Here is a 49,088-nt window from a genome sequence, read left to right on the forward strand (position 1 = left end):
TTGCGATCGCTTCAGCTAAACCGCTTTAGGCCCGAATGGAGCACCCCCGATGTTGAGACGATCGTTCGTTGCCGTCCTGGCCGCCACCGCCCTCGCCGCGGCCGCCTGCGGTGGTTCGAGCAAGCCCGCCACCTCCGGCGACGCCCTGTCGCCCACCGATCCCAACAGCGTGTCCGGCGACATCACCGTGCTGACCAACCGCACCGACCTGGTCACCGACGGCACGATGCAGAAGTACGCCGACCAGTTCAAGCAGCTGTACCCCAAGGTCAACGTCAAGTTCGAGGGCGTCACCGACTACGAGGGCGAAGTCAAGATCCGGATGAACACCGAGAACTACGGTGACGTCCTGCTGATCCCCAACACGGTCTCGACAGACGACTATCCGAAGTACTTCGCCTCGCTGGGCAGCGCCGCCGACGTCAGCGCCAAGTACAGCTTCACCGACAAGGCCAAGGTCAACGACAAGGTCTACGGCGTCGCCGGCTTCGCCTACGTCAACGGCTTCGTCTACAACAAGGACGTCTGGTCCCAGGCCGGCGTCACCGCGTGGCCGGCCACCCCCGAGGAGTTCATCGCCGACCTGCAGGCGATCAAGAGCAAGACCCAGTCCACGCCGTACTACACCAACTACCACGACGGCTGGCCGCTGAGCTCCTGGTCCTCGGTCGTCGGCTCGGTCAGCTGCGACCCGAAGGCCAACGACAAGCTCGCCACCACCGACCCCTGGGCCGCCGGCGCGGACCTCGCCACCGGCGACTCGCTGCTGTACGACATCGTGAAGAACAAGCTGTCCGAGACCGACCCGACGACCACCAACTGGGAGGACTCGAAGGGCGCGCTCGGCACCGGCAAGATCGCCACGATGTGGCTCGGGTCGTGGTCCATCGTCCAGATGCAGGACGCGGCGAAGAAGGCCGGCAAGGACCCGTCGGTGATCGGGTACATGCCGTTCCCGAAGCAGGTCGACGGCAAGTTCTGCTCCGTCGTGGCCCCCGACTACCAGTACGCGATCAACTCGCACTCCAAGAACAAGGCGGCCGCCCGCGCCTGGTTCGACTGGTTCATCGACAAGTCCGACTCCGCCGCGGTCAACCAGGCCGTCTCCGCGGTCAAGGGCGCCCCGATGCCGCCGGCGCTGCAGCCCTTCACCCAGGCCGGCGTGAAGTTCATCGAGCTGTCGCAGGCCGAGGCGCCGAAGCTGACGAAGATCGACAACGCCTCCGAGGTCGGCATCAGCAAGCCCGACTACCGCCAGAAGATCGTCGACACCGCGCGCGGCGCGGCGCCCGGCGACCTCAAGGGCATCTTCACCGACCTGTCCAAGCGCTGGACCGGGGCCGCGAAGACCGTCAGCTGACCTTTTCCGTAGCGGGCCGGCCCGATCCGGTGCCGGCCCGCTGTTTGGAGGATCAATGATCGACTCGATGGCCGACGCCCCGCCCCGGCGGCCCGCCGCGGCGCCGCCCGCGCCGGTCCGAGCCCGCGTCCTGCGTGCGCTGACCCCGTGGGCGTACCTGCTGCCCGCGATCGCGCTGCTCGTCGCCTTCACCTACGTCCCGGTCGGCAGCGTGGTCGGCTACAGCTTCACCGACTGGGACGGGCTGGACCCCGACCCGGCCTTCGTCGGCGTCGACAACTACGCGCAGCTGTTCACCCGGCCCGAGCTGTTCGGGGTGTTCTTCGTCAGCCTCTACTACCTCGCCGCCGCCGCGGTGCAGATCTGCCTGGCGCTGTACTTCGCCTTCATCCTCAGCTTCAAGATCCGGCTGCGGAACCTGTTCAAGGGCATCCTGTTCTTCCCGTACCTCATCAACGGCGTCGCCGTGTCGTTCGTGTTCCTCTACTTCTTCCGCCCGCACGGCACCCTCGACTCGGTGCTGGCGATGTTCGGCGCCCACCCGGAGAAGCTCTGGCTCGGCGACCCCGACCTCGTCAACTGGTCGCTGTCGGGCGTGTCGGTCTGGCGGTTCACCGGCCTCACGTTCGTGCTGTTCCTCGGCGCGATCCAGGCCATTCCCGGCGAGCTCTACGAGGCCGCCGAGCTCGACGGGGCCGGCCGCTGGCACATCTTCCGCCACATCGTCGCGCCCGGCATCCGGCCGATCATCAGCCTGAGCGTCATCCTCGCTGTCTCCGGCTCGCTGTCGGTGTTCGAGATCCCGTTCGTCATGACCGGCGGCGCCGGCGAGAGCAAGACGTTCGTCATCCAGACGGTGAAGCTCGCCTTCCAGTTCAACAAGTTCGGGCTCGCCTCGGCCGCCGCCGTCGTGCTGCTGCTGATCGTGCTGCTCGTGACCTGGCTCCAGCGCCGGTTGGTGCCGGACGAAAGGACGGACCTGACATGAGAGCCCGCGACGCCGTGGCGACCACGCTGAAGTACCTCTCCCTCGTCGGCGCGTCGATCGTCGTGCTGCTGCCGCTGGTGACCGTGTTCGTCACCTCGCTCAAGACGCCCGAGGAGATCGCGGGCGGCGACACCCTCGCGCTGCCGCACGACTGGCTCAACTTCCACAACTACGTCGTCGCGTTCGACAAGGGCAAGATGGTCACCGCGTTCGCGAACACGGCGATCATCCTGCTCGTCACGATCGTCGGGACCGTGTTCGTCGGCACGCTCGCCGCCTACGCCATCGACCGGATGCAGTTCCGCTTCAAGAAGCTCGTCGTCGCCGCGTTCCTCGTGGCCACCCTGGTGCCCGGCGTCACCACGCAGGTCACGACGTTCCGGGTGGTCAACGGGCTCGGGCTGTTCGACTCGCGGTGGGCGCCGATCCTGCTGTACATGGGCACGGACATCGTCGCCATCTACATCTTCGTGCAGTTCATGCGCGGCATCCCGATCTCGCTCGACGAGGCCGCCCGCATCGACGGCGCCTCGACGTTCAAGATCTACCGGACGGTGATCCTCCCGCTGCTCAAGCCCGCCATCGCGACGGTCGTGATCATCAAGGGCATCTTCGTGTACAACGACTTCTACATCCCGTTCCTGTACATGCCCTCCGAGGAGCTCGGGACGATCTCCACCTCGCTGTTCCGGTTCAAGGGCCCGTTCGGTGCGCACTGGGAGACCATCTCGGCCGGAGCCGTCCTGGTCATCCTGCCGACGCTTATCCTGTTCCTGCTCCTGCAGCGGTTCATCTACAACGGTTTCACCTCCGGCGCCACCAAGTGATCGACCAGGGAACCTCTTGAAACGGCCCACCATCAGCGACATCGCGGAGGCGGCCGGCGTCTCCATCGGCGCGGTCTCCTTCGCGCTCAACGACCGCCCCGGCGTCTCGGCACAGACCCGCGAGCGCATCCGCGCGATCGCCGACGAGATGGGCTGGCAGCCCAGCGCCGCCGCCCGCAACCTCTCGGCCGCCCGCGCCGAGGCGATCGGCCTGGTGATCGCCCGCGACGCGGCCACGCTGGGCGTCGAGCCGTTCTACATGAAGTTCATCGCGGGCCTGGAGACCGAGCTGTCGGCGACCGGCACCGCCCTGGTCCTGCAGGTCGTCGGCGACCACGACCGCGCCGTCGAGGCGCTGCGCTCGCTGTGGGCGGCCCGGCGCATCGACGCCACCATCCTCACCGACCTGTGGGCCGGCGACCCGCGGGTGGCGGCGCTGGAGCGCATGGGCCTGCCCGGCATCCTCGTCGGGCACCCCAGCGCCCGCCCCGCCGGCTCCACCGTGCCGGCGATCTGGAGCGACGACGCGGCCGCCCTCAACGAGGCTGTCAACTACCTGGCCGGCATCGGCCACCGGCGCATCGCCCGGGTCGGCGGCCTGGTCACGCTCGAGCACACCCGCATCCGCACCGCCGCGTTCAAGGCCGCCGCGCAGCGCCACGGCCTGGCCTCGGCCGAGGTCGTCGACACGGACTACACGTGGGAGGCCGGCGCCTGGGCGACCGAGCGCCTGCTGACCGCGGCCGACCCGCCGACCGCGATCACGTTCGACAACGACATCATGGCCACCGCCGGCCTGCACGTGGCCCGCAAGCTCGGCCTGGACGTGCCGGGCGAGCTGTCGATCGTGGCCGGCGACGACTCGCAGCTGTGCGAGATGACGTACCCGTCCCTGAGCGCCCTGGCCCGCGACGTCCTCGCCTACGGCGCCAACACCGCCCGCCTGCTGCTGTCCTTCCTCGACGGCGCCGAGCCGTCCGACTTCCAGGACGCCACCCCGCGCCTGCTGCTGCGCGACAGCATCGCACCCCCGACGCGCTGACGCACGGTACGGCAGCGGCCGCCCGCCCCCGCAGGGACGGACGGCCGCGATGTACCGAAAATGTCAGCTGCAGCCGCTGGTCGAGCCGCAGCCCTCGCAGACGTAGCAGCTGCCCGCCGGGCGCATCTTCGTGCCGCAGGTGAAGCACAGCGGCGCGTCGGCGGCCTTGCCCTGGACCAGCTCCAGCAGCTCCGTGGACGAGCCCGCGCGGCGCGGAGACTCGATCTCGACCTCGACCGGCTTCGCGGCGGCCTTGTCCGCGGCCGGCTTCTCCACCGGGGCGGAGTTGCGCATCTCGGTGAGGTCGACGTCGGACTCGCCGGCCTCGGCGCGCAGCTGGGCCGCGCGCTCCGACGAGGTCAGGATGCCCAGCTCCGAGCGGGTGTCGAAGTCCAGGAAGTCCAGCGCCAGGCGGCGGAAGATGTAGTCCATGACGGAGCTTGCCAGCCGGATGTCCGGGTCGTCGGTCATGCCGGCCGGCTCGAAGCGCATGTTCACGAACTTCGACACGTAGGTCTCCAGCGGCACGCCGTACTGCAGGCCGATGGAGATCGCCACCGAGAACGCGTCCATGACGCCGGCCAGGGTCGAGCCCTGCTTCGACATCTTGAGGAAGACCTCGCCGAGGCCGTCGTCCGGGTAGGACGAGGCGGTGAGGTAGCCCTCGGCGCCGGCGACGGAGAAGGACACGGTCGAGCTCGGCCGCTTCTTCGGCAGCCGCTTGCGCACCGGGCGGTACTCGATCACCTTCTCGGTCTTCACGACCTCCTGGACGACCGGCGCGGGCTCCGCGTCCTTCTTCTTCGACACGGCCGACAGCGGCTGGCCGACCTTGCAGTTGTCGCGGTAGATCGCGAGCGCCTTCAGGCCGAGCTTCCAGCCCTGGTAGTAGATCTCCTCGACGTCCTCGACGGTCGCCGTCTCCGGCATGTTGACCGTCTTGGAGATGGCGCCGGAGATGAACGGCTGGATCGCCGCCATCATCCGCACGTGGCCCATCGGGGCGATGGTCCGCTCGCCCATCGCGCAGTCGAACACGCTGTAGTGCTCGGGGCGCAGGCCCGGGGCGTCCACGACGTGGCCGTGCGACGAGATGTGCTCGACGATCGCCTCGACCTGCTCCTCCTGGTACCCCAGGGTGCGCAGCGCCCGCGGCACGGTCTGGTTGACGATCTGCATCGAGCCGCCGCCGACGAGCTTCTTGAACTTGACCAGGGCCAGGTCGGGCTCGACGCCGGTGGTGTCGCAGTCCATCATCAGGCCGATGGTGCCGGTCGGGGCGAGCACGGACGCCTGCGAGTTGCGCCAGCCGTTCTTGGCGCCGATCTCGTTGCCCAGCGTCCACTGCGCCGTCGCCGCCTCCTGGATCGCGGTGTCGACGGCGCCGACGAGCGCGATGGCCTCGTTGGCCGCGGCGTGCTTGTGCATGACCCGCTGGTGCGCAGAGGCGTTGCGGGCGTAGCCGTCGTAGGCGCCGACCACGCCGGCGAGCTCGGCCGAGCGCCGGTACGCCGTGCCGGTCATCAGGCTGCTGATGGCCGCGGCGACGGCCCGGCCGCCCTCGGAGTCGTAGGCCAGGCCGCTGGCCATGAGCAGCGCGCCGAGGTTGGCGTAGCCGATGCCCAGCTGGCGGTACGCGCGGCTGGTCTCGCCGATCTTCTCGGTCGGGAAGTCGGCGAAGGAGATCGAGATGTCCATCGCGGTGATCACGAACTCGACGGACCTGACGAACTTCTCCACCGCGAACGAGCCGTCGGCGTTGAGGTACTTGAGCAGGTTCAACGAGGCGAGGTTGCAGCTGGAGTTGTCCAGGTGCATGTACTCGCTGCACGGGTTCGAGGCGGTGATCCGCCCGGTCTCCGGGCAGGTGTGCCAGTCGTTGATCGTGTCGTCGTACTGGATGCCGGGGTCGGCACACTCCCACGCCGCCTGGGCGAGCTTGTTGAACAGCTCCTTGCCCTTGACGGTGGAGATGACGCTGCCGTCCAGGCGCGAGCGCAGGCCGAACTCGGTGTCGTCCTCGACCGCCCGCATGAACTCGGCGGAGACGCGGACCGAGTTGTTGGCGTTCTGGTACTGGACGCTGACGATGTCCTTGCCGCCGAGGTCCATGTCGAAGCCGGCGTCGCGCAGGGCGCGGATCTTGTCCTCTTCGCGGGCCTTGGTCTCGATGAACTCCTCCACGTCGGGGTGGTCGACGTCGAGGATCACCATCTTGGCCGCGCGCCGGGTCGCTCCGCCGCTCTTGATCGTGCCGGCCGACGCGTCGGCGCCGCGCATGAACGACACCGGGCCGCTGGCGGTGCCGCCGCTGGTCAGCAGCTCCTTGGAGGAGCGGATCCGCGACAGGTTGACGCCGGAGCCGGAGCCGCCCTTGAAGATCAGCCCCTCCTCCTTGTACCAGTCGAGGATCGAGTCCATCGAGTCGTCCACCGACAGGATGAAGCAGGCGCTGACCTGCTGCGGCGAGGCGGTGCCGACGTTGAACCAGACCGGGGAGTTGAAGCTGAACACCTGGTGCAGCAGCATCCAGGTCAGCTCGTGCCCGAAGATCTCGGAGTCCTGCTCGGTGGCGAAGTAGCCGTGCTCCCGGCCGGCCTTGGTGTAGGTCGACACGACGCGGTCGATCAGCTGGCGCAGCGACTGCTCGCGCTGCGGCGTGCCGACCGCGCCGCGGAAGTACTTGGTGGTGACGATGTTGGCGGCGTTGACGCTCCACGTCGTCGGGAACTCGACCCCCCGCTGCTCGAAGTTGATCGAGCCGTCCCGCCAGTTCGTCATAATGACGTCGCGGCGCTCCCACGCCACCTCGTCATACGGGTGTACACCCTCGGTCGTCCAGACGCGCTCGACCCGCAGCCCCTCCCGCTGGTCCTTGCGCGCCGACGCCTTCGTCTTCGTCTCCCCCGCCATCCGCGGCCCCCTCATCAGCGTTTATATGTTCTCGTTCGTCTTTGTTCCGCCGTCGGTACCGCATGAGCGTGCCGATGCGGCGGTCGTACCCTGCTGCATGCCCGGGTGAGGATCGCGGGTGATTCTTCCCGCGGTGTGCTTCTCAGCCCGTGTTTGCTCAGCCCCTGGCTTTATTGGTGCTCGGCCCTGGCTTCTGTTGTTTCTCAGCCTTTGGCGCTACGCCCGGCTTTCGTGCTTCAGCCCGTGGCTCGTCGCCCGGCTTTGGTGCTTCGGCTCGTGGCTCGTCGCCCGGCTTTCGTGCTTCAGCTCGTGGGTCGGGTGGCGCGGCCGGCCCCGGTGGGGCTGAGCGCCCCGTCGGCCGGGCCGGGCGGCCCCTCGCCCGAACTGCCGTGCCCGTCCTTGGGCTCCTCCCGTTTCGCCTGCTGTGCCTGCGCCCCCGCGCGCAGCGCGGCGATCTCCCGCTCGAAGTCGCCGAGCGAGTCGAACGACCGGTAGACGCTCGCGAAGCGCAGGTACGCCACCTCGTCGAGGTCCCGCAGCGGCGCCAGGATGGCCAGCCCCACCTCGTGGCTGGGCAACTCGGCGGCGCCCCGGGCGCGGACCGTCTCCTCGACCTTCTGCGCGAGCAGCGCAATGGCGTCCTCGTCCACCGGCCGCCCTTGGCACGCCTTGCGCACCCCGGCAATGATCTTCGACCGGCTGAAGGGCTCGGTCACCCCGCTGCGCTTGACCACGGCGAGCACCGCCTCCTCGACGGTTGTGAACCGCCGCCCACACTCCGGGCAGGACCGGCGCCGCCGGATGATCTGCCCATCCTCGGCCTCGCGGGAGTCAACGACCCGCGAGTCGGCGTGCCGGCAGTACGGGCACCGCATGTCGATGGACCTCTCTCCATGGTACGCCGGAAATGTCCGATAAAAGGGCACAGCAAGCTCGGCGGCCTCCGCCCCGGGCGGACCCCGCCGCGTAACTACGGTCGGTAATAGGTGAGTGTCGAATCCACTACCTGTGGACGACTTACACCCCTGTAACTACTACATCTAGGGGTAGACGCTATGCCGACGCCTACGCCGATGCAAGTCAAACGCGGATCCCGACACGTTTGTGTCGCGCGTCTCAACAGGCTGGACGACACCGCGCAAAGATTCGGGCAGCTCAACGCGTGCGCGGCAGGATCAACCGCTGCCCGGCGTCGATACTGTAGCCGTCCAGGTGGTTGAGACGGCGGATGTCCTCCACGGTCGCGTCGCGCCCCTGCCGCCCGGAGTGCCGGGTCGCGATCCCCCAGAGCGTGTCGCCCGGCTGCACGATGACCGTCGGCGCCGGCCCCGGCGGGTCGGCCGCCTGCCCCGGCGCCGCCGCGAGCGAGGCGAGCCCCCCGGCAACGCCCAGCAGAAAGGTGAACAGGACCACGCGACCACGCCGCGTAAGGCGGATCGGCTGCTGCTGTCGCATGTCGGCCCCCTCTTGCCGTACACCCGTTCGATAGAACAGTCGTACGATGGTGTACCAGAGCGAGAAGACCCCTGTCGAGCAGACTCGCCGAAAAAACGGCGCGCCACGTAGTACAGATGTTTGAAACTGTCGTACCTCGGCGATACGGTGATCCACACACGATCAAGGCGTTTGATCGGGATTACCGGACCTATGCGACAACCGGCTCCCCCGCACCCGCGGGAGAGCCCGGGTGACGGGACCGGTGGGCAGGACCGGTCGCCCTCTGGGCACCGGCCGGCACACGGGCCTCGTCAGCAGGAGCGGCGCCCGCCCGCGCCTGCCAACATGAGGGAGGACGACGTGTCAGCCGACGACCGCACCGATGCAACCGCGGGCGAGCCGGACGAGATCATGGACGGCCCCGGCGCCGAAGTCACCGCCATCGCCGGCCGCGCCGGCGCGAAGCGCGCCACCCGCCGCCGCGGCGGCGAGCCGGAGATGCGCGCCGTCACCGCCGTGGTCAGCGCCTTCCCCGACCTCTTCGCCGCAGACCTCACCGTCCGCCAGCGCCGCATCCTCGAGTTCATCCGCGCCGCGGTCGAGCGCAACGGCTACCCCCCGAGCGTCCGCGAGATCGGCGAGGCCGTCGGCTTGGTCTCCCCGTCGAGCGTGGCCTACCAGCTCAAGGAACTCGAGCGCAAGGGCTACCTGCGCCGCGACCCCAACCGCCCGCGCGCCGTCGACGTCCGCCCCCCGAGCGAACTCGTCACGGTCGACGAGGAGGCGGCCCGAGCCGCTCGCCCCGCCCCGGCGTACGTCCCGGTCCTCGGCCGCATCGCCGCCGGCGGCCCCATCCTCGCCGAGCAGGCCGTCGAGGACGTCTTCCCGCTCCCGCGCGAGCTGGTCGGCGAGGGCACCTTGTTCATGCTCCAGGTCAAGGGCGACTCAATGCTCGACGCCGCCATCTGCGACGGCGACTGGGTCGTGGTCCGCCAACAGCCCACCGCGAACAACGGCGACATCGTCGCCGCCATGCTCGACGGCGAGGCAACGGTAAAGACCTACCGCAACCGCGACGGCCACGTCTGGCTCATGCCCCAGAACGCCGCCTTCGACCCCATCGCCGGCGACCACGCCACCATCCTCGGCCGCGTCGTGACGGTGGTCCGCCGCATCTGACCTCGGCCCTCGCTGCCCCGCTCCACCGCAAGCCCCGCGCCGCCCGGCCGGCCCTCCAAGGCCGGCCCGGCCCGCCCCTCGACCCCCGCCCGCACCTCGACCCCAGCCCCCGTTCTCCGCCCGCACCACGCTCCCGGCCCCGCCCAGGCCCACACCTCGGCCACTCACCCCAGGCCCGCACCACGCCCGGCCCGCACCTCGGCCACTCACCCCGGGCGTGCACCCACGCCTCCGGCCCCCGGGCCGCGCCCAGGCCACCACCTCGGCCACTCGCCCACGGCCCGCACCACGCCCCGGCCCCACGCAGGCCGGCACAGCGCCCCCGCGCATGCCCGCACCCTCCGCCACTCGCCCACGCCTACACCCCGGCCACTCACCCCAGGCCCGCACCTCGGCGACTCGCCCACGCCTGCACCGCGGTCACTCGCTCGCGCGCCACAGCCGCTGGCCACGGCGGCGAGCCACAGGCGCTCGGCCACAGCGGCGAGCCGCAGCCGCTGGCCACAGCGCCGACCCACAGCCGCTCCGGCCACAGCCGCTGGCCGCGGGCGGCTGGCGCGGGTGGGCGACCAGGGCAGGGCAGGAGCGCGGCGCGAGGCGGGGCAGGGCGGGTGGTCAGTCAGCGGTGTGGGGCGTAGCCGCGGTCGTAACCGTCGTAGCCGTCGTAGTCGCTCGGGCCGTAGCCGCCGCGCTGGCCGTAACCGCCGCGGTCGGGAGAGCCGCCTCCCCCGCCGCCGTAGACGTTGCCGCCACCGCCCGCGCCGCCGGCTCCGCCGCCGCCGCTGCCGCCGCCACCGTAGACGTTGCCGCCGCCTGGGCCGCTGGGGCCGCCGCCGTACACGTTGCCGGCGCCGCCGCCTGGGGCGCCGCCGGGGCCGCCGCTGCCGTAGGTGCCGGGGCTGCCGGGGCCGGAGCCGTAGACGTTGGGCTGGCGGTCGGGGGGCGACGGCTGGCGGCCGGCGCCGTAGACGTTGCCCGGTGGGGGGCCGAAGGGGTCGTCGTCGTAGTGCTGGGAGCCGCCCACCGTGGCCGGGATGTTGAAGTCGTCGGCGGGGGGCTCGGCGCGGCCGGAGCCCATGTTCGGCGGGCCCGCGGCGCGGCGGGCGGCGCGGGAGCGGCGGATGCCGATCACGCCGGCGATCACCAGGATCAGGCCGAGCACGCCGATGGCGGCGACCGTGTAGGTGATGTCCTGCAGCGTGAGGGACTGCAGGAAGGACTTGTCCGTCGTCTTCGGGGCGGCCTTGCCGCCGCCGCCGGCCGTCGCGGCGCTGATGTCCGTCGGGGTGTACTTCAGCAGCGGGGCCTTCTTCGTGCCGTCCACGTCCGAGATGGTGATGTAGTACTTGCCGTCCGGGGTGTAGGTGATCGACTCGCCCTGGGGCTCCTGGGGCAGCGGCGTGATGCGCGGCTTGCCCGTCGTGATGGCCTTGACCACGTCGCCGCCGGAGACGTCGAACTCGTAGGCGTCGGAGTAGGTGCGGACCACGACCTTCGAGCCGTCGGGGGACGAGGCCGCGCCGGTGACGAGCTTCCAGCCGAGCAGGCCCAGCGGGTTGGCGGTCTTCGTCTCCTGGGCGGTGAAGGTGCCGACCTTCCTGAGCTTCACCAGATTTTTGTCGACGTTGGGCACGAGCGGGCCCTCGGGCACCCACACCTCGCTCGGCGACGTCTTCGTGATGATGACCGGCAGGCCGTCGCCGTTGATGAGCAAGGCCTCGGCGTCGTGCTTCTTGCCGTCGGGGAAGACGACGCGGTTGATGGTGGGCTGCTTCGCGCCCGCGGCCATCGTCCAGATGGCGACCGAGGAGCGGGCCTCGGCGGAGCCGCCGCTGTTCACGTCGTTGTCGCCGATGTCGGCGATATACAGCGTGCCGTTCTTGTCGATCGCGGCGTCCTCGGGGTCGCGCGCCTGCGTCGGGTAGGCGATCGTGTTGGTCAGCTTGCAGGAGTTGTCCAGCACGAAGATCCTCGGCTTGCCGCTGCCCGCCTGGCTGTCCTGGATGGCGTAGTAGCCGCTCTGCGTGGCCACCAAGCCGGAGATGTCGGTGACGTCCTTGGACGTCGGGGTGCAGACCGTCGTGCCGGCCGTCGCGGCCTGGGCCTGGATCGAGGGTGACGGTGCGTGAGCCGCGGCCGGTGCTGCTGAGAGACCGGCCGAGAGACACATCACCGCAGCCGAACTGAGCACCACCCGTCGTCGCATCGCACAAGTTTGGCAGAGCCGGACCGGAATTGGGGACGCCCGGTCCGGCTGTCACTCCAAGTAATCGTTAGGGGCAACTCAGCGTAGTCACGCCATGAAGGGCGCGAGCTCGGCGGCGAGGCCCTCCGTGACCCGTGCGCGCAGGCGCGTGCCCTCGGCCAGGTGTGAGGTCTCCAGCACCTCGCCGATCGAGTGCACCCGGGCGACGAGGTCGCCGCGCTCGTACGGCACCACGGCCGTCAGCTCGATCGCCGGCCACGGCAGCTTGCGCTCGACGGCGGCGCGCACGTCCTCGAGGCCGGCGCCCGTGCGGGCGGAGGCGAAGACGGCCTCCGGCCACAGCCGCTTGAGGCGCAGCTGCGTCTCCTCGTCGGCCGCGTCCAGCTTGTTGATGACGAGCAGCTCCGGCACCGCGTCGGCGCCGACCTCGGCCAGCACCTCGCGCACGGCGCGCACCTGCGACTCGGGGTCGGGGTGCGAACCGTCGACGACATGCAGTACCAAATCTGCTTCGGCAACTTCCTCGAGCGTGGAGCGGAACGCCTCGACCAGCTGGTGCGGCAGGTGGCGGACGAACCCGACCGTGTCGCTGAGCGTGTAGACGCGCCCGTCGGCGGCCCGCGCGCGGCGGGTCGTGGTGTCCAGGGTGGCGAACAGCGCGTCCTCGACGAGCACGCCCGCGCCGGTCAGCCGGTTGAGCAGGCTGGACTTGCCGGCGTTGGTGTAGCCGGCGATGGCCACCGCCGGCACCCGGTTGCGCCGCCGCGTGGCCCGCTTGGTGTCGCGGATCGTGGCCATCGCCGCGATCTCGCGCTTGAGCTTCGAGATGCGGGTGCGGATGCGCCGCCGGTCGATCTCGAGCTTGGTCTCACCGGGGCCGCGCAGGCCCACGCCGCCGTTGCCGCTGGCCGAACCACCGGCCTGGCGGCTGAGTGCCTCACCCCAGCCTCGCAGGCGCGGCAGGAAGTACTGCAGCTGCGCCAGCTCGACCTGGGCCTTGCCCTCCTTGCTCTTGGCGTGCTGGGCGAAGATGTCCAGGATCAGCGCCGTGCGGTCGATGACCTTGACGTTGACCTGCGACTCCAGGGTGCGAAGCTGCGACGGGGAGAGCTCGCCGTCGCAGATGACGGTGTCGGCGCCGCTGCTCTGGACCACCGAGCGCAGCTCGTCGACCTTGCCCCGGCCGATGAAGGTGGACGGGTCCGGCCGGCCGCGGCGCTGGATGAGGCCGTCGAGCACCTGGCTGCCGGCCGTCTCGGCGAGTGCCGCCAGCTCGGTCAGCGAGTTCTCGGCGTCGGTGACGGTGCCCTCGGTCCACACCCCGACCAGCACGACGCGCTCGAGGCGCAGCTGGCGATACTCGACCTCGGTGATGTCGGTGAGCTCGGTCGACAGGCCGGCGACGCGACGCAGGGCGTGGCGCTCCTGGAGCGCGAGATCTCCGTCGTCGAAGACCTCGTCCGCGTCGAACTCGTCGGCGGAATAGGTCGTCTGTGCGCGCAAGATGATCTCCTCCGTGAGCGTTAACCCGTCAATCCTGACACCTCGCGGGCGCGACGGCACTTGATATCCACACCCGGGGCAGGGACGGAGCGACGCGGAGGGTGAGAATGGGCCGGTGACACCTGCCACACACAGACTGCCCAGCGCCGGGTTCTCCATCACCATCCGTGTCTCCGTCCATGCCGACGCCTCCGCCATCGGCCGCCTGACCACCTCGGTCGGCGACTCGGGCGGGATCGTCACCGCCGTCGACGTCGTCGACTCCGACAGCACCACCGTCGTGGTCGACCTGACCTGCGACACCGCCGACTCCTCACACGCCGAGCAGGTCGTCGCCGGCCTCGAGAAGCTCGACGGAGTCGACGTCCGCAAGGTCTCCGACCGCACGTTCCTGCTGCACCTCGGCGGCAAGATCGAGGTCGCGCCGAAGGTCGCGCTACGCAACCGCGACGAGCTCTCCCGCGCCTACACCCCCGGCGTGGCCCGGGTGTGCCTGGCCATCGCCGAGAACCCCGACGACGCCCGCCGCCTCACGATCAAGCGCAACACCGTCGCCGTGGTCACCGACGGCTCGGCGGTGCTCGGCCTGGGCAACATCGGGCCGTATGCCGCCATGCCCGTCATGGAGGGCAAGGCCGCCCTGTTCAAGCGCTTCGGCGGGGTGGACGCCTGGCCGGTCGTGCTCGACACGCAGGACACCGACCAGATCATCTCGATCGTGAAGGCGATCGCTCCGGCCTACGGCGGGATCAACCTCGAGGACATCGCCGCGCCCCGCTGCTTCGAGATCGAGGAGCGGCTGCGCGACCAGCTGGACATCCCGGTGTTCCACGACGACCAGCACGGCACCGCGATCTGCGTGCTCGCCGCGCTCACCAACGCCCTGCGCGTCGTGGGCAAGTCGATCGAGCAGGTCCGGGTCGTGGTCAGCGGCGCCGGCGCGGCGGGCACCGCGATCATGAAGCTCCTGCTGCGCCAGGGCGTCGGCGACGTGATCGCCACGGACCGCCCCGGCGCGCTGCACCGCGGCATGACCGGGATCTCGGCCAACTGGCAGTGGCTGGTCGAGCACACCAACAAGGACAACTACTCGGGCGACCTGCGCGGCGCGCTGCGCGGCGCCGACGTGTTCATCGGGGTGAGCGCACCCAACCTGCTCACCGGCGACGACATCGCCACGATGGCGCCCGGCTCGATCGTGTTCGCGCTGGCCAACCCCGACCCGGAGGTCGACCCGCGGGAGGCCCGCGAGCACGCCGCGATCGTCGCCACCGGCCGCTCCGACCAGCCCAACCAGATCAACAACGTGCTCGCGTTCCCGGGCGTGTTCCGCGGCATGCTCGACGCACAGGCGCGCGAGTTCACTGAGGCGATGGCCCTGGCCGCCGCTCGGGCGATCGCCGACACGGTCGGCGAGGACAAGCTCAACCCGACGGTGATCGTGCCGAGCGTGTTCGACTCACGGGTCGCGCCGGCCGTCGCGGCGGCGGTCCGGGCCGCGGCCAAGGGCCCGGTGCTGGACTCGACCCCGGACGGGGAGACCGGTCAGGTGTAGGTGGGTGCCAGCTGGCGGATGGCCTGCGCGTCGACGTCGCCGTGGGCGACGATGACCGCGGGCCCCCGCAGCAGGAACTCCGAGGCCGTCGAGGTGGCGGTGAGCCGGCCGCCGGGCAGGTCGATGACGACCACCCCGCCCTCCAGGCCTGCGTGGTGCAGCGCCACCGCCGCCACCGCGCACGCGCCGGAGCCGCACGACTGGGTCTCGCCGGAGCCGCGCTCGTACACCCGCATCCGCCGGTACAGGTCCGCGCCCGCCGGCGCCGGTCCGACCGCGGCGAACTCGACGTTCACCCCGGCCGGGAAGATCAGCGGGTCGACGTCGGGCGCGCGGGTCAGGTCGAGCCCCTCGAGGGTCGGCTCGTCGACGGCGCAGACCAGGTGCGGGTTGCCCACGTCGACCGCGGTGCCGGTGAAGCGCGTCCCGTCGGTCGTCGCCTCGCTCTCGACGTACACCCGCGGGATCGGCATCCCGGCCGAGATCTCCTCGCCCATGGTGACGGGCACCACTCCGGCGCGGGTGACCAGGTCGAAGGAGCCCTCCGGGTCGATGAGGCCGGCCTCGGCGAGGTAGCGCGCGTAGACCCGCACCCCGTTGCCGCACATCTCCGCCTGCGACCCGTCGGCGTTCCAGTAGTCCATGAACCACTCGGCGCCGGCCGCTGAGGCCTCCGCGTCGGGGTGTGCGGCGCTGCGCACCACGCGCAGCACGCCGTCGGCGCCGATGCCGCGGCGCCGGTCGCACAGGGCGGCGACGAGGGCCGGGGTCAGCGGCAGAGTGCCATCGGGGTCGGGCAGGATGACGAAGTCGTTGCCCGTGCCGTGGCCTTTTGCGAAGCGCATGGCGTCAATCTTGCCCCACGGCGTGCAGCGCCGCCTGCGTGATGTCCGCCGCCGTGCCGTCGAGCCACCGGATCCGCCCGTCGCGGCGGAACCACGAGCGCTGCCGCCGCACGAAGCGCCGCGTCGCCCGGACCGTCTCCGCGCGCGCTTCGTCGGCACCGCACTGTCCGTCCAGGTGGTTCATGATCTGGCGGTACCCCAGTGCTCCGCCGGCCGTCCGCCCCTCCCGCAGCCCCCGCTCCAGCAGCCCGCGGACCTCGTCGACGAAGCCCGCCGCCCACATGGCGTCCACGCGAGCGGCGATGCGCTCGTCCAGCAGTGCGGTGTCGACGTCGACGCCGATCTGCACCGCGTCGTACACCGGCCGCGGCTCCGGCAGCGCCGCCGTGAACGTCGTGCCGGTCAGCGCGTTGACCTCCAGCGCGCGCACGATGCGCCGCCCGTTGCTGGGCAGGATGCGCTCGGCCGCGACCGGGTCGGCCGCCTGCAGCCGGGCGTACAGCGGCGCCGGCCCCACCTCGGCCAGCTCGCGCTCCAGCTCGGCGCGCAGGTCCGGGTCGGTGCCCGGGAAGTCGAAGTCCTCGAGCACGGCCCGGATGTACAGGCCCGAGCCGCCGACGAGCAGCGGCACCCGGCCGCGGCCGGCGATGTCGTCGATCGCGGCGCGGGCCAATCGCTGGTACACCGCCACGCTCGCGGGCTCGGTGACGTCCCAGATGTCCAGGACGTGGTGCGGCACGCCGGCCCGCTCGGCGACGGTGAGCTTGGCCGTGCCGATGTCCATCCCGCGGTACAACTGCATGGAATCGGCATTGACGACCTCTCCGCCGAGGACGTCCGCGAGCCGCAGGCTCAGCGCCGACTTCCCGGCCGCCGTGGGCCCGACGACCGCGAGGACGCGCGTCATGCCCACGTCGCCACGAAGTACGCGACCCCGTACGGAGCGGAGTCGTACAACAACTCACCGCTCATGGGCCGGTCGGCCGCGCCGGCGAGCACCTGCCAGGGCGCCCGGCCCGCGGCGAGCAGCTCGGCCGCCTCCACCGGGTCGATCGCGGCGAGCCCCGCGGCGTCGGCACCGGCCAGAGCGGCCGCCACGGCGGCGTCGAAGCCTTCGGCGCGAGGGTCGAAATACCCCGGAGCCTTGTCGGTACGGCAGGAGGACCCGTCCCCCAGCACCAGCAGCCCGACCCGGTCCGCCTCGCCGGCCAGCGCCCGGCCGAGCTGCGCGCACTCCCGCGGTGAGGCATCGGCGGCGACGCTCTGGAAGCTTCCGGCGCCCGGCGCCAGCCAAGCCCCGATGAGCAGGCTCAGCGGGAGCGGCTCGCCCGATGGATCACCCACCGGCAGATCGATACCCCAGGGGGACAGGGTTCCCCCAAACGGTGGGTCACGGCGTACCGTCGTGGTATCGGAACCGACGACAATGAGCGAGTCGACCGAGGCGTTGGTCAGGCGCGCCACCGCGGCGCGGCAGGCAGCCCGTAGGTCGTCGAGCTCGCTAGCCGCCCCGGCGGCCACCTCCGGCACGAGCAGTGGTGGATGTGGGCAGACCGCGGCGGCGACGAGTGACACGGCCTAACGTTATCGGGGACGGTCTCTGCCCAGCCGTGCGACCCGTGAATGGCACCGGAATGGTCACGGTTCGGCCGCAGGCACTCGACCGGCCCCGGGGCACACCTGTGACAATGCCCTGGGGAACTTTGCTGTGCGATGGCGGCGTGACGGTGGGATACCCGATCCTACGGGCGCCGGGAGCGAGGATGGGCAGATGAGCGACCCTACGGAGTTTGGACGGATCGACGCCGACGGCAACGTCTTCGTGAAGACGGCCGCCGGTGAGCGGCCCATCGGGTCCTGGCAGGCCGGGACACCCGAGGAGGGCCTGGCCCACTTCGCGCGCCGGTTCGCCGACCTGGTGACCGAGGTCGACCTGATCGAGGCGCGGCTCGGCAGCGGTGCCGCCGACGCGGGGCAGTCACTGTCCACCATCCGCCGCCTGCGCAGCGGCCTGGACGAGGCACACGTCGTCGGCGACATCGACGGCCTCGCCGCCCGCCTGGACAAGCTGACGTCGATCGCCGAGGAGAAGGCCGGCGCCGCCCGTGCCGCTCGCGACGCCGCGCGCGCCGAGGCGCTCGCCCGCAAGACCACCCTCGTCGAGGAGGCCGAGCACATCGCGGCCGACGCCACCGGCTGGAAGACCGCCGGCGACCGCCTCAAGGAGATCCTCGACGAGTGGAAGTCCATCCACGGCGTGGAGAAGAAGGCCGAGAGCGAGCTCTGGAAGCGCTACGCCGCCGCCCGCGACGCCTTCACCCGCCGCCGCGGCGCGCACTTCGCCACCCTGGACGCCTCCCGCAAGCAGGCCCAGGGCCGCAAGGAAGAGCTCGTCATCGAGGCCGAGACGCTGTCGGAGTCCACCGAGTGGAACGCGACGGCCGCCCGCCTCAAGGACCTCATGAACGAGTGGAAGGCCGCCCCGCGCGCCGCGAAGGACACCGAGCAGAAGCTCTGGGAACGCTTCCGCGCCGCGCAGGACGCATTCTTCAAGCGGCGCAGCGAGGTCTTCTCCGCCCGCGACGCCGAGTTCAAGGGCAACCTCGACCGCAAGCAGGAGCTCCTCGCCCAGGCCGAGGCCCTCGACGTCGACGGCGACCCGAAGGGCGCCCAGAACAAGCTCCGCGAGATCCAGGGCACCTGGCACGACGTCGGCCGCGTCCCGCGCGAGGCCCAGGCCGGCCTCGACCGTCGCCTGCGCACGGTCGAGGACAAGGTCAAGGCCGCCATGGACGCCGCGTGGCGCCGCACCCCGCCCGAGGCCAGCCCCCTGCTCGCCCAGATGCGCGAGCAGGTCGCGCGGGCCGAGCAGCAGCTGGCCAGCGCACAGGCCGCCGGCGACCAGCGCCGCATCAAGGAGGCCGAGAAGGCCCTCGAGTCGAAGCGCAAGTTCCTGGCCATGGCGGAGCACACGGGCTGATCGGACTTCTCCGGTGACGGGCAGGGTCCCGTCCGACATAGAAAAGTTGACCACTACACGCCACGTGCGTGTAGTGGTCAACGCTTTTCGGCCCCTTTTCCCCGCAGCTTTTTCCGACAAGTCGGGCACTCCGTGCCACGACTTGTCGGATTTATACCCCGACCGGTAATTTGTCGCAAAAGCCCCACGCCAGCCAGTCAGAGACACCGGTCATGGCGCCCGGACGGACCCCAGCGGCAGCGGATCAGCGGAGGCTGCTCAACGCGTCTGGGAGGGACCCCGGCGACGGCACGTCAGGGCAAGTTGGGCGAGGCGGCCGGCGGCGGGCCGCGGCGGCGGGTGGGCCGAGCGGAGACGGTCAGCAGTGCGCGGCGGGCTGCGGCGGCGGGGCGCCGATCGTGGGCATCCCCAGCTTCACGCCCGGCGTGCGCGTGACCGAGCCGGACTCCCACGCATCGCCCGCCCGGGTGCGGCGGTGCGAGACCAGCGGCCCGTCGGCGTTGAGGTGGTGGGGCGCGGCGTACGTGACGGCGGTGTGCACGATGTCGCCGGGCCGGATGCCCGCGTCGGCGGGCGCGGCGAAGTGGACCAGGCGGCCGTCGCGTGCGCGGCCCGAGAGCCGGCCCGTCGAGGTGTCCTTGCGGCCCTCGCCGACGGCGACCAGGACCTCGAGCGTCGAGCCGACCAGCCGCTTGTTCTCCGCCCAGCTGATCTCCTCGAGGGTGGCGATCAGCCGGTCGTAGCGCTCCTGCACGACGGCCTTCGGCACCTGCTCGTCCATCGTGGCGGCGGGGGTGCCGGGGCGCTTGGAGTACTGGAAGGTGAAGGCGCTGGAGTATCGCGCCGAGCGCACGACCTCGAGGGTCTGCTCGAAGTCGGCGTCGGTCTCGCCGGGGAAGCCGACGATGATGTCCGTGGTGATCGCGGCGTCCGGCATGGCGGCGCGGACCTTGTCGATGATGCCGAGGTACTTCTCGGCCCGGTACGAGCGGCGCATCGCGCGCAGGACGGCGTCGGAGCCCGACTGCAGCGGCATGTGCAGCGAGTGGCACACGTTCGGGGTCTCGGCCATCGCGGCGATGACGTCGTCGGTGAAGTCCTTCGGGTGCGGGCTGGTGAAGCGCACCCGCTCCAGGCCGTCGACCTCGCCGCAGGCGCGCAGGAGCTTGCCGAAGGCGTAGCGGTCGCCGAACTCGACGCCGTAGGAGTTCACGTTCTGGCCCAGCAGGGTGACCTCGAGGACGCCCTCGGCGGCCAGGGCGCGCACCTCGGCGAGGATGTCGCCGGGGCGGCGGTCCTTCTCCTTGCCGCGCAGCGCCGGGACGATGCAGAACGTGCACGTGTTGTTGCAGCCGACCGAGATCGACACCCAGCCGGCATAGGTCGACTCGCGGCGGGTCGGCAGCGTGGACGGGAAGACCTCGAGCGACTCGAGGATCTCGACCTCGGCGGCGGCGTTGTGGCGGGCGCGCTCGAGCAGCACCGGCAGCGAGCCGATGTTGTGCGTGCCGAAGACGACGTCCACCCAGGGCGCCCTCTTCACGATGTCGCCGCGGTCCTTCTGCGCCAGGCAGCCGCCGACGGCGATCTGCATGCCGGGGTGGGCGAGCTTCGTGGGGCGCAGGTGGCCGAGGTTGCCGTACAGCCGGTTGTCCGCGTTCTCCCGCACCGCGCACGTGTTGAACACGACGACGTCGGGCTCGCCGTCGCCGGCCGCCGGCACGTAGCCGGCCTCCTCCAGCAGGCCGGAGATGCGCTCGGAGTCGTGCGCGTTCATCTGGCAGCCGTAGGTGATCACGCGGAAGGTGCGGTTGTCAGTCATGGCAGGACGAATACTAGCCCCCGATGTGCTCACCGGCCGTATCCACGAGCCCCGGCAGCTCGACGTCGGCGGCCTCGCCGGACGGGAAGAGCGGCGTGACCGCCACATAGCCGTCCAGCAGCCACCCGTCGTCGCTGCCCGGCTCGGCGACCTCGCCGATCTGCTCCAGCGACATGCGCGCGAACCCCTCGCCGCGCTCGCGCAGTGTCATCTGCACCATGCCGAACTCGGCCAGGTGCGCCCGCCGGATGCCCCGCAGGTAGCCGGCCTCGACGTCGGGCACGTTGACATTGAGCGCGAACGGGCCGGTGAGCAGCGGCAGCAGGCTCACGGCGACCTCGGCCGCGGTCGCCCAGCAGGGGTCGCGGGCGTCCGAAGCCGGATCGGCGGCCACATCGAGGGAGACCGCCATCGCCGGGCAGCCGTTGGCCACGGCGGTGAGCGCGGCGCCGACGGTGCCGGAGTGCAGCACGGCGGCGCCGGTGTTGGGCCCGCGGTTCACGCCGGACAGCACGACGTCGGGCGGCGGCCCGAAGGCGCCCCGCGTGGCGAGCAGGACGATGAACGCCGGAGTCGCCGAAACCGCAAATGCCGCAGTGGTACCCGTGACAGCCGCCTCCCGCATGGCTATGCGCCCGCCGGCCTCGACGGCCAGCAGCGCGGCGCTCGACCCGCTGGACTCCTCGGCCGGTGCGGCCACCACCACCTCGTGCCCGGCGCTCGCCGCGGCGGCGGCCAGGGCGTGCAGGCCGGGGCTGTCGATACCGTCGTCGTTGGTCACGAGGATTCGCATGTTGCCTAGTGTGACCAAACAGGTCGTGTCAGGCACACGTCAGGCAAAACGCCCGTCGTTATCGCCCCGTGACCACTGTGTCGCGGATCAAGGCCCTTTGCCCCGCTAACGTCATTCGCACCGAAGCGTTGACGGGCATCGCTATGCAGTGGGGCGGATGATGACGGACGAGCCTTTGATCGTGCTCAGTGGCGTGAACAAGTGGTTCGGCGAGCTGCACGTGTTGAAGGACATCAACCTGTCCATCGGGCGGGGTGAGGTCGTCGTCGTGGTCGGCCCGTCGGGGTCGGGCAAGTCGACGCTGTGCCGTGCGATCAACCGGCTCGAGCCGATCAACCAGGGCGAGATCGTCTTCGACGGCACCCGGCTGCCCGAGGAGGGCCGGCCCCTCGCGCGCCTGCGCAGCGAGGTCGGCATGGTGTTCCAGTCGTTCAACCTGTTCGCGCACAAGACCGTGCTCGACAACGTGATGCTCGGCCCGGTCAAGGTCCGCAAGGAGAAGGCGGCCGTGGTCCGGGAGCGGGCGATGGGCCTGCTCGACCGGGTCGGCATCGCCACCCAGGCGCAGAAGTACCCGGCGCAGCTCTCGGGCGGCCAGCAGCAGCGCGCGGCGATCGCGCGCGCACTGGCCATGCAGCCCAAGGCGATGCTCTTCGACGAGCCGACGAGCGCGCTGGACCCGGAGATGGTCGGCGAGGTGCTCGACGTCATGACCGGCCTGGCGCGCGAGGGCATGACCATGGTCGTGGTCACCCACGAGATGGGCTTCGCCCGCCACGCCGCCAACCGCGTCGTGTTCATGGCCGACGGGCAGCTGGTCGAGGAGGCGGCGCCGGCGGACTTCTTCGCCAACCCGCGCAGCGACCGCGCCAAGGACTTCCTGTCGAAGATCCTGACCCACTGAGGCGGCGGCGCCCACTGAGGGCCGCGCCGCACACCCCACTGACACCAACGCACACCTCGGCACATGAGAACAGGCGCACCGGTCCCGGTGTGCCCGCGGCCGGCCGGTACGCCGCCGGGCGGCCATGAGGTAATGGAAGGAGCAGGGCAGAACATGCGAATCATGCGGATCGCGGCCTTCGCCGCAGTCGCCACGCTTTCGCTCGGCCTCGCCGCTTGCGGCAAGGAGGGCACCCCCACCCCGGAGACGCCGGCCGGTCCGTCCGGCGCACCGGCCGCGCAGGGTGACGCCTGCACGTCCTCGGGCACGTCGTTCACGCCGGCCACCGGCGTCGACATCGCCGGCAGCCCGACGTTCGCGAAGATCAAGACGGCCGGCAAGGTCGTCATCGGCGTCAAGTTCGACCAGCCGAACCTCGGCTACAAGGACGCCTCGGGCAAGCGCTGCGGCTTCGACATCGAGATCGCCCAGCTGATCGCGTCGAAGCTCGGCATCGACCCGGCGAAGATCGAGTACAAGGAGGTCGCCTCCGCCAACCGCGAGACGGCGATCAAGGGTGGCGAGGTCGACTACTACGTCGGCACCTACTCGATCACCGACAAGCGCAAGGCGGACGTCTCCTTCGCCGGCCCGTACTTCATCGCCGCGCAGGACCTGCTGGTGCGCAAGGACGACACGTCCATCACCGGCTCCGCCTCGCTCAAGGGCAAGAAGGTCTGCTCCGCGACCGGCTCCACGCCGATCCAGCGGGTGCGCGACCAGAAGCTCACCGAGGACAGCAACATCGTCGAGTTCAAGACCTACTCCGAGTGCGTCTCGCAGCTCATCGACAAGAAGGTCGACGCCGTCACCACCGACGACGCGATCCTCAAGGGCTACGCCGCGCAGAACCCGAGCCTGCTGAAGGTCGTGGGCAAGCCGTTCACCGACCCGACCACCGGCAAGCCGTACCCCGAGAAGTACGGCATCGGCCTGGCGCACGACGACAAGGCGCTGCGCGACTTCGTCAACTCCGCGCTGGAGAAGGCCGAGTCGGACGGCACCTGGCAGAAGATCTACGACGGCACGCTGGGCAAGTCGGGCTCGGCGGGCACGGCTCCGGCGCTCGAGAAGTACTGATCTGAATTTCGGGACGCCGCCCACCCGGGCGGCGTCCCGCCTTGTTTCCCTACGACGGGCCTTTTCCCTTACGACGGGCAGCGGATGAAGATGGGCTGCGGATGAACGAGTTCTTACACGTCCTGACCGACAACTGGGACATCATCGGGTCGCACTTCCTGACCACGATCGAGCTGTTCCTGATCGCCGCGGTGGGTTCGCTGGTCCTCGGCACCCTGCTCACCGCCATGCGCGTGTCGCCCGTCCCGGCCCTGCGCGGGTTCGGCACCTCCTACGTGCTGCTGCTGCGCAACTGCCCGCTGACGCTGGTGTTCGCGCTGCTGGTGTTCGCGGTGCCGAAGCTCGACGTCTCCATCGACTACTTCCCCGGCGCCTGCATCGCGCTCATCGCGTACACCAGCGCGTTCGTGTGCGAGGCCCTGCGCTCGGGCATCAACACCGTGCCCGTCGGGCAGGCCGAGGCCGCCCGGGCCCTGGGCATGAACTTCACGCAGGTGCTGTCCAACGTGGTGCTGCCGCAGGCGTTCCGCACCGTGGTGCCGCCGATGATCAGCGTGTTCAACGCCATGCTGAAGAACACCACGATCGCGGCCGGCTTCTCGGTCGCCGAGGCGGGCGCGATCCAGGCGTACCTGTCCGAGCGCAGCGAAAACCAGATCTACGTCCTGCTGTGGATCGCGATCGGCTTCCTGATCCTGGTGGTACCGCTGGTCACGCTGCAGCGGATGCTCGAGCGGCGCTGGAGGGTCGCACGATGACGAATGTCCTGTACGACCTGCCCGGCCCGAAGGCGCGCCTGCGCAACCGGATCCTCGGCGTCGTGACCGTCCTCGGGATCGCCGCGCTGGTGGCCTTCATCATCCTGCGCTTCAACGAGACCGGCCAGTTCGACTCGATCAAGTGGCAGCAGTTCGAGTACAAGGCCATCCAGGACCAACTGCTCGCCGGCTACCTGACCACGCTGCGCGCCGCCGGCGCCGCCGCGGTCCTCGCGCTGGTCTTCGGCGCGCTGCTGGCCGTCGGTCGGCTGAGCGACCACGCCGCGTTCCGCGCGCCGGCGACGCTCTTCGTCGAGCTGTTCCGCGCGATCCCGCTGCTGATCCTCATCTTCTTCGCCTACTACGGCCCCATCCAGCTCGGCTACAAGGTCGGGCCGTTCTGGCCGCTGGTGATCGGCCTCACGCTGTACAACGGCGCCGTGCTCGCCGAGATCTTCCGCGCCGGCATCCTCGCCGTCGCGAAGGGCCAGTCGGAGGCGGCCTACGCGCTGGGCATGCGCAAGACGCAGGTGATGTGGTCGATCCTGCTGCCGCAGGCGGTGCGCGCGATGCTGCCGGCCATCGTCAGCCAGGTCGTCGTGCTGCTCAAGGACACCGCGCTGGGCTTCATCATCCAGCTGCCGGAGCTGCTGTACGTCGGCAAGCAGATCGGCGGGCGCCTGCCGTTCGGCCTGCCGTACGTGCCGAGCTACCTCGTCGTCGCGGCGATCTACATCACCACCTGCGGCCTGCTGTCCTGGTTCGCCTTCTGGCTGCAGAAACGGCTGGTCGGGGGCAAGCGGCAGAAGACGACGGCCAAACCGGTGCCGTTGACGGCCGACACCGGCGCCGCGGGCGGGACTTTGGTCTGATTGGCAAGGTTGCGCCCGGTGCGTACGCTGCGCGAGTGGCGGACACCGGCTTCAGGTTGGGCATCGACTTCGGCACCTCCAACACCGTCGCGGTGCTGCGCTGGCCGGACGGGCGCACCAAGCCCCTGCTCTTCGACGGAAACCCGTTGCTGCCGTCGGCGGTGTACGTCAACGCCGACGGCACGATCCTGACCGGACGCGACGCCGTGCACTCCGCGCGGCTGCAACCGCACCGGTTCGAGCCCTACCCGAAGCGCCGCGTCGAGGAGGGCACCGTCTGGCTCGGCGAGCGCGACGTGCACGTCTCCGAGCTCATCACCAGCGTGCTGCGCCGGGTCGCCGCCGAGGCCGAGCGCGTCGCCGGCGCCAAGGTCGCGCAGGTGACGATGACCCACCCGGCGACCTGGCCGCCGCAGCGGCGCCAGACCCTCTCCCAGTCCGCGGTCGCCGCCGGGCTGCCCGCGCCGCTGCTGGCCTCCGAGCCGGTCGCCGCCGCCTCCTACTTCGTGTCCACCATCGGCACGCACGTGCCGGTCGGCGGGATCGCGGTCGTCTACGACTTCGGCGCCGGCACGTTCGACGCGAGCGTGGTGCGCCGCAACGCCGGCGGGGGCTTCGACGTGCTCGCGAGCGAGGGCCTGCCCGACGCCGGCGGCCTGGACGTCGACGCGGCCGTGGTGGCGTACCTCGGCCGGAACTTCAGCGGCCGCGAGGGCGACTACTGGCGCCGGCTCACCGGCCCGGAGAGCGAGGCCGACCGCCGCGCCGCCTGGCAGCTGTGGGAGGACGCGCGGCTGGCCAAGGAGATGCTCAGCCGAGCCGCGACCACCTACGTCCACGTGCCGCTGTTCGACGAGAGCGTGCCGATCGGCCGCGAACAGCTCGAGCAGCTGGCCCTGCCGATCCTCAACCGCACGGTGACGGCTACCCAGATCGCGGTGACCGCCGCCGCGCTCGGCGATCGCCCGGTCTCCGCGGTCTTCCTCGTCGGCGGCTCCAGCCGCATCCCGCTCGCCGCGACGCTGCTGCACCGCGCGATGGGGCTCGCACCGACCGCGATCGAGCAGCCCGAGCTCGTCGTCGCGGAGGGCGCCCTGCACCTGGCCCCGCCGACCGGGCGCGCCCCGGTCGCGGGCGCCGCCGGCGGCGCCTCCTCGCCGATCTCGGGCCCGCCGGTCTCCGGCCGCAACGAGCTCAGCGGCGACGTGTCCGCGGCGCCGGTGTCGGCCGCCCCGATCTCGGGCCAGCCGGTGTCGCCGTCGTTCAGCATGCCGTCGAACACGCCGCACCTGCCGCCGCTGCTGCAGACCGGCTCGATGCCGATCGTGCCGCCGGTCTCGCCGCACCAGGGACCCGCACAGCCCGTCTCGCCGCACCACGCGCCCGCGCAGCCGACGTCGCCGCCGGCGCAGCGGCCCGCCGGGTACGCGCCGCAGCAGCGGCCGCCGGTCCAGCCCGCCGTGCCGGCGCAGCCGGTCTCGGGCCACCCCGTCTCCGGCCACCCGGTCTCCGGCCACCCGGTCTCGGGCCACCCGGTCTCCGGGCAGCCGGTGTCCGCGCAGCCGGGCGTGCCCATGCACCCCGCCGCGTACGCGCAGCAGCGGCCGGGCGTGCCGCAGCAGCCCGTCTCCGCGAACCCGGCCGTTCCCGTGTCCGGCTGGCCGGCCCCGACGTCGGCGCAACCCGCCTCGGCGCCCGGCGGGTTCGTCCAGCCGCCTCCCGCCGTACCACCGCAGCCAAAAAGCCGCGTCGGGCTCATTGTGGGCGTCGGCGCCGGCGCGCTCGTCCTGATGCTGGCGATCGCCGGCATCGTGTGGGCGGTCGGCGGCAAGGACAACGGCGGCGGGGGCAACGACCCGTCGCAGCAGGCGAACCCCGCGGTGTCGCCCGCGTGCGGCCACAAGATCGGCTACCTGGGCATGTCCAGCGGCGAGAACTCCGACGACGGCCAGATGATGCGCAACAGCGTCAAGATGGCCATCGACGACTTCAACGCCAAGAACCCGAACTGCAAGGTCGACTTCAAGGAGTTCGACACCACCGGCACCGACGAGGGCAGCACGGCCAAGGCCAAGCTCGCCGTCGAGGACTCCGAGGTCATCGGCGTGGTCGGCCCCATCTACGACAACGAGATCCTCGCCGCCGGCAAGATCCTCGACGACGCCAGCCTGTCGATGATCACCCCGTTCGCGCCCGACGAGAAGCTCGCCAAGCAGGGCTGGAGCGTCTTCCACCGGGTGATCGGCTCCGACGAGGACCAGGCCCGCGCCGGCGCGCGCTACATCAAGAACACGCTCAAGGCGAAGAAGACCGCCATCGTGTACGACGACAGCGACTACGGCACGATCGGCCGCCAGCAGGTCTCCAACGAGCTCGGCCCGTCCGCCGGCCAGTTCGTCCAGATCCGTGAGACCGACACCGACTTCACCGCCGCGGTCAAGCAGGTCACCGACTCCAACCCGGACGCCGTGTACTTCGCGGGCCAGTCCGACGACGGCATCCTCTTCGTGAAGGCCCTGCGCGCCGCGAAGCCCAACCTGCCGATCGTCGGCTCCGACAAGCTGTTCACGCAGAGCTTCGTGACGAAGACGGAGAGCAAGGCCGAGGGCGTGATCGTCACCGCCCCGTGCATCCCGTCCAACGACGCCGGCGCCGACTACGCCTCGAAGTACCAGGGCGCCTTCGGCGAGAAGTCCAGCTACTACGGCCCAGAGGCCTACGACGCGACGGCGGTGTTCCTGGCGGGCTTCCAGGCCGGCAAGGGCACCCGCGAGGAGATGCTGAAGTTCCTGTCGACCTACAACGGCAAGGGCCCCACGACGGGCCGCCAGATCAAGTTCAACGGCAGCGGCAACCTGTCCGCCGGGGACCCGGTGATCTGGGCGTACAAGGTCCAGTCGACGTACATGGTCAAGGACTCCGTGATCGCACCCTGATCGCTCGCCGCTTTCGGGTCGGAAATATCCAGACGCTGGCACGTCCGGATATTTCCGACTTTTCGTATATGCGCGGTGCGGCCGGCCCGAGGTGGTTTCTGCATGGTTTGCGCGTCAGCGGGCGATCTCGGTGACCCACATGGCGGCGCCGCGGTGGTATGCGCGGTTCAGCGGGCGATCTCGGTGACCCACACGGTGGCGCCGCGGTGGTGCGTGCGGGTCAGCGGGCGATCTCGGTGACCCGCGACTCCCGCACGACCGTGACGCGGATCTGGCCCGGGTAGGTCAGCTCCTCCTCGATCTGCTTCGCCACGTCGCGGGCCAGCACCGCCGCCCCGATGTCGTCGACGTCGTCGGGCCGCACCATGACCCGGATCTCGCGCCCGGCCTGCATCGCGAAGACCTTCTCCACGCCCGACTTCCCGCCGGCGATCTCCTCGATGCGCTCGAGCCGCTTGACGTACGCCTCGAGGCTCTCCCGCCGCGCGCCGGGCCGCCCGCCGGAGCACGCGTCCGACGCCTGGGTCAGCACCGCCTCGATCGTCTGCGGCAGCACCTCGTTGTGGTGCGCCTCGATCGCGTGCACCACCTCGTCGTGCTCGCCGTACTTGCGCGCCACGTCCGCGCCGATCAGCGCGTGGCTGCCCTCGACCTCGTGGGTGAGCGCCTTGCCGATGTCGTGCAGGAACGCGCACCGCTTGATCAGCGCCGGGTCCAGCCGCAGCTCGGCGGCCATGATGCCGGCGATGTGGGCGGTCTCGACGAGGTGCTTGAGGACGTTCTGCCCGTATGAGGTGCGATACCGCAGCCGCCCGAGCAGCGTCATGAGCTCCGGGTGCAGGTCGGTGATGCCGACCTCGACCAGCGCGTCCTCGGCGGCCCGGTGGCACAGCCGCTCCACCTCGTGCTTGGCCTGCTCGAAGACCTCCTCGATGCGGTGCGGATGGATCCGCCCGTCGAGCACCAGCTTCTCCAGCGTCAGACGCCCGATCTCGCGGCGTACCGGATCGAAGCACGACAGCAGCACGGCCTCCGGCGTGTCGTCGATGATCAGGTTCACCCCGGTCGTCGACTCGAAGGCGCGGATGTTGCGCCCCTCGCGCCCGATGATGCGCCCCTTCATCTCGTCGCTGGGCAGGTGCAGCACGCTGACCACGCTCTCCGCGGTCTGCTCGCTGGCGACCCGCTGGATGGCGTCGACGACGATGTGCCGGGCCCGCTGCTCGGCGGTGTTGCGCGCGTCGTTCTCGATGTCGCGCACCAGCAGGGCCGCCTCGCGCTTGGCCTGCCCCTCGATGGTCTCGACGACCTCGATGCGCGCCGCGTCGGCCGTCAGCCCCGCGATGCGCTCCAGCTCCTCGCGGTGGCGCTCCTCTCCCTCGGCGAGCTCGGCCTCACGCCGAGAGAAGGACGCTTCGCGTTCCAACAAATCCGTTTCGGTACTGCTGATGCGCCGGTCCCGCTCCGCCAGCCGCTCGGCCTCCTCGGCCAGCAGCCGCTCCCGCTCGTCCAGCCGGCGCTGCCGCCGCTCGGCATCCTGCGACTGCTCCTTCGCCACCGCGGTGAGCTGGTTGACCTCGCGCTCCCCCGCCCGCCGCGCGGCCGCCCGGGCCTGCTCGGCGTCGGTCTCTGCCTGCCGGTGCGCCCGTTCCAGCAGGGAGTCGGCCTCGGCCCGCGCCCCATCGAGAATCCGCCGCGCCTCCGACCGCGCCGAGCTGGCCTCCGCCTTGGCCGCGGCCGCCTCGGTCCGCGCCGCCGCAGCGGCCGCCCGCGCCTCGTCGACGGCCGCGGTGGCATCCTCGGCCGCCGTGCGCAACGACGCCAGCGAATGCTCCTGCCGATCCTTCTCAGCCAGGAACGCGGGATCGTCCGCCGCCGGTGCCACGCCGGGCGCGCTGACCCCGAGCCGCCGGATCACCTTGAGCGCCGCAAAGAGCACGACCACCACGACGACCCCGAGCACGGTCATCGCCACGGTCAGCGCGATCTGAAACCCGGTCATGCCGCCACCTCACCGGATGCCGCAGGGTGCACACCCGCCCGGTTGACGCCAGACGCTCTGTTCACAACCACCGCCCTGTCAACACGGGCGGTCCCGCCCCCGGATGCAACCCTACTTGGGCCGGCCGTCCGGGTTACCCGCTCAAGCCCGATGGGCGCCGCGCCGATACGACTGACGTTTCCCGAAACGTTTGTTTTCCCAGCCGACCGCCCGGCGTCGCCGCCGTGGCCGCCGGGGTCGCCGCCGTGGCCGCCGGGGTCGCCGCCGTGGCCGCCGGGGTCGCCGCCGTGGCCGCCGGGTTGGAGCGCGGGCCGCTCGCCGTTGCCGGCTCGTCCCACGTTCGCACCCGTGGCCGCCAGGCCACTGGGGCTTCCGGGGTCGCAGAGGATGAGATGGGCGCGCTCCGTCACGACGTCACCTCGCTCCGCTCGGCGCCGCGCATCTTGCGACGGCGGGTGTAGTGGAGGAGACGCCCGACCACTGCGCATTAAGGTACGTCGATATCGAGGCTTAGAAAGCCCCGCTGCTGGGTCGCCGCTAGCGCCAACGCCTCCCGCAAGGCGTGGCGCTCATATCTGCTGTGAACTCTGGTAAGTGTTGCTGATCTGTGACGCGATCTATGTTGTGCGGTAAACCCGCGGTGGTTGGGCGGTCTCCATCTGGTAACGCCGAGGCTAGGTCGTGAAGGGCGCTTCGGTCAAGGACTCATGATCGGGCACCATACGGGACGTAAGTCCGTCAAGTACCGTCGCCTGCCGAAACATCCCAGGAGCAACTTTTGGCCGGATCTTTCCGGCATGTCGGTCGTGATCTTGGCGACCGCCTCAACACCCCGTGACACACGCTCGACGCAGAGCAACACACCCCGAACGACAGCGCAATCATTCCACCACACACCGTGCACGCCGCCACCGACCCATCGACACCCGTCACCCCGAAACCGCTTTCGACGGCCCCGGTCCCACCACGCAGCGCAACACCATCACCTGGCGATTCGACAGCTAGCGTCGCTCCGCCCGGACGCCACCACAGAGCCTCCGACCGCGGTTGATCACCGGCAATCGGCCCTCGAGCAACACGGATGCCCCCGGCCTTCGACTCGACCGTCGCTCCGGAGGACTACTGGTTGTCGGGATCGAGCGCGGCATCGGCCAGCGCGTCCGCATCGATCCCGTCGGCAAACTCGGCAGCGTCGTCGCGCTCGGCCATGGCGTCCTTGACGATGCGGATGGCGAGCCCGGGCGGGTACCCCTTGCGCCCGAGCATCCCGACCAGCCTCCGGAACACGGCTTCGGGCGTCCCGCGCGTCTCCCCCCGCAGCCGCCGCGCCACCAGCGCCCGCGCCGTGGCCTCCTCGACGTCCGGCGCCAGCTCCTCGAGCGCCTCCCCGACTTCGTCGGGCGAGACCCCCTTGCGCCGCAACTCCCCCGCAAGCGCCCGCCGCGCCAGCCCACGCCCATGATGCCGACTGGCAACCCACGCCCGCGCGAACGCGGCATCGTCGATGATGCCCACCTCGTCGTACCGATCGAGAATCTCCGCCGCGATCTCGTCCTCGACCCCACGCTTGCGCATGGCGGTCGCAAGCTCCGCGCGCGTCCGCGGCCGCACCGCCAACTGCCGCAGGCAGATCTCGCGCGCCACCTCACGCGGATCGCTGGGCGCCGAGGCCCCCGTCCGCGGCCCCGACGTCGGCGACGCCGCGGACGGCGATACCGCGGACCGCGATGCCGCGGACCGCGATGCCGCGGACCGCGATGCCGCGGCCGGCGACGCCGGGGACGGCGATTCTGCGGACGGCGACGCCGCGGACGCCGCGTCGCGCCGCTCCCGCCCGCGCCCACGCGCCCCTCGCCGCCCGCGCTTCCCCTCGTCGCCGCCCATTCCGGAAATTTCCGACTTGTCCTCGAAAGGGCCACCGAGATCGTCAGCGGCTGCGGGCGCAGGCTGATGTGCCGAGTAGGTCGATCTGCCAGCATCGACTGCGGTGGTCCACGGAGACTCAGACTCAGACTCAGGCGCCGAGCGGGGCACCCGCCCGAGAGACCGCGGCGGCGGGGCATCGCCCGCCGAGATCCACGGATCGTCGGACGCCGACGCCGACACCGACGCCGAGCGGGGCACCCGCCCGAGAGACCGCGGCGGCGGGGCATCGCCCGCCGAGATCCACGGGTTGTCGGACGCCGACGCCGCCTGCGAAGAGGGGCGCGATCTCGGCGGGGAGGGTGGCGACGACTGGGGATCGCCGGCCGTGGCAGCCCAGGGATTGGCGCCGCCCGGATCCTCCCAGGGTGTCACCGGCGCCACCGGGCCGCGCCGAACCCGGCCCGCGCCGGAGCCGGACGACGAAGGCGGCGCACCGTCAGCCGCAAGCCACGGATTCTCACCGCCGAACTCGGGCCCGCCGAACTCGGCTCCCCCGGGCTCGGCAGCGGCGGTGTCATCCCCGCCGAACATCAACGCACCTCCGATAACACGACCCAGCGGCGTACATCGCCCGCCAAGGCCTCACCCGACCAACGCGGCCGGCCGTCGCCTTCGTGATCGGCCACCGCCCGCACCCCGCCAGTTGCCGGGCGCTCTCGGGCGCAGACCACGAACTCCGCCCCGGTACGCGTGACGCGCCGCGCATGGCACCGCTCCCCCTCGTGGCCGACCTGGCAGAGCGCCACTCTCGCGCCCCCGCCTGGGTCCGCGACCCGGTGCCGACCGAAGCGGCTTGGCCCGCCGACCGGCACCGGGAGTCACGAAGGAACGGGAGGGCGCGACACCGATCCCGCGCCAAGCAGCCACACGACCGTACGCCGCCCCCACGGACCGCAAGCCACGAACCGCGGCCCAAGAACCGCACGGGCCTCGAACGACAGGCCCGAACCGCGCCAGCCGCAAGCCGCACCACGAACCGCACGGGTCTCGAACCACAGACCCCGAACCACACGAGCCGCACCACGAACCGTGCCCCAAGAACCGCACAGGCCTCGAACCACGGGCCCCGAACCGCGCGGGCCGCGAGCCGCATCACGGACCGTGGCCCAAGGACCGCACGGGCCTCGGGTCGTGGGCCGCGCCCGCGGAACGAACCGTCCGCGGGCTGCAAGCACACGCGAGCCGTGGGCCGTAAGGGCGCGGGCTAGAAGTCGACCGGGGCGGTCTCGGGGCCGCTGGCCGCGTCGCTGGCCGCGCCCACGCCGACGCCGAGCTTCTCCTTGATCTTCTTCTCGATCTCGGCGGCGACGTCCGGGTTCTCCCGCAGGAACTTGCGCGAGTTCTCCTTGCCCTGGCCGAGCTGGTCGCCGTCGTAGGTGTACCAGGCGCCGGACTTGCGGATGATCGTCTGCTCGACGCCGACGTCGATCAGGGAGCCCTCGCGCGAGATGCCCTTGCCGTACATGATGTCGAACTCGGCCTGCTTGAACGGCGACGCGACCTTGTTCTTGACGACCTTGACGCGGGTGCGGTTGCCCACCACGTCGGTGCCGTCCTTCAGGCTCTCGATGCGGCGCACGTCGAGGCGGACCGAGGCGTAGAACTTGAGCGCCCGGCCACCGGTCGTGGTCTCCGGGCTGCCGAACATCACGCCGATCTTCTCGCGCAGCTGGTTGATGAAGATCGCGGTGGTGCCGGAGTTGTTGAGCGCGCCGGTGATCTTGCGCAGCGCCTGGCTCATGAGGCGGGCCTGGAGGCCGACGTGGCTGTCGCCCATCTCGCCCTCGATCTCGGCGCGCGGCACGAGGGCGGCGACGGAGTCGATGACGATGATGTCGAGGGCGCCGGAGCGCACCAGCATGTCGACGATCTCGAGGGCCTGCTCACCGGTGTCGGGCTGGGAGACCAGCAGCGCGTCGGTGTCGACGCCCAGCGCCTTGGCGTAGTCGGGGTCGAGCGCGTGCTCGGCGTCGATGAACGCCGCGATGCCGCCCGCGGCCTGTGCATTGGCGATCGCGTGCAGCGCGACGGTGGTCTTACCGCTGGACTCCGGGCCGAAGACCTCGATCACCCGGCCGCGCGGCAGGCCACCGATGCCCAGCGCCACGTCGAGCGCGATGGAGCCGGTCGTGATCACCGCCTGGGGCTGCTGGACGCGCTCGCCGAGCCGCATCACGGAGCCCTTGCCGAACTGCTTGTCGATCTGTGAGAGGGCGAGCCCCAGCGCCTTCTCCCGATCCGGTTGCACTGCCATGTCCGTCACCCCTGGGTTCGCGGTCTTCGTCGGCGTTCGCTTGGTCACGCTGACACGTTAAGCGCCGGGTATGACAAAAACTGCCTGCGAGACGCCCAACGAGCGAGAAGAGTACCCGTACATCTGTACGATCAGCACTTCGACACGCCAGAAATCATCAGCGTAGGCGGGCAGGAACACGCTCCGGGTATGCGGCGACTACGGCCCGCCACACTTCGGCGGTGTCGAAGCTGCCGGCGAGGGCCTCCTCGATCGTCCGGCCGCCGAGCTGCGACAACACCTGGTCGTGGGCGATGCTCTTCGCGTAGGCCGGGCCGAACACCTGCTCCAGCCGCTGCCAGAAATCCGTCAGACGCACGCCTGCCAACCTAACGGAGGACGCGGGCGACCAGCGGTACCACCGCCAGCCCGGCCAGCAGTGTCAGCACCGAGTACCCGAACAGGTCCACCACCAGCCCGGACAGCGCCCCCGCCGATGCGCCCGCCACCCCCATGACGACGTCGGAGAGCCCCTGGACGCCGGCGCGCTGCTCCAGCGGTACCGACTCGGAAAGCAGCGTGGAGCCCGCCACCATCGTGGCGCTCCAGCCCAGCCCCAGCAGACCCATGCCGATCGACAGGCGCCACGTGTGCTCTCCCGCGGTACCACTGAGCAGGCAGGCAAGCAGGAGCAGCCCGACGCCGCCGAGGATCACCGGGCGGCGCCCCAGGCGGTCGGCGAGCCACCCGACGACGGGCGACAACGCGTACATCCCGGTGATGTGGACGCTGATCACCAGCCCGACGACGCGGAGCAGGTCGGCGTGGTCGTGGACGTACGCCCCGATGTGCACCGGCGTCATCGACATCACCCCGACCATCACCACGTGACCGACGGCGACGGCGGCGACACCGGTCCGCGCGCCGGCGCTGTCGCGGATGGTCCGCGCGGCCTGGCGCCAGACGGCCTTGTCCTGCGCGGGCGCCTCGCCGGCGATCCTGCGCGCGGTGAGCAGCGGGTCGGGGCGCAGCACGAGGGACAGCACGACCGCGGCGAGCGCGAACGCGAGGACGCTGAACAGGTACGGCCCGCCGTACTCGGGAATCCCCCACCGCGCCAGCAGCCGGTCGGTCAGCGGCGCCAGGTTGGGCCCGGCGACCGCGCCGATCGTCGTCGCCCACACCACGATCGACAGGTGGCGGGCCCGCCGGTCGGGCGCGGCGAGGTCGACGGCGGAGTAGCGGGCCTGCAGGTTCGCCGCGCTCGCGCCGCCGAACAGCAGCGTGCCGAGGAACAGCAGCGGTACCGACGAAGCTCGCACCGCCGCCACGACCAGCAGCGCGCCGAGCGCCCCGAGGGCGTAGGCGAACACCAGGCCCGGCCGCCGCCCTCCGGTGCGCATCAGGCGGGTCGCCGGGATGGCGATCAGCGCGGCGCCGATGACGGCGCAGCTGCCGACGAGGCCGGCGGCCCACGGCCCGGCCAGCGACGCGGCGAGCAGCGCGCCGACCGACACGCCGCTGGCCACGCCGAGCCCGCCCACGATCTGGGTGCCGACGAGCAGGCCGAGCGTGCGCCGCTGCAGGCCGGTGACATCGATCGGAGGCGCCTCGACAAGGGTCACCGCGTCATCGTCGCGTACGGACCGCGGCCCGCACCAGTCATTACTGCGCGGTGGAGAGGGCCAATACCACAGCCGCGGCCGCCTCGTCGGCGTCGTCGCCGTCCGCGCGGACGAGGACGGTGGAGCCGGCGGTCGCGTTCAGGCTCATGATCGCCAGCACGCTGCGCGCGTTCGCCCGTTTCGTGCCGAAGATCACCTCGACGGTACTGCGGAAGCGCGCCGCCACCCGCACCAGCGCTCCGGCGGGCCGGGCGTGCAGGTCCTCGGGCAGCAGCACCGCCCGCTCGACCACGGAGCACTCAGAGCTTGCGGACATCGCGGGCCTCCACCGCCGCCTGCGTGATCTCCTCGAGCGCGGCGCCGGTGCCGGCCAGCACGGCGGCGGCCACGGCGCCCTCCACGAACGGCGCGTCGACGAGCACGGCGTCGTTGGCGACCCGGTCCTCCAGCACGGTGCGCGCGGTGAGCACGGCGCTGCCCAGGTCGGTCAGCACGAGCACGCCGGCGCCGCGGTCGGCCCGGTCGATGGCCACCAGGATGCGGTCGTAGCTGGTGCCCAGGGCCCCGTCATCGGTCCCGCCGGCCGCCTCGATCGGCACCTCCTCGCCCGCCACCTGCACGAGCATGTCCCGAAGGCCATGTGCCAACCGCTCGCTGTGCGACACCAGCACGATCCCCACTAAACCCAGCCCACCAGCCGATCCCATACCAGGCATGCTATTGCCATGAAAAAGTTCATCAACGACCCGGCCGACGTGGTCCGGGAGGCGCACGCCGGGCTTGCCGCCGCCCACCCCGAGCTGCGGGTGAACCTCGACGAGCAGTTCGTCGCGCGCGCGGACGCGCCCCGGCCGGGCAAGGTGGGGCTGATCTCCGGCGGCGGTTCCGGGCATGAGCCGCTGCACGCCGGGTTCGTCGGGCCGGGGATGCTCGACGCCGCCTGCCCCGGCGAGGTGTTCACCTCCCCCGTGCCGGACCAGATCCTGGCCGCCACGAAGGCCGCCGACGCCGGCGCCGGGGTCGTGCACGTGGTCAAGAACTACACCGGCGACGTCATGAACTTCCAGCTCGCGGCGGAGCTCGCCGACGAGGAGGGCCTGCGCGTGCAGACCGTGCTCGTCGACGACGATGTCGCGGTCGAGGACTCCACGTGGACCGCCGGGCGCCGCGGCACGGGCGCCACGCTGCTGGTCGAGAAGATCGCCGGAGCCCTGGCCGAGGAGGGCGCCGACCTCGACGCCGTCGCCGCGGTCGCCCGGCTGGTCAACGAGCGCTCCGCGTCCTTCGCCGTCGCGCTGACGGCGTGCACGACGCCCGCGGCCGGCAAGCCGGGCTTCGACCTGGCTGCCGACGAGATCGAGGTCGGCGTCGGCATCCACGGCGAGCCCGGCCGCAGCCGGCAGAAGATGCGCCCGGCCCGCGAGATCGCCGCGCTCGTCGTCGACGCCGTGCAGTCCGCCAAGCCGATCGGGCCCGAGCCGCTGATCGTCATGGTCAACGGGCTGGGCGGCACGCCGCAGATGGAGTTGTACCTCATGTTCGGCGAGATCTCCCGCCTGCTGCACGACGCCGGGGCGCAGATCGCCCGCTCGCTCGTCGGCAACTACGTGACCAGCCTCGACATGGCCGGCATGTCGCTCACCGTGTGCCGCGCCGACGACGAGCTGCTGCGGCTGTGGGACGCGCCCGTGCACACCCCGGCGCTGCGCTGGGGGGCGTGAGGATGGACGAGGCCCTGGCCCGGGCGTGGATCGCCGCCGTCGCCGAGTCGGTGCGCGCGGAGGCCGACCGGCTGACCGACCTCGACGCCGCGATCGGCGACGGCGACCACGGCGTCAACCTGCGCCGCGGGTTCGACGCCGCCGTCGCCGCCCTCGACTCGTTCGAGGCGGGCGGCGCCGGCGACGTGCTCGGCAAGACGGGCACCACGCTGCTGTCGAAGGTCGGCGGTGCCTCCGGCCCGCTGTACGGCACGCTCTTCCGCGCACTGGGCAAGACGCTGCGGCAGGAAGGGTCGTTCGCCGAGGGCCTGCAGGCGGGGCTGGACGGGGTACAACAGCTGGGAAAGGCAGTCGTCGGCGACAAGACGCTCGTCGACGCGCTCGCCCCGGCGGTGTCGGCCTACGCGTCCGCGGCCGGCGACGGCGAGGCGGCCGCCGCCCGGGCCGCGGCCGACGCGGCGGCCGAGGGCGCCCGCGCGACCGTGCCGCTGCAGGCGCGCAAGGGCCGCGCGTCCTACCTGGGCGAGCGCAGCATCGGGCACCCGGACCCGGGCGCCACCTCCACCGCGCTCCTCCTGGCCGCCCTCGCGGACGTCACAGGCCGAGACTCCGCCCGATGATTTCCTTCATGATTTCCGTGGTACCCCCATAGATCGTCTGCACGCGGCTGTTGAGCCACGCCTTGGCGACCGGGTACTCCATCATGAAGCCGTAGCCGCCGTGCAGCTGCACGCAGCGGTCCGCCACCTTGTTCTGCAGCTCCGTCGTCCACCACTTCGCCTTGGCCGCGTCGGCGACGCTGAGCCGCCCCTCGTTCTGCTCCAGGATGCAGTGGTTCAGGAACGTGCGGGCGATCGTGACCTCGGTGTCGAGCTCGGCGAGCAGGAACCGGTTGTGCTGGAACTTGCCGATCGGCCGGCCGAAGGCCTCGCGCGTCTTGGCGTACTCCAGCGTCGTGGCCAGGATGTGCTCGGCCGCCGCGACGGCCGCCACGGCGATGCCGAGCCGCTCCCGCGGCAGGTTGGCCATGAGGTGGTAGAACCCGGCGTTCTCCTGGCCGATCAGGTGGTCGCCCGGGATGCGGCAGTCGTCGAAGAACAGCTCGGCGGTGTCGTTGGCCTTGAGCCCGACCTTCTCCAGCCGCCGCCCGCGCGTGAAGCCCGGCGTGCCGGTCTCGACCGCGAACAGGCTGATCCCGTGCGCGCCCTTCGACCCGTCGGTCTTCGCCACGACGACGACCAGGTCGGCCATCTCGCCGTTGGTGATGAACGTCTTCTGCCCGTTGAGCACCCAGCCGTCCCCGTCGCGCACCGCGTTCGTGCGGATGCCCGCCAGGTCGCTGCCCGCCCCCGGCTCGCTCATCGCGATGGCGGTCACGATGTCGCCGGAGCAGAACCCGGGCAGCCAGCGCTTGCGCTGCTCCTCGTTGGTCAGGTCGGTGAGATACGGAGCCACGACGTCGTTGTGCAGCCCGAACCCGAGCCCTGACGCCCCCGCCGCGACGATCTCCTCGACCAGCACGGCGTTGAACCGGAAGTCCTTCTGCCCGCCGCCGCCGTACTCCTCGTCGACGTCCATGCCGAGCAGCCCCGCCGCCCCGGCCTTGCGCCAGATCTCCCGATCGACGATCCCGGCCTTCTCCCACTCGTCGTTGTGCGGCACGGCCTCGCGGGCGAGGAACTCGCGGCACAGGTCACGGAACGCGTGGTGCTCGGCCTCGTACAGGTGCTGCTCCATGGGCGCAAGTGTGCGACGCGAGACGCCGTCTCGCCTAGCTGTGCTGTGTCATAGCTCGCTGCGCTCGCCCGGGGGAGCTTCGCTCCACCCGAACCCCCTCAACAGCAGCAGCGGCGTGCCCTTTCACAGCCCGAGCATCCCGTACAAGTGGTCCGGCAGCGGCTGGGCGTCCTTGGGTTCGTCCACGCTCACCGCCGCCCCGAAGTCGGAGTACGTCGCCTCGACCGTGTTGTTCGGGATGCTCACCTTCACGCTCGTGATGCGGTCGCGCTCGTCCACCGCGGCCTCGAACGGGATCGCCTTGGCGGCCTCCCCGAGCTGCATGACCTGCCCGACGTTGACCGGCCCCCACGCAACCACCCGTGTCATGTCCACGGTGCCCCGGTACGTCCGCCCGTCCCGCCGCACGTCGTGCGTGGCCGCGACCAGCGCCTGCACCCCGGTCGGATCCTTGATCGCACTCAACCCGAGCGCCCCCGGCCGCGTCACCCGCTGGGGATCGACCCGATACCAGGTCCCCCCGTCGAACCCCGGCAACGGCAGCCCGGTCAGCCGCGTGTACGCCACCCCGCGCACCTCAACGGTATCGATCTTGAGCGCCTGCTCCCCAGACCGCACGCTCACGGACGCGTCGAGCACATCGCCAACGGGATCGATACTGCCCGTATAGGCCCCTTCGTTCGCCACAACTTTGAACCGGTAGCTACCCGACGCGAGCACCCCCGCTCCCGCGGCCAGCCCGGTCGGCGAGGCCTTCACGCTGACAGTGACCTTCGGCGCCGCTTTCTCCCCGGCGGTACACCCAGCAAGCCCCGCAACCACCCCCAGGACCACGAGGACCGCTACCTTTCGCACGGCCCGGAGCGTACCCGCCGCCGCCCACCCCTTCGCCCACCGAAAGCCAGAGTTCAGTTGCTCAACAGGTTGTACACAGCGACCACAGCCAGCGCTCGTACCCAGCGGCCGTAGTCTCCGCTTGTAAACAGCGGCCACGACCGGCGCTTGTACACAGCGGCCGCGGCCAGCGCGCCCCCGCAGCCTTGGGGACGGTCACCTGGACCCCCTGCCCTGCATCGCGCAGTCCACGGCCAGCACCCTTTCCCCGGCACCGTGATCCGCACCGAAACCGGCCGCGCCTGCCGCGCCGCCACCGCCCGTCCGCGCCCGACCCACCTCGACACGCACGAGTCCGAACTGAAGGTCGACGCCCAAGCCGATGACACGGGGACAAGTCGACCGTTGTCGCTTTGCGATATTTGCGCAGACCTATCACCTGTCGGGGTATAAATCCGACAAGTCGTGGCGCGCCAGCGCCCGACTTGTCGCAAACGCCCGGCGAAAAGGCCCGACGAGTCCGGCGTGAAAGTCCGAGGAGTCCAGCACGCCGCGTCCGGCGCGGAGTCGCTGACAACGCCCGGCAGCCCGGCGGCCGCGACCACCACGGCCGACGCGGAGGCCTTCAGCGCGTCTGACACCGCGGGAGTCGTACGCGCGGCGGGCGGCGCGTGGCCACGTCTGCGGCGGGCGGCAGGGCGACCTGGCGAGCGATCGGCAGCACGCGGGCCGGCGGCATAGAAGGCGACGACGCGGAGGCCGAGAGGCGGCCGCGCGGGAGGCGGCGGCACGGGAGGCGGCGGCACGGGAGGCCGGGAGTGCGGCGGGCAGCTCGGGCTGGGGCCGGAGTCGACGTAACGCGGCGATCGAGCCGCCGGGCGCACGCTCTTCCTCCCTGCATGAGCGTGCGGCGCGCCCCGAAGCCCGGCCGGCGCGCCGCCGGGCCCCGGGGTGGGCGCCGACTACTGCCCGTTCAACAGTCGGTAGGCCGCCGCGGGTGCGTCGATTACCTCGGACGTTGACGGGCTTGGGGCCTGTAGCGGGGCGCCGAAGCCGGCGTAGGTCACCGTGACCTGGTCCGCCTTCGTCTGGGCGTAGGCCGGGACGTTCACCTTCAACGAGGTCAGGTAGCCCTTCTCGTCGACCGTGGCTTCGTACGGGACGACCTTCGCGAGGTCGCCGAGGCCCTTGACGGCGGCGTCGTCCACGAGGGTGAACGAGCTCTTCGTGAGGTCCAGCGTGCCCTTGAACAGGCGGCCGTCCGCGGTGCCGGCCTCGGCGACGGTCGCGGGGAAGTCGGACAGGCCCGTCGGGTCCTTGACGCTCGCGGCGTCGAGCAGGTCGTCGCCGGTGAGCTTGGTGCGGTCGAGGCGGAGCCACTTGCGGCCGTCGAGGCCGGGGACTGACAGGCCGCTGATCTTCACCAGGTAGGTGCCGGCGGTGAAGAGCGTCTCGAAGGTGACCTTGGTCTTGTCGACGGTCACGACGAGCTTGCCCGTGCTGGTCGGGCCGGCCGGGTCGGCGGCGCCGTCCACGGTGGCGTTGGCGGAGGTCACCTTGAACGTATAGGTGCCGCCGCCCGTTTTCGCCGCGGCGGCGGCGAGCTGCTCGACGGCGCCGGCGCTCTTGGCCGGTGCGGCCGCGGTGCCGGCCGGCGCGCCCGACGGGCCGCCGCTCGAGGCGGCCTTGTCCTTGCCGCTGCACGCGGTGACGAGCAGGAGCGAGGTCACGGCGACGATGACGGCGACGACGCCCTTCGCGATCTTCACTGTCCTCCCTCCCTGTGTGCGGCACCGCGCGCCCCCGTATTTGCGCGCGGTGCCCCGACGGTGGGGACAGTAGCGGGAGGGTCCGACATTTTTGGTTGTGGCTGGTCACGGCCGGGCTGCTATTGTACTGCAACAGTCGCCACTATGTACTAGAACAAAGGAGTCCAGCCGTGGAGACCTATGAGCAGACCGCGCGGAGCACGCCGCGGCGCAAGCCCGACCGGGCCTCCTACGACGTCGCGCTCGCGCATGCCGTGATCGACGAGGCGTACGTGTGCCACTTCGGCTACGTCGCCGACGGCGAGCCCCGCGTCCTGCCGACGCTGCACGCGCGGATCGGCGACACCCTCTACCTGCACGGCTCCACCGGCAGCCGGCCGCTGCTGGCGGCGCGCGACGCCGGCCTGCCGGTCTGCGTCGTCATCACGCTCATCGACGGGCTCGTGCTGGCCCGCTCGCATTTCAACCACAGCGCCAACTACCGCTCCGTCGTCGTGCACGGCACCGCGCGGCTGGTCACCGACGAGGCGGAGCGAACGAACGCGTTCGACGCGCTGGTGGACAAGGTCGCGTCCGGGCGCGCCGCCGACAGCCGGCCGCCGGACAGCCGCGAGTCGGCGCAGACGGCCTTGCTGGCACTGCCGTTGACGGAGGTCTCGGTGAAGGTCCGATCCGGCGGCGCGATCGACGACGCCGAGGACGCTCACCTTCCGCATTGGGCAGGTGTGGTACCGCTCAAGCTCACCCGAGGACTGCCCGTGCCCACGCCGGCACAGGATGTACCAATGCCGGATTATCTGCGGCCGCAGCTCGACCCTTGGCACAGTCCGGCCACGCTGCGTGGCCGTCACGTGACGCTCGAGCCGCTCGACCACACGCACGCGCCCGGGCTGTTCGAGGCGCTCGACCACGCCGATGTGTGGGCGTTCGTCGGCACCGCCCGGCCCGTCTCCGTGGACGGCGTCACGGCGTTCATCGACACCGCGCTGGCCGACCCGGACCGCGTGCCCTTCGTGCAGCGCGAACCCGGCACCGGGAGGATCATCGGCACGACCTCGTTCGCCCTGATCCACGCGGTCAACCGGTCGGTCTCGATCGGGTACACCATGATCGGCCACCCCTGGTGGCGCACCGGCGTCAACACCGAGTCGAAGCTCATGATGCTGCGTCACGCCTTCGACACGCTGGGTGCACTGCGGGTGGAGTGGCACACCGACATCCGCAACGTGCGGTCACAGAACGCGATCGCGCGGCTCGGCGCCCAGCGTGAAGGGGTCATGCGGGCACACCGGCGTCGTCCGGACGGCAGCCAGCGCGATACCGTGCTCTACTCCATGATCGCCGAGGAATGGCCCGAAGCACGGGACCGGCTCACCGCGGCGCTGGACGCGGGAGGCGTTACGTGCTCGGTGTCACCAACCCATTGACCTATGTGCTCGGTACGGCGGCGATCGTGCTGCTGCCGGGGCCGAACTCGCTGTATGTGCTGTCCGTCGCAGCGCGGCAGGGCGTCCGGGCGGGCTACAAGGGTGCGGCCGGCATCTGGCTCGGCGACGCGGTACTGATGACGCTGTCCGCGGGCGGCGTGGCCTCGCTGCTGCACGCCTATCCGTGGCTGTTCGGCATCGTGAAGTACCTCGGCGCGGCGTACCTGGCGTATCTCGGCGTCCGGCTGGTCATCGGCACGCTGCGGCGCCGCCGTCGCGCCGACGAGGACGCGCCGGCGCCCGAGACGCGGGCCGACCGGCCGTTTCGCCGCGCGCTGGTGATCAGCCTGTTCAACCCGAAGGCGATCCTGTTCTTCGTGTCGTTCTTCATCCAGTTCGTCGATCCCGGGTACGCGTATCCGCAGGTCAGCTTCCTGGTGCTCGGCACGATCGCGGAGGTGCTGAGCGCGCTGTACCTCACGATGCTGATCTTCGGCGGCCGGTTCCTGGCCGCGCAGTTCCGCGCGCGGCGACGGCTGGCAGCTGGGCTGACCACGCTGGTCGGGGGCGCGTTCCTGGCCTTCAGCGTGAAGCTGGCCACGGCCAGCCTGTCCTGATCCACGCATCGGGGTCCCCCGCCGGGCTGCGGCGGGGGACCCTTCGCTGCGAGGCGGGTAGTCAACCGGCATAATTCGGGCAAATCGCCGCCGCCTCCAGGAATTGTCGTACCCCCGGTGCAGGATTGTGGGCATGACAGAGCTGGACGGTTTCGGGGCGGCGACGCGCGAGTGGTTCCGCGCGGCGTTCGCGGCGCCGACCAGGGCGCAGGCGGGAGCGTGGCAGGCGATCAGCGCCGGGCGGCACGCGCTGGTCGTGGCGCCGACCGGCTCGGGCAAGACCCTGGCCGCCTTCCTCTGGTCACTCGACCAGCTGGCGGCGCACCCACCGGCCGACCCCGCGCGGCGGTGCCGGGTGCTCTACGTGAGCCCGCTGAAGGCCCTCGCCGTCGATGTGGAGCGCAACCTGCGGGCCCCGCTGGCCGGCATCCGGCAGGCCGCCGCCCGGCTGGGCCAGGCACCGCCGGACATCCGGGTCGGCATGCGCACCGGCGACACCCCGGCCGACGAGCGCCGGGCGTTCGCCCGCACCCCGCCCGACATCCTGATCACCACGCCCGAATCGCTGTATCTGCTGCTCACCTCGCAGGCGCGGGAGTCGCTGCGGGGCGTGGAGACGGTGATCATCGACGAGGTGCACGCGGTCTGCGCGACCAAACGCGGCGCACACCTGGCCCTCTCCATCGAGCGGCTCGACGCGCTGCTGGAGCGGCCCGCGCAGCGCATCGGGCTGTCGGCGACCGTGCGGCCCATCGACGAGACCGCGCGGTTCCTCGGCGGGGCCGCACCGGTGGAGATCGTCCAGCCACCCAGCGCCAAGACGATCCAGGTCGAGGTGCAGGTGCCGGTCGAGGACATGACGGCGATCGGCGAGACCGCTCCCGGCGAGGACGACGACGGCGCGCCGCGGCAGGCGTCGATCTGGCCCGCGGTCGAGGAGCGGGTCCTCGACCTCATCCAGGCGCACCGCTCGACGATCGTGTTCACCAACTCCCGCCGCGGCGCCGAGCGGCTCTGCGCGCGGATCAACGAGCTGGCCGGGGCCCGGGCGGGGATACCGCAGCCGGATGCCGCACGCACGCCCGCGGAGATGATGGCGCAGGCCGGCACCGCCAACGGCGCGCCGCCGGTCGTCGCTCGCGCGCACCACGGCAGCGTTTCGCGCGAGGAGCGCAAGCACATCGAGGAGGCGCTCAAGTCCGGGCAGCTGCCGGCCGTGGTCGCCACCTCCAGCCTGGAGCTGGGCATCGACATGGGCTCGGTCGACCTGGTCGTGCAGATCGAGGCGCCGCCCAGCGTCGCGGCCGGGCTGCAGCGGGTCGGCCGGGCCGGGCACCAGGTCGGCGCCGTGTCGCGGGGCGTGGTGTTCCCGAAGCACCGCGGCGACCTGGTCTCCTGCGCGGTCGTCGCCGAGCGGATGGTGGAGGGCGGCATCGAGGAGCTGCGCTACCCGCGCAACCCGCTCGACGTGCTCGCCCAGCAGATCGTGGCCATGGTGTCGATGGAGCCGTGGCAGGTCGACGACCTCGGCGCGCTGGTGCGCCGGGCCGCGGTCTTCGCCGACCTGCCCGACTCGGCGCTGTTCGCAGTGCTCGACATGCTCGCCGGGCGCTACCCGTCGACGGCGTTCGCGGAGCTGCGGCCCCGGGTGGTGTGGGACCGCACCGACGGCGTGCTCACCGGGCGGCCCGGAGCGCAGCGGCTCGCCGTGACCAGCGGCGGCACCATCCCGGACCGGGGCATGTTCGGGGTGTTCCTGGCCGGCGCGGAGAAGGCGGCGCGGGTCGGCGAGCTCGACGAGGAGATGGTGTACGAGTCGCGGGTCGGCGACGTGTTCCTGCTCGGCTCGACGTCGTGGCGCATCGAGGACATCACGCCCGACCGGGTGCTGGTCTCCCCCGCGCCCGGTGCCGCGGCGAAGATGCCGTTCTGGAAGGGCGACGCGCCGGGGCGGCCGGTCGAGCTGGGCCGGGCCATCGGGGCGCGGCTGCGCGGCTTCGTCAAGTCCGGCGACGAGGCGGCGCGGGCGCACCTGCGGGCCGGCGGGCTGGACGACTGGGCGGCGGACAATCTGCTGGCGTACCTGCGGGAGCAGCGCGAGGCGACGCGGCACCTGCCGGACGACCGCACCGTGCTGGTCGAGCGGTTCCGCGACGAGCTCGGCGACTGGCGGATGACGCTGCACTGCGTGCTCGGCGCCAAGGTCAACGCGCCGTGGGCGCTGGCGATCGCGCAGCGGCTCAACGAGCGATACGGCGTCGACGCGCAGGTCATGCCCAGCGACGACGGCATCGTGGTCCGGCTGCCCGACGTGGCCGACGAGCCGCCCGGCGCCGACCTGGTGGCGTTCGACCCCGACGAGATCGCCTCCATCGTGGAGGAGACGGTCGGCACGTCGGCGATGTTCGCCGCCCGGTTCCGCGAGTGCGCGTCCCGGGCGCTGCTGCTGCCGCGCCGCGACCCGCGCCGGCGCCAGCCGCTGTGGCAGCAGCGGCAGCGCTCCGCGCAGCTGCTCGACGTCGCCCGTGAGTATGCGGACTTCCCGATCACGCTGGAGGCCGCGCGCGAGTGCCTGCAGGACGTGTTCGACGTCGCCGGCCTCGTCGGGGTCATGCGCGACATCGCGGGGCGCAAGCTGCGCCTCGTCGAGGTCGAGACGCAGCGGCCGTCGCCGTTCGCTCGGTCGCTGCTGTTCGGCTACGTCGGGGCGTTCCTCTATGAGGGCGACGCGCCCCTGGCCGAGCGGCGGGCGGCAGCGCTGGCGCTCGACCCGACCCTGCTGGCCGAGCTGCTCGGCCGCGTCGAGCTTCGGGAGCTGCTCGAGCCCGCGGTGGTCGCCGAGACCGAGCAGACCCTGCAGTGGCTCGGCGCGCAGCGCACCCCGCGCGACGCCGAGGACGTGGCCGAGATGCTGCGGGTGCTCGGCGACCTCTCCGGCACCGAGCTGGCCGCCCGCGGCGCCGATCCAGCGTGGGCCGCGGACCTGGCGGCGCAACGGCGTGCGATCGAGGTCCGAGTCGCCGGCGAGGCGCGATGGATCTCCGTCGAGGACGCCGGGCGATACCGCGACGCGCTCGGCGTGGCCCTGCCAGTCGGGCTGCCTAACGCCTATCTCGAGCCGGTCGCCGACCCGCTCGGCGACCTCGTGAGCCGCTACGCCCGCACGCACGGGCCGTTCACCGCCGGCGGGGCCGCGGCCCGCTTCGGCCTCGGCGTCTTCGTCCTCGAGCAGGCGCTGCGCCGGCTGCCGTCGGTGGTCTCCGGCGAGTTCTCCCCCGGCGGCGCCGGCACCGAGTGGTGCGATGCGGAGATCCTGCGGCTGCTGCGGCGCCGCTCGCTCGCCGCGCTGCGCCGCGAGATCGAGCCGGTGCCGCCGCGAGCGCTGGCCCGGTTCCTGCCGCAGTGGCACCACATCGGGGCCGCCCGGGCCCGCGGCGTGGAGGCCGTCGCCGCCGCGATCGAGCAGCTGCAGGGAATTCCGATGCCCGCCTCGGCGCTCGAACGGCTCATCCTGCCCGCGCGCGTGGCCGACTACAGCGCGGCGCACCTCGACGAGCTCACGGCCGCCGGCGACCTGGTGTGGGCCGGCACCGGGGCGATCGGCGAGCACGACGGCTGGATCAGCCTCGCCTTCGCCGACGCCGCGCCGTTGCTCCTGCCGCCGCCGGCCGACGTCGGCGGGCCGCTGCACGAGGCGGTGCTCGACGCCCTCGCCGGCGGGCAGGCGCTGTTCTTCCGGGGCATCGCCGAGCACATCCACGCGCCCGAGGAGGAGCTCATCGCCGCCCTCTGGGACCTCGTGTGGGCCGGCCGGCTCTCCAACGACACGATCGCGCCGCTGCGGGCCAAGCTCAGCGGCGGCGGGGCGCACCGGTCGCGGCCGTCGACGCCGCGGTCGCGGTACCGGCGGCCGGGCGCCGTCTCGCTCGGGCGGGCCTCGCTCGCCGTCGCGCGCACCGGGCCGCCGACGGCAGCCGGGCGCTGGTATCGGCTGCCCGAACGCGACCTCGACCCGACCCGGCGGGCGACCGCCAACGCCGAGCTGCTGCTCGAGCGGCACGGCGTCGTCACCCGCGGCGCGGTCATGTCCGAGGACCTGCCGGGCGCGTTCGCCGGCGTCTACCCCGTCCTGGCCGCCATGGAGGAGCGCGGCGCGGCCCGCCGTGGGTACTTCGTGGAGGGCCTCGGCGCCGCGCAGTTCGCGCTGCCGGGCGCCGTGGACCGCCTCCGCGGCGGCACCGAGCACCGCGACGCGCTCGTGCTGGCAGCGACCGACCCGGCGAACCCGTACGGTGCTGCGCTGCCCTGGCCCGAGCGGGTCATCGACGCCGGCGACGGCGAGCGGGCCGGCCATCGCGCCGGGCGCAAGGCCGGTGCGCTGGTCGTCACCGTCGGCGGCGACCTGACCCTCTACGTCGAGCGCGGCGGCCGCACCCTGCTGTCCTACGCCGACGACCCGGAGCTGCTCGCCCTGGCCGCCAAGGCCTTGGCCGACGCCGTGTACGCCGGCGCACTCGGCGCCCTGTCCGTCGAACGCGCCGACGGCGAATCGATCATGCACTCCCCGCTGCGCGACGCGCTGGCCGGCGCCGGGTTCCGCAGCACCCCGCGCGGCCTACGCCTGCGAGGCTGACGATGGCCGCCGACCTCCGCGCGCCACCGTTGCTGCTGTCGCCGACCGCACCCCGACCGCCGCCCCGCACCGCGCCGCAGCCAGCCGCACCCTAACCGCCGCCCCGGGCCACGGCGCCGACCGGCCGCACCGCACCGCACGACCGTGACACCGCACGCGCACGCCGGCGCGGGCCGCACCGCCGACAGGCCGCACCCTACGGCCGTCATAACCGCCCGCCGCTCCAGGCCGCCCTGCTGCTCCGGGCCGCAGAGTCAGCCGACCGCACCGCACGACGGCCGACCCGCCCGCCACAGCCGCCCACTGCTCCAGGCCGCGCAGGCCGCAGCGCCGTTCGACCTGAACCGCAGCGCCGGGCAACGCTGACAGACTGGCCGCCGCGCCGGGCGGTGACGCTGAGCCCTGATCCACCGACGAGGTCTCGGTGCCCGGCCGGTCCAGCCCGATGATCTTGGACGCGGGTCAGGGCGTGTGGGAGTGACCGGCCGGGTTGCCGGTGCGCTCGATGGTCGAGGGAAGTCTGGG

Annotated in this window: 37 protein-coding genes; 17 read left to right on the plus strand and 20 right to left on the minus strand. The window is 71.6% G+C overall.

From position 1 onward, the window contains the following. The first annotated feature begins 49 nt into the window (after positions 1 to 49). From ABD901_RS09630 to ABD901_RS09645, 4 genes are read left to right on the plus strand one after another with little or no spacing between them, the layout of a single operon-like run. A complete protein-coding gene (locus ABD901_RS09630) occupies positions 50 to 1,360 on the plus strand; it encodes an ABC transporter substrate-binding protein (protein ID WP_345123480.1) in 1,311 nt (436 codons plus the stop codon). Between the two features lie 55 nt (positions 1,361 to 1,415). Continuing rightward, positions 1,416 to 2,348 carry a carbohydrate ABC transporter permease gene (locus ABD901_RS09635; RefSeq protein ID WP_345123481.1) on the plus strand — a complete coding sequence of 311 codons (933 nt, stop codon included), beginning with the start codon at positions 1,416 to 1,418 and terminating at the stop codon, positions 2,346 to 2,348. After that, positions 2,345 to 3,175 (plus strand): carbohydrate ABC transporter permease, encoded by an 831-nt coding sequence (locus ABD901_RS09640; protein WP_345123483.1) that lies wholly within the window; start codon positions 2,345 to 2,347, stop codon positions 3,173 to 3,175. The genes ABD901_RS09635 and ABD901_RS09640 overlap by 4 nt, the downstream gene beginning before the upstream one ends. Before the next feature lie 16 nt (positions 3,176 to 3,191). After that, positions 3,192 to 4,217 (plus strand): LacI family DNA-binding transcriptional regulator, encoded by a 1,026-nt coding sequence (locus ABD901_RS09645; protein WP_345123485.1) that lies wholly within the window; start codon positions 3,192 to 3,194, stop codon positions 4,215 to 4,217. A gap of 63 nt (positions 4,218 to 4,280) precedes the next feature. On the opposite strand, the gene ABD901_RS09650 is transcribed toward ABD901_RS09645, so the two are convergent. The 3 genes from ABD901_RS09650 to ABD901_RS09660 all read right to left on the minus strand — a co-directional run bounded on the left by ABD901_RS09650 (position 4,281) and on the right by ABD901_RS09660 (position 8,585). Further along, the gene (locus ABD901_RS09650) at positions 4,281 to 7,130 is read right to left on the minus strand and encodes a vitamin B12-dependent ribonucleotide reductase (RefSeq protein ID WP_345123487.1); all 2,850 of its coding nucleotides are present in this window, start codon (positions 7,128 to 7,130) and stop codon (positions 4,281 to 4,283) included. 302 nt (positions 7,131 to 7,432) lie between these two features. After that, the gene (nrdR, locus tag ABD901_RS09655; protein ID WP_345123488.1) at positions 7,433 to 8,005 is read right to left on the minus strand and encodes a transcriptional regulator NrdR; all 573 of its coding nucleotides are present in this window, start codon (positions 8,003 to 8,005) and stop codon (positions 7,433 to 7,435) included. Between the two features lie 280 nt (positions 8,006 to 8,285). Beyond that, complete coding sequence (locus tag ABD901_RS09660) at positions 8,286 to 8,585, minus strand: LysM peptidoglycan-binding domain-containing protein (RefSeq protein ID WP_345123490.1); 300 nt, start codon at positions 8,583 to 8,585, stop codon at positions 8,286 to 8,288. Between the two features lie 393 nt (positions 8,586 to 8,978). Between ABD901_RS09660 and lexA the strand changes: the two genes are divergently transcribed. Then, entirely contained in the window at positions 8,979 to 9,746 is a 768-nt protein-coding gene (gene lexA, locus ABD901_RS09665) for a transcriptional repressor LexA (protein WP_345123611.1), read from the plus strand. A gap of 619 nt (positions 9,747 to 10,365) precedes the next feature. On the opposite strand, the gene ABD901_RS09670 is transcribed toward lexA, so the two are convergent. Continuing rightward, positions 10,366 to 11,952 carry a hypothetical protein gene (locus ABD901_RS09670; protein ID WP_345123491.1) on the minus strand — a complete coding sequence of 529 codons (1,587 nt, stop codon included), beginning with the start codon at positions 11,950 to 11,952 and terminating at the stop codon, positions 10,366 to 10,368. A gap of 87 nt (positions 11,953 to 12,039) precedes the next feature. Further along, entirely contained in the window at positions 12,040 to 13,455 is a 1,416-nt protein-coding gene (gene hflX, locus ABD901_RS09675; RefSeq protein ID WP_380136586.1) for a GTPase HflX, read from the minus strand. A 115-nt stretch (positions 13,456 to 13,570) separates the two neighbouring features. Between hflX and ABD901_RS09680 the strand changes: the two genes are divergently transcribed. Continuing rightward, a complete protein-coding gene (locus tag ABD901_RS09680; protein ID WP_380136588.1) occupies positions 13,571 to 15,010 on the plus strand; it encodes an NAD-dependent malic enzyme in 1,440 nt (479 codons plus the stop codon). On the opposite strand, the gene dapF is transcribed toward ABD901_RS09680, so the two are convergent. From dapF to ABD901_RS09695, 3 genes are read right to left on the minus strand one after another with little or no spacing between them, the layout of a single operon-like run. Continuing rightward, positions 15,001 to 15,855, minus strand: a complete 855-nt coding sequence (gene dapF, locus ABD901_RS09685) for a diaminopimelate epimerase (protein WP_345123493.1) — start codon at positions 15,853 to 15,855, stop codon at positions 15,001 to 15,003. The two genes, ABD901_RS09680 and dapF, sit on opposite strands and share 10 nt — an antisense overlap. Positions 15,856 to 15,859: 4 nt before the next feature. After that, entirely contained in the window at positions 15,860 to 16,762 is a 903-nt protein-coding gene (gene miaA / locus ABD901_RS09690) for a tRNA (adenosine(37)-N6)-dimethylallyltransferase MiaA (RefSeq protein WP_345123495.1), read from the minus strand. Next, positions 16,759 to 17,430, minus strand: coding sequence for a class III extradiol dioxygenase subunit B-like domain-containing protein (locus ABD901_RS09695; protein WP_345123497.1), 672 nt, complete (start codon positions 17,428 to 17,430; stop codon positions 16,759 to 16,761). The genes miaA and ABD901_RS09695 overlap by 4 nt, the downstream gene beginning before the upstream one ends. Positions 17,431 to 17,626: 196 nt before the next feature. Here ABD901_RS09695 and ABD901_RS09700 point away from each other — a divergent pair, with 196 nt between their 5' ends. Continuing rightward, positions 17,627 to 18,835 carry a DUF349 domain-containing protein gene (locus ABD901_RS09700; protein WP_345123499.1) on the plus strand — a complete coding sequence of 403 codons (1,209 nt, stop codon included), beginning with the start codon at positions 17,627 to 17,629 and terminating at the stop codon, positions 18,833 to 18,835. 358 nt (positions 18,836 to 19,193) lie between these two features. Here the strand turns inward: ABD901_RS09700 and miaB are convergent, their stop codons facing one another. Next, a complete protein-coding gene (miaB, locus tag ABD901_RS09705; RefSeq protein WP_345123501.1) occupies positions 19,194 to 20,657 on the minus strand; it encodes a tRNA (N6-isopentenyl adenosine(37)-C2)-methylthiotransferase MiaB in 1,464 nt (487 codons plus the stop codon). A gap of 13 nt (positions 20,658 to 20,670) precedes the next feature. After that, positions 20,671 to 21,450 (minus strand): 5'/3'-nucleotidase SurE, encoded by a 780-nt coding sequence (gene surE / locus ABD901_RS09710; protein ID WP_345123503.1) that lies wholly within the window; start codon positions 21,448 to 21,450, stop codon positions 20,671 to 20,673. Positions 21,451 to 21,607: 157 nt separating this feature from the next. On the opposite strand from surE, the gene ABD901_RS09715 reads away from it, so the two are divergent. The 5 genes from ABD901_RS09715 to ABD901_RS09735 all read left to right on the plus strand — a co-directional run bounded on the left by ABD901_RS09715 (position 21,608) and on the right by ABD901_RS09735 (position 28,039). Next, positions 21,608 to 22,354 carry an amino acid ABC transporter ATP-binding protein gene (locus ABD901_RS09715; RefSeq protein ID WP_345123505.1) on the plus strand — a complete coding sequence of 249 codons (747 nt, stop codon included), beginning with the start codon at positions 21,608 to 21,610 and terminating at the stop codon, positions 22,352 to 22,354. A 153-nt stretch (positions 22,355 to 22,507) separates the two neighbouring features. Beyond that, positions 22,508 to 23,473: a glutamate ABC transporter substrate-binding protein gene (locus tag ABD901_RS09720; protein ID WP_345123507.1), complete on the plus strand. Its 966-nt coding sequence runs from the start codon at positions 22,508 to 22,510 to the stop codon at positions 23,471 to 23,473. A gap of 101 nt (positions 23,474 to 23,574) precedes the next feature. Further along, positions 23,575 to 24,231: an amino acid ABC transporter permease gene (locus tag ABD901_RS09725; protein ID WP_345123509.1), complete on the plus strand. Its 657-nt coding sequence runs from the start codon at positions 23,575 to 23,577 to the stop codon at positions 24,229 to 24,231. Continuing rightward, positions 24,228 to 25,103 carry an amino acid ABC transporter permease gene (locus ABD901_RS09730; RefSeq protein ID WP_345123511.1) on the plus strand — a complete coding sequence of 292 codons (876 nt, stop codon included), beginning with the start codon at positions 24,228 to 24,230 and terminating at the stop codon, positions 25,101 to 25,103. The genes ABD901_RS09725 and ABD901_RS09730 overlap by 4 nt, the downstream gene beginning before the upstream one ends. 35 nt (positions 25,104 to 25,138) lie before the next feature. Beyond that, positions 25,139 to 28,039, plus strand: coding sequence for an ABC transporter substrate-binding protein (locus ABD901_RS09735; RefSeq protein WP_345123513.1), 2,901 nt, complete (start codon positions 25,139 to 25,141; stop codon positions 28,037 to 28,039). Between the two features lie 220 nt (positions 28,040 to 28,259). On the opposite strand, the gene rny is transcribed toward ABD901_RS09735, so the two are convergent. From rny to dhaM, 7 genes are all read right to left on the minus strand, one after another. Continuing rightward, positions 28,260 to 29,957, minus strand: coding sequence for a ribonuclease Y (rny, locus tag ABD901_RS09740; RefSeq protein WP_425556673.1), 1,698 nt, complete (start codon positions 29,955 to 29,957; stop codon positions 28,260 to 28,262). Between the two features lie 1,203 nt (positions 29,958 to 31,160). Continuing rightward, a complete protein-coding gene (locus ABD901_RS09745; RefSeq protein WP_345123515.1) occupies positions 31,161 to 31,685 on the minus strand; it encodes a regulatory protein RecX in 525 nt (174 codons plus the stop codon). Positions 31,686 to 33,171: 1,486 nt separating this feature from the next. Further along, entirely contained in the window at positions 33,172 to 34,221 is a 1,050-nt protein-coding gene (recA, locus tag ABD901_RS09750) for a recombinase RecA (RefSeq protein WP_345123517.1), read from the minus strand. Positions 34,222 to 34,378: 157 nt separating this feature from the next. Beyond that, positions 34,379 to 34,579 (minus strand): DUF3046 domain-containing protein, encoded by a 201-nt coding sequence (locus ABD901_RS09755; RefSeq protein ID WP_345123519.1) that lies wholly within the window; start codon positions 34,577 to 34,579, stop codon positions 34,379 to 34,381. 10 nt (positions 34,580 to 34,589) lie between these two features. After that, positions 34,590 to 35,825, minus strand: a complete 1,236-nt coding sequence (locus ABD901_RS09760; protein WP_345123522.1) for an MFS transporter — start codon at positions 35,823 to 35,825, stop codon at positions 34,590 to 34,592. A gap of 40 nt (positions 35,826 to 35,865) precedes the next feature. Next, positions 35,866 to 36,141, minus strand: a complete 276-nt coding sequence (locus ABD901_RS09765) for an HPr family phosphocarrier protein (RefSeq protein ID WP_345123524.1) — start codon at positions 36,139 to 36,141, stop codon at positions 35,866 to 35,868. After that, positions 36,125 to 36,541: a dihydroxyacetone kinase phosphoryl donor subunit DhaM gene (gene dhaM, locus ABD901_RS09770; protein ID WP_345123525.1), complete on the minus strand. Its 417-nt coding sequence runs from the start codon at positions 36,539 to 36,541 to the stop codon at positions 36,125 to 36,127. The genes ABD901_RS09765 and dhaM overlap by 17 nt, the downstream gene beginning before the upstream one ends. A 9-nt stretch (positions 36,542 to 36,550) precedes the next feature. Between dhaM and dhaK the strand changes: the two genes are divergently transcribed. Together dhaK and dhaL are read left to right on the plus strand one after the other, a co-directional pair. Continuing rightward, complete coding sequence (gene dhaK, locus ABD901_RS09775) at positions 36,551 to 37,546, plus strand: dihydroxyacetone kinase subunit DhaK (RefSeq protein WP_345123526.1); 996 nt, start codon at positions 36,551 to 36,553, stop codon at positions 37,544 to 37,546. A 2-nt stretch (positions 37,547 to 37,548) separates the two neighbouring features. Then, positions 37,549 to 38,166 carry a dihydroxyacetone kinase subunit DhaL gene (gene dhaL / locus ABD901_RS09780; RefSeq protein ID WP_345123616.1) on the plus strand — a complete coding sequence of 206 codons (618 nt, stop codon included), beginning with the start codon at positions 37,549 to 37,551 and terminating at the stop codon, positions 38,164 to 38,166. Here the strand turns inward: dhaL and ABD901_RS09785 are convergent. From ABD901_RS09785 to ABD901_RS09795, 3 genes are all read right to left on the minus strand, one after another. After that, positions 38,141 to 39,283 (minus strand): acyl-CoA dehydrogenase family protein, encoded by a 1,143-nt coding sequence (locus ABD901_RS09785; protein ID WP_345123528.1) that lies wholly within the window; start codon positions 39,281 to 39,283, stop codon positions 38,141 to 38,143. The genes dhaL and ABD901_RS09785 overlap by 26 nt on opposite strands. Before the next feature lie 123 nt (positions 39,284 to 39,406). Continuing rightward, positions 39,407 to 40,117, minus strand: a complete 711-nt coding sequence (locus tag ABD901_RS09790; RefSeq protein WP_345123530.1) for a hypothetical protein — start codon at positions 40,115 to 40,117, stop codon at positions 39,407 to 39,409. A gap of 962 nt (positions 40,118 to 41,079) precedes the next feature. Continuing rightward, positions 41,080 to 41,886 (minus strand): hypothetical protein, encoded by an 807-nt coding sequence (locus ABD901_RS09795; RefSeq protein ID WP_345123532.1) that lies wholly within the window; start codon positions 41,884 to 41,886, stop codon positions 41,080 to 41,082. A 170-nt stretch (positions 41,887 to 42,056) separates the two neighbouring features. Between ABD901_RS09795 and ABD901_RS09800 the strand changes: the two genes are divergently transcribed. The 3 genes from ABD901_RS09800 (at position 42,057) to ABD901_RS09810 (ending at position 48,563) form a co-directional block, all read left to right on the plus strand. Continuing rightward, positions 42,057 to 43,313 (plus strand): bifunctional pyridoxamine 5'-phosphate oxidase family protein/GNAT family N-acetyltransferase, encoded by a 1,257-nt coding sequence (locus ABD901_RS09800; protein ID WP_345123534.1) that lies wholly within the window; start codon positions 42,057 to 42,059, stop codon positions 43,311 to 43,313. Beyond that, positions 43,289 to 43,930 carry a leucine efflux protein LeuE gene (leuE, locus tag ABD901_RS09805; protein ID WP_380136601.1) on the plus strand — a complete coding sequence of 214 codons (642 nt, stop codon included), beginning with the start codon at positions 43,289 to 43,291 and terminating at the stop codon, positions 43,928 to 43,930. Before ABD901_RS09800 ends, leuE begins: the two co-directional genes overlap by 25 nt. A gap of 133 nt (positions 43,931 to 44,063) precedes the next feature. Next, positions 44,064 to 48,563, plus strand: a complete 4,500-nt coding sequence (locus ABD901_RS09810) for an ATP-dependent helicase (protein ID WP_345123538.1) — start codon at positions 44,064 to 44,066, stop codon at positions 48,561 to 48,563. Positions 48,564 to 49,088 lie beyond the last annotated feature (525 nt).

The organism is Dactylosporangium darangshiense, assembly GCF_039537565.1.
GTDB classification, from domain to species: Bacteria; Actinomycetota; Actinomycetes; order Mycobacteriales; family Micromonosporaceae; genus Dactylosporangium; species Dactylosporangium darangshiense.

Excerpts from the sequence above, each read along its gene's own strand:
- ABD901_RS09630 (WP_345123480.1), top strand. The coding sequence starts at position 50 with ATGTTGAGACGATCGTTCGTTGCCGTCCTGGCCGCCACCGCCCTCGCC.
- ABD901_RS09635 (WP_345123481.1), top strand. The coding sequence starts at position 1,416 with ATGATCGACTCGATGGCCGACGCCCCGCCCCGGCGGCCCGCCGCGGCG.
- ABD901_RS09640 (WP_345123483.1), top strand. The coding sequence starts at position 2,345 with ATGAGAGCCCGCGACGCCGTGGCGACCACGCTGAAGTACCTCTCCCTC.
- ABD901_RS09650 (WP_345123487.1), bottom strand. The coding sequence starts at position 7,130 with ATGGCGGGGGAGACGAAGACGAAGGCGTCGGCGCGCAAGGACCAGCGG.
- nrdR (WP_345123488.1), bottom strand. The coding sequence starts at position 8,005 with ATGCGGTGCCCGTACTGCCGGCACGCCGACTCGCGGGTCGTTGACTCC.
- ABD901_RS09660 (WP_345123490.1), bottom strand. The coding sequence starts at position 8,585 with ATGCGACAGCAGCAGCCGATCCGCCTTACGCGGCGTGGTCGCGTGGTC.
- lexA (WP_345123611.1), top strand. The coding sequence starts at position 8,979 with ATGGACGGCCCCGGCGCCGAAGTCACCGCCATCGCCGGCCGCGCCGGC.
- ABD901_RS09670 (WP_345123491.1), bottom strand. The coding sequence starts at position 11,952 with ATGCGACGACGGGTGGTGCTCAGTTCGGCTGCGGTGATGTGTCTCTCG.
- dapF (WP_345123493.1), bottom strand. The coding sequence starts at position 15,855 with ATGCGCTTCGCAAAAGGCCACGGCACGGGCAACGACTTCGTCATCCTG.
- miaA (WP_345123495.1), bottom strand. The coding sequence starts at position 16,762 with ATGACGCGCGTCCTCGCGGTCGTCGGGCCCACGGCGGCCGGGAAGTCG.
- ABD901_RS09700 (WP_345123499.1), top strand. The coding sequence starts at position 17,627 with ATGAGCGACCCTACGGAGTTTGGACGGATCGACGCCGACGGCAACGTC.
- miaB (WP_345123501.1), bottom strand. The coding sequence starts at position 20,657 with ATGACTGACAACCGCACCTTCCGCGTGATCACCTACGGCTGCCAGATG.
- surE (WP_345123503.1), bottom strand. The coding sequence starts at position 21,450 with ATGCGAATCCTCGTGACCAACGACGACGGTATCGACAGCCCCGGCCTG.
- ABD901_RS09715 (WP_345123505.1), top strand. The coding sequence starts at position 21,608 with ATGATGACGGACGAGCCTTTGATCGTGCTCAGTGGCGTGAACAAGTGG.
- ABD901_RS09720 (WP_345123507.1), top strand. The coding sequence starts at position 22,508 with ATGCGAATCATGCGGATCGCGGCCTTCGCCGCAGTCGCCACGCTTTCG.
- ABD901_RS09725 (WP_345123509.1), top strand. The coding sequence starts at position 23,575 with ATGAACGAGTTCTTACACGTCCTGACCGACAACTGGGACATCATCGGG.
- ABD901_RS09730 (WP_345123511.1), top strand. The coding sequence starts at position 24,228 with ATGACGAATGTCCTGTACGACCTGCCCGGCCCGAAGGCGCGCCTGCGC.
- recA (WP_345123517.1), bottom strand. The coding sequence starts at position 34,221 with ATGGCAGTGCAACCGGATCGGGAGAAGGCGCTGGGGCTCGCCCTCTCA.
- ABD901_RS09765 (WP_345123524.1), bottom strand. The coding sequence starts at position 36,141 with ATGTCCGCAAGCTCTGAGTGCTCCGTGGTCGAGCGGGCGGTGCTGCTG.
- dhaM (WP_345123525.1), bottom strand. The coding sequence starts at position 36,541 with ATGCCTGGTATGGGATCGGCTGGTGGGCTGGGTTTAGTGGGGATCGTG.
- dhaK (WP_345123526.1), top strand. The coding sequence starts at position 36,551 with ATGAAAAAGTTCATCAACGACCCGGCCGACGTGGTCCGGGAGGCGCAC.
- dhaL (WP_345123616.1), top strand. The coding sequence starts at position 37,549 with ATGGACGAGGCCCTGGCCCGGGCGTGGATCGCCGCCGTCGCCGAGTCG.
- ABD901_RS09785 (WP_345123528.1), bottom strand. The coding sequence starts at position 39,283 with ATGGAGCAGCACCTGTACGAGGCCGAGCACCACGCGTTCCGTGACCTG.
- ABD901_RS09810 (WP_345123538.1), top strand. The coding sequence starts at position 44,064 with ATGACAGAGCTGGACGGTTTCGGGGCGGCGACGCGCGAGTGGTTCCGC.